General features: G+C 65.9%; 53 protein-coding genes (1 of these 53 cut by a window edge). 20 read left to right on the forward strand and 33 right to left on the reverse strand.

Features of this window, described 5'->3' with window-relative positions; genetic code table 11:
• The first annotated feature begins 378 nt into the window (after positions 1-378).
• From pimC to coaA, 10 genes are all read left to right on the forward strand, one after another.
• A complete protein-coding gene (pimC, locus tag EV666_RS05545) occupies positions 379-1,575 on the forward strand; it encodes a pimeloyl-CoA dehydrogenase large subunit (RefSeq protein WP_132004289.1) in 1,197 nt (398 codons plus the stop codon).
• 105 nt (positions 1,576-1,680) lie between these two features.
• The gene (locus EV666_RS05550; protein ID WP_132004292.1) at positions 1,681-2,832 is read left to right on the forward strand and encodes an acyl-CoA dehydrogenase family protein; all 1,152 of its coding nucleotides are present in this window, start codon (positions 1,681-1,683) and stop codon (positions 2,830-2,832) included.
• Positions 2,833-2,980: 148 nt separating this feature from the next.
• A complete protein-coding gene (locus tag EV666_RS05555) occupies positions 2,981-4,312 on the forward strand; it encodes a TAXI family TRAP transporter solute-binding subunit (RefSeq protein ID WP_132004295.1) in 1,332 nt (443 codons plus the stop codon).
• A gap of 119 nt (positions 4,313-4,431) precedes the next feature.
• A complete protein-coding gene (gene hisB, locus EV666_RS05560) occupies positions 4,432-5,019 on the forward strand; it encodes an imidazoleglycerol-phosphate dehydratase HisB (protein ID WP_132004298.1) in 588 nt (195 codons plus the stop codon).
• Between the two features lie 48 nt (positions 5,020-5,067).
• Positions 5,068-5,562 carry a DUF2628 domain-containing protein gene (locus EV666_RS05565; RefSeq protein WP_132004301.1) on the forward strand — a complete coding sequence of 165 codons (495 nt, stop codon included), beginning with the start codon at positions 5,068-5,070 and terminating at the stop codon, positions 5,560-5,562.
• The gene (hisH, locus tag EV666_RS05570; protein ID WP_132004304.1) at positions 5,559-6,212 is read left to right on the forward strand and encodes an imidazole glycerol phosphate synthase subunit HisH; all 654 of its coding nucleotides are present in this window, start codon (positions 5,559-5,561) and stop codon (positions 6,210-6,212) included. The genes EV666_RS05565 and hisH overlap by 4 nt, the downstream gene beginning before the upstream one ends.
• Entirely contained in the window at positions 6,200-6,946 is a 747-nt protein-coding gene (gene hisA / locus EV666_RS05575; RefSeq protein WP_207906335.1) for a 1-(5-phosphoribosyl)-5-[(5-phosphoribosylamino)methylideneamino]imidazole-4-carboxamide isomerase, read from the forward strand. The genes hisH and hisA overlap by 13 nt, the downstream gene beginning before the upstream one ends.
• Positions 6,947-6,950: 4 nt before the next feature.
• A complete protein-coding gene (gene hisF / locus EV666_RS05580; protein ID WP_132004310.1) occupies positions 6,951-7,724 on the forward strand; it encodes an imidazole glycerol phosphate synthase subunit HisF in 774 nt (257 codons plus the stop codon).
• A 1-nt stretch (position 7,725) separates the two neighbouring features.
• Entirely contained in the window at positions 7,726-8,058 is a 333-nt protein-coding gene (locus EV666_RS05585) for a phosphoribosyl-ATP diphosphatase (RefSeq protein ID WP_132004313.1), read from the forward strand.
• A gap of 27 nt (positions 8,059-8,085) precedes the next feature.
• Positions 8,086-9,066, forward strand: a complete 981-nt coding sequence (gene coaA / locus EV666_RS05590) for a type I pantothenate kinase (protein ID WP_132004316.1) — start codon at positions 8,086-8,088, stop codon at positions 9,064-9,066.
• A 62-nt stretch (positions 9,067-9,128) separates the two neighbouring features.
• Here the strand turns inward: coaA and EV666_RS05595 are convergent, their stop codons facing one another.
• Positions 9,129-10,130, reverse strand: a complete 1,002-nt coding sequence (locus EV666_RS05595) for an adenosine kinase (protein ID WP_132004319.1) — start codon at positions 10,128-10,130, stop codon at positions 9,129-9,131.
• A 411-nt stretch (positions 10,131-10,541) separates the two neighbouring features.
• On the opposite strand from EV666_RS05595, the gene trpS reads away from it, so the two are divergent.
• The 4 genes from trpS to EV666_RS05615 all read left to right on the forward strand — a co-directional run bounded on the left by trpS (position 10,542) and on the right by EV666_RS05615 (position 13,621).
• Complete coding sequence (gene trpS / locus EV666_RS05600) at positions 10,542-11,582, forward strand: tryptophan--tRNA ligase (protein WP_132004322.1); 1,041 nt, start codon at positions 10,542-10,544, stop codon at positions 11,580-11,582.
• 230 nt (positions 11,583-11,812) lie between these two features.
• Positions 11,813-12,373, forward strand: a complete 561-nt coding sequence (locus EV666_RS05605) for a NifU family protein (protein WP_132004325.1) — start codon at positions 11,813-11,815, stop codon at positions 12,371-12,373.
• Positions 12,374-12,410: 37 nt separating this feature from the next.
• Positions 12,411-13,094, forward strand: a complete 684-nt coding sequence (tsaB, locus tag EV666_RS05610) for a tRNA (adenosine(37)-N6)-threonylcarbamoyltransferase complex dimerization subunit type 1 TsaB (protein WP_132004328.1) — start codon at positions 12,411-12,413, stop codon at positions 13,092-13,094.
• Positions 13,095-13,129: 35 nt separating this feature from the next.
• Positions 13,130-13,621 carry a GNAT family N-acetyltransferase gene (locus EV666_RS05615; protein WP_132004331.1) on the forward strand — a complete coding sequence of 164 codons (492 nt, stop codon included), beginning with the start codon at positions 13,130-13,132 and terminating at the stop codon, positions 13,619-13,621.
• A gap of 195 nt (positions 13,622-13,816) precedes the next feature.
• Here the strand turns inward: EV666_RS05615 and EV666_RS05620 are convergent, their stop codons facing one another.
• The 26 genes from EV666_RS05620 to EV666_RS05745 form a co-directional block, all read right to left on the reverse strand.
• On the reverse strand, positions 13,817-15,418 hold the full coding sequence (locus tag EV666_RS05620; RefSeq protein ID WP_132004334.1) for a phosphoenolpyruvate carboxykinase: 1,602 nt from the start codon (positions 15,416-15,418) through the stop codon (positions 13,817-13,819).
• 269 nt (positions 15,419-15,687) lie between these two features.
• On the reverse strand, positions 15,688-16,002 hold the full coding sequence (locus tag EV666_RS05625) for an HPr family phosphocarrier protein (protein ID WP_132004337.1): 315 nt from the start codon (positions 16,000-16,002) through the stop codon (positions 15,688-15,690).
• 12 nt (positions 16,003-16,014) lie between these two features.
• A complete protein-coding gene (locus EV666_RS05630; protein WP_132004340.1) occupies positions 16,015-16,416 on the reverse strand; it encodes a PTS sugar transporter subunit IIA in 402 nt (133 codons plus the stop codon).
• A gap of 112 nt (positions 16,417-16,528) precedes the next feature.
• Positions 16,529-17,047, reverse strand: coding sequence for an HPr kinase/phosphorylase (locus EV666_RS05635; protein ID WP_132004343.1), 519 nt, complete (start codon positions 17,045-17,047; stop codon positions 16,529-16,531).
• Positions 17,047-18,828, reverse strand: a complete 1,782-nt coding sequence (locus EV666_RS05640; protein WP_132004346.1) for a sensor histidine kinase — start codon at positions 18,826-18,828, stop codon at positions 17,047-17,049. The genes EV666_RS05635 and EV666_RS05640 overlap by 1 nt, the downstream gene beginning before the upstream one ends.
• A 118-nt stretch (positions 18,829-18,946) precedes the next feature.
• Positions 18,947-19,645, reverse strand: coding sequence for a response regulator transcription factor (locus EV666_RS05645; RefSeq protein ID WP_132004349.1), 699 nt, complete (start codon positions 19,643-19,645; stop codon positions 18,947-18,949).
• A 375-nt stretch (positions 19,646-20,020) separates the two neighbouring features.
• Positions 20,021-22,168 carry a polyribonucleotide nucleotidyltransferase gene (gene pnp, locus EV666_RS05650; protein ID WP_132004352.1) on the reverse strand — a complete coding sequence of 716 codons (2,148 nt, stop codon included), beginning with the start codon at positions 22,166-22,168 and terminating at the stop codon, positions 20,021-20,023.
• 429 nt (positions 22,169-22,597) lie between these two features.
• Positions 22,598-22,867, reverse strand: a complete 270-nt coding sequence (gene rpsO / locus EV666_RS05655) for a 30S ribosomal protein S15 (RefSeq protein WP_132004355.1) — start codon at positions 22,865-22,867, stop codon at positions 22,598-22,600.
• Between the two features lie 238 nt (positions 22,868-23,105).
• On the reverse strand, positions 23,106-24,068 hold the full coding sequence (gene truB, locus EV666_RS05660; protein WP_245514230.1) for a tRNA pseudouridine(55) synthase TruB: 963 nt from the start codon (positions 24,066-24,068) through the stop codon (positions 23,106-23,108).
• 244 nt (positions 24,069-24,312) lie between these two features.
• Positions 24,313-24,732 (reverse strand): 30S ribosome-binding factor RbfA, encoded by a 420-nt coding sequence (rbfA, locus tag EV666_RS05665; protein ID WP_132004622.1) that lies wholly within the window; start codon positions 24,730-24,732, stop codon positions 24,313-24,315.
• Positions 24,733-25,084: 352 nt separating this feature from the next.
• Entirely contained in the window at positions 25,085-27,853 is a 2,769-nt protein-coding gene (gene infB / locus EV666_RS05670) for a translation initiation factor IF-2 (RefSeq protein ID WP_132004382.1), read from the reverse strand.
• Between the two features lie 229 nt (positions 27,854-28,082).
• A complete protein-coding gene (locus tag EV666_RS05675; protein WP_132004385.1) occupies positions 28,083-28,751 on the reverse strand; it encodes an RNA-binding protein in 669 nt (222 codons plus the stop codon).
• Between the two features lie 132 nt (positions 28,752-28,883).
• Positions 28,884-30,536, reverse strand: coding sequence for a transcription termination factor NusA (nusA, locus tag EV666_RS05680; RefSeq protein WP_132004388.1), 1,653 nt, complete (start codon positions 30,534-30,536; stop codon positions 28,884-28,886).
• Between the two features lie 185 nt (positions 30,537-30,721).
• Entirely contained in the window at positions 30,722-31,369 is a 648-nt protein-coding gene (gene rimP, locus EV666_RS05685) for a ribosome maturation factor RimP (RefSeq protein WP_132004391.1), read from the reverse strand.
• Positions 31,370-31,598: 229 nt separating this feature from the next.
• Complete coding sequence (trmB, locus tag EV666_RS05690) at positions 31,599-32,297, reverse strand: tRNA (guanine(46)-N(7))-methyltransferase TrmB (protein WP_132004394.1); 699 nt, start codon at positions 32,295-32,297, stop codon at positions 31,599-31,601.
• Between the two features lie 71 nt (positions 32,298-32,368).
• Positions 32,369-33,544 (reverse strand): methionine adenosyltransferase, encoded by a 1,176-nt coding sequence (gene metK / locus EV666_RS05695; protein ID WP_132004397.1) that lies wholly within the window; start codon positions 33,542-33,544, stop codon positions 32,369-32,371.
• Between the two features lie 110 nt (positions 33,545-33,654).
• Positions 33,655-34,077 carry a helix-turn-helix domain-containing protein gene (locus EV666_RS05700; RefSeq protein ID WP_280990825.1) on the reverse strand — a complete coding sequence of 141 codons (423 nt, stop codon included), beginning with the start codon at positions 34,075-34,077 and terminating at the stop codon, positions 33,655-33,657.
• Entirely contained in the window at positions 34,074-35,810 is a 1,737-nt protein-coding gene (gene lnt / locus EV666_RS05705) for an apolipoprotein N-acyltransferase (protein ID WP_245514231.1), read from the reverse strand. The genes EV666_RS05700 and lnt overlap by 4 nt, the downstream gene beginning before the upstream one ends.
• A gap of 8 nt (positions 35,811-35,818) precedes the next feature.
• Positions 35,819-36,838 carry a hemolysin family protein gene (locus tag EV666_RS05710; protein WP_132004406.1) on the reverse strand — a complete coding sequence of 340 codons (1,020 nt, stop codon included), beginning with the start codon at positions 36,836-36,838 and terminating at the stop codon, positions 35,819-35,821.
• On the reverse strand, positions 36,835-37,359 hold the full coding sequence (gene ybeY, locus EV666_RS05715) for an rRNA maturation RNase YbeY (RefSeq protein ID WP_132004409.1): 525 nt from the start codon (positions 37,357-37,359) through the stop codon (positions 36,835-36,837). Before ybeY ends, EV666_RS05710 begins: the two co-directional genes overlap by 4 nt.
• Entirely contained in the window at positions 37,356-38,507 is a 1,152-nt protein-coding gene (locus EV666_RS05720) for a PhoH family protein (RefSeq protein WP_132004412.1), read from the reverse strand. Before EV666_RS05720 ends, ybeY begins: the two co-directional genes overlap by 4 nt.
• Positions 38,497-39,921 carry a tRNA (N6-isopentenyl adenosine(37)-C2)-methylthiotransferase MiaB gene (gene miaB, locus EV666_RS05725; protein ID WP_132004415.1) on the reverse strand — a complete coding sequence of 475 codons (1,425 nt, stop codon included), beginning with the start codon at positions 39,919-39,921 and terminating at the stop codon, positions 38,497-38,499. Before miaB ends, EV666_RS05720 begins: the two co-directional genes overlap by 11 nt.
• A gap of 240 nt (positions 39,922-40,161) precedes the next feature.
• Positions 40,162-40,950: a lysophospholipid acyltransferase family protein gene (locus EV666_RS05730; protein WP_207906336.1), complete on the reverse strand. Its 789-nt coding sequence runs from the start codon at positions 40,948-40,950 to the stop codon at positions 40,162-40,164.
• Positions 40,951-40,952: 2 nt separating this feature from the next.
• The gene (locus EV666_RS05735; protein ID WP_132004628.1) at positions 40,953-41,435 is read right to left on the reverse strand and encodes a Fur family transcriptional regulator; all 483 of its coding nucleotides are present in this window, start codon (positions 41,433-41,435) and stop codon (positions 40,953-40,955) included.
• A gap of 265 nt (positions 41,436-41,700) precedes the next feature.
• Positions 41,701-43,638, reverse strand: coding sequence for an adenylate/guanylate cyclase domain-containing protein (locus tag EV666_RS05740; RefSeq protein ID WP_132004418.1), 1,938 nt, complete (start codon positions 43,636-43,638; stop codon positions 41,701-41,703).
• Positions 43,639-43,851: 213 nt separating this feature from the next.
• The gene (locus tag EV666_RS05745; RefSeq protein ID WP_245514232.1) at positions 43,852-45,813 is read right to left on the reverse strand and encodes an adenylate/guanylate cyclase domain-containing protein; all 1,962 of its coding nucleotides are present in this window, start codon (positions 45,811-45,813) and stop codon (positions 43,852-43,854) included.
• Between the two features lie 354 nt (positions 45,814-46,167).
• Between EV666_RS05745 and msrB the strand changes: the two genes are divergently transcribed.
• Together msrB and EV666_RS05755 are read left to right on the forward strand one after the other, a co-directional pair.
• Complete coding sequence (gene msrB, locus EV666_RS05750; protein WP_132004634.1) at positions 46,168-46,569, forward strand: peptide-methionine (R)-S-oxide reductase MsrB; 402 nt, start codon at positions 46,168-46,170, stop codon at positions 46,567-46,569.
• Positions 46,570-46,860: 291 nt separating this feature from the next.
• Entirely contained in the window at positions 46,861-47,250 is a 390-nt protein-coding gene (locus EV666_RS05755) for a hypothetical protein (protein WP_132004422.1), read from the forward strand.
• A 188-nt stretch (positions 47,251-47,438) separates the two neighbouring features.
• Here EV666_RS05755 and lepA read toward each other — a convergent pair whose 3' ends face one another.
• Together lepA and EV666_RS05765 are read right to left on the reverse strand one after the other, a co-directional pair.
• Entirely contained in the window at positions 47,439-49,244 is a 1,806-nt protein-coding gene (gene lepA, locus EV666_RS05760) for a translation elongation factor 4 (RefSeq protein WP_132004424.1), read from the reverse strand.
• 266 nt (positions 49,245-49,510) lie between these two features.
• Positions 49,511-50,317 (reverse strand): SDR family oxidoreductase, encoded by an 807-nt coding sequence (locus tag EV666_RS05765; protein WP_132004427.1) that lies wholly within the window; start codon positions 50,315-50,317, stop codon positions 49,511-49,513.
• Positions 50,318-50,630: 313 nt separating this feature from the next.
• On the opposite strand from EV666_RS05765, the gene EV666_RS05770 reads away from it, so the two are divergent.
• On the forward strand, positions 50,631-51,179 hold the full coding sequence (locus EV666_RS05770) for a GNAT family N-acetyltransferase (protein ID WP_280990826.1): 549 nt from the start codon (positions 50,631-50,633) through the stop codon (positions 51,177-51,179).
• Positions 51,180-51,195: 16 nt separating this feature from the next.
• Here EV666_RS05770 and hrcA read toward each other — a convergent pair whose 3' ends face one another.
• Positions 51,196-52,269: a heat-inducible transcriptional repressor HrcA gene (hrcA, locus tag EV666_RS05775; protein ID WP_245514233.1), complete on the reverse strand. Its 1,074-nt coding sequence runs from the start codon at positions 52,267-52,269 to the stop codon at positions 51,196-51,198.
• A 217-nt stretch (positions 52,270-52,486) separates the two neighbouring features.
• Between hrcA and rph the strand changes: the two genes are divergently transcribed.
• The gene (gene rph, locus EV666_RS05780) at positions 52,487-53,203 is read left to right on the forward strand and encodes a ribonuclease PH (RefSeq protein ID WP_132004433.1); all 717 of its coding nucleotides are present in this window, start codon (positions 52,487-52,489) and stop codon (positions 53,201-53,203) included.
• 20 nt (positions 53,204-53,223) lie between these two features.
• A complete protein-coding gene (locus EV666_RS05785) occupies positions 53,224-53,883 on the forward strand; it encodes a non-canonical purine NTP pyrophosphatase (protein WP_132004640.1) in 660 nt (219 codons plus the stop codon).
• Between the two features lie 73 nt (positions 53,884-53,956).
• Here the strand turns inward: EV666_RS05785 and EV666_RS05790 are convergent, their stop codons facing one another.
• A complete protein-coding gene (locus EV666_RS05790; protein WP_132004436.1) occupies positions 53,957-54,433 on the reverse strand; it encodes a DUF2852 domain-containing protein in 477 nt (158 codons plus the stop codon).
• 409 nt (positions 54,434-54,842) lie between these two features.
• On the opposite strand from EV666_RS05790, the gene ispG reads away from it, so the two are divergent.
• On the forward strand, positions 54,843-56,147 hold the full coding sequence (gene ispG, locus EV666_RS05795) for a flavodoxin-dependent (E)-4-hydroxy-3-methylbut-2-enyl-diphosphate synthase (RefSeq protein WP_132004643.1): 1,305 nt from the start codon (positions 54,843-54,845) through the stop codon (positions 56,145-56,147).
• Between the two features lie 135 nt (positions 56,148-56,282).
• Here ispG and grpE read toward each other — a convergent pair whose 3' ends face one another.
• Together grpE and EV666_RS05805 are read right to left on the reverse strand one after the other, a co-directional pair.
• Positions 56,283-56,942, reverse strand: a complete 660-nt coding sequence (gene grpE, locus EV666_RS05800) for a nucleotide exchange factor GrpE (protein ID WP_245514234.1) — start codon at positions 56,940-56,942, stop codon at positions 56,283-56,285.
• 22 nt (positions 56,943-56,964) lie between these two features.
• Positions 56,965-57,671, reverse strand: the 3' end of a protein-coding gene (locus EV666_RS05805; protein WP_245514235.1) for a [protein-PII] uridylyltransferase. It continues 2,113 nt past the right edge of the window; the window shows 707 of its 2,820 coding nt (coding positions 2,114-2,820); its start codon lies beyond the right edge, outside the window — the gene reads right to left on this strand; it ends in the stop codon at positions 56,965-56,967.

Below are 57,671 nucleotides of genomic sequence, written 5' to 3' on the forward strand. Positions count from 1 at the left end.
AAGGCAACCAGGCGGAATTGCTACTTGGCATGATGCGAACCGCCGCTTAACACTGGCCCACGCGCCCAATCCGTGGCGCGCGGCGACAATTCCGCCTGACGCCACATGTCGAGAAAACAGCCCAGGCTGGCTGGAAATGGCCCGCGGGGCGCCCGCTTTGCCGGTTCTCGGGATCATGGGGAGGGAAGGGCAGCGGTTCCCGCCGCGCGCGATGAGCATGGGCAGTGATCGTGTTTGGCGGGCTGAACCGCGGATTGCCGCAGGCGAATTCCCGCAATGGAAATACTCTTCTGGCGTGAGCCACAAGGGAAGCAGGAAACCGACCGCTTTGCCCCCTTGGGGGCGTGCGGCGACATGGCGCACGGGAAGGACAAGAGGATGGATCTGAGCTTTACCCCTGAAGAACAGGCCTTCCGTGAGGAAGTGCGGGAGTTTTTCCGGACCGCTCTGCCGGAAAAGCTTCGCGCCAAGCTTCGCGCTGGCCATCACGTCAGCAAGGACGAGCAGGTCGAGTGGCAGCGCACCCTTAACAAGAAGGGTTGGGCGGTTCCGCATTGGCCGGTCGAGTGGGGTGGCACCGGTTGGGATCCGGTGCGTCAGTACATCTTCCGTGAGGAGCTGATGGCGGCGCCCGCGCCGGAGCCGCTGGCCTTCAACGCCAGCATGTGCGGTCCGGTCATTATCCAGTTCGGCTCGGAAGAGCAGAAGAAGCGCTTCCTGCCGCGCATGGCCAATCTGGATGACTGGTGGTGCCAGGGCTTCTCGGAGCCGGGCTCCGGCTCGGACCTCGCCTCGCTGAAGACCTCGGCGCGTCGCGATGGCGATTTCTATGTGGTCAATGGCCAGAAGACCTGGACGACCCTCGCCCAACACGCCGATTGGATCTTCTGCCTCGTCCGCACCGATCCTTCCGCAAAACCCCAGCGCGGCATCAGCTTCCTGCTGATTGACATGAAGACGCCGGGCATCACCGTACGTCCGATCATCACCATCGAAGGCGGCCACGAAGTCAACGAAGTGTTCTTCGACGACGTGCGGGTTCCCGCAGAGAACCTGGTTGGTGAGGAAAACCGCGGTTGGGATTACGCCAAATTCCTGCTTGGCAATGAGCGCGTTGGCATTGCCCGCGTTGGCGCTTCGAAGGAGCGCGTCCGCCGTATCAAGCTGCTCGCGTCCGAATCGCGCCACGGCAACCCGCCGGTGCTCGAGAACGCCCGTTTCCGGGAAAAGCTCGCCGCTATCGAGGTGGAGCTGAAAGCGCTGGAAATGACGCAGATGCGCGTTGTCGCCAACATGGCGACTCTGGACGGCAAACCCGACCCGGCCTCGTCGATCCTCAAGATCAAGGGCTCGGAAATCCAGCAGACGCTGACCGAGCTGATGGTCGAGCTGGCGGGTCCCGAAGCGCTCGCCTACCAGCCCCATGGCGCAGATGGTCGCAACGAACCGGCGGCGGCGCCGGAATGGGCCCTGACCTCGGCGCCCAACTTCTTCAATTATCGCAAGGTCTCCATCTACGGCGGCTCGAACGAAATCCAGAAGAACATCATCAGCAAGCAGGTGCTGGGTCTCTGAGAGGCGAGCGCCGCTTCCCGGCCCCCGGGGCCGGGAAGCTTCCGTTATCCATTATCCAGGCTCCGGCGCTGCGGTGCTGTTGAGCCGGCAAAGGAACAGTCAGTCATGGATTTTGACCTCAGTGAAGAGCAGCGCCTGCTGAAGGACAGCGTCGAGCGCCTGGTCGCCGACAAATACGATTTTGAGTCGCGCAAGCGGTATGGCGCCGAGCCGAAGGGCTATAGCGACGCGCTGTGGACGCAATATGCCGAACTCGGCATTCTTGGCCTGCCGTTCGCGGAAGAAGACGGCGGTTTTGGCGGCGGCGCCGTCGACACCATGATCGTCATGGAAGCCCTTGGCCGCGCCCTGGTGCTGGAGCCGTATCTGGCGACGGTGGTGCTGGGCGGCGGCGCCCTGCGTCGCGCTGGCAGCGCGGCGCAAAGGCAGAAAATCATCCCCCAGATTGCCGAAGGCAGCCTCAAGCTCGCCTTGGCCCACGCTGAGCCTCAGGCCCGGTACAATCTCGCCAATGTCGCAGCGACGGCGAAGCGTGATGGCGATGGCTGGGTGCTGAATGGAGCCAAGTCCGGCGTCCTGCATGGCGACAGCGCCGACCTGCTGGTGGTCAGCGCGCGCGTTTCCGGTGACCAGACCGCCGAAAACGGCGTAGCCCTGTTCCTCGTGCCGGCCGACGCTGGCGGCCTGACCCGCCGCGGCTACGCCACCCAGGACGGCCTGCGCGCGGCCGACATCGACATGGCTGGCGTCCGCGTCGGCGCCGACGCCCTGATCGGTGGCGAGAGCGATGGTCTTGCCGTTGTCCGCCGGGTCTACGACGACGCCATTGCCGCTACTTCGGCGGAAGCTGTCGGCGCCATGCAGCGGGCGCTGGAGCTTACGGTTGAGTACATCAAGACGCGCAACCAGTTCGGCCAGCCGATTGGCAACTTCCAGGCGTTGCAGCACCAGGCCGTGGACATGTTCACCGCGCTCGAACAGGCGCGCAGCATGGCCATGTACGCCACGATGATGACCCAGGAGGAGGATGCGGACGAGCGTGCCCGCGCCATGGCCGCCACCCGCGTTCAGGTTGGCCGTTCCGGCCGCGTCGTCGGCAAGAATGGCGTGCAGCTTCACGGCGGCGTTGGCGTCACCATCGAGTTCGCCATCGGCCATTACTTCAAGCGCCTGACCATGATCGACGCCATGTTCGGCGACGCCGACCATCACCTTGGCATCCTGTCGGACCTCGGCGGTCTGCTGCCGGCTGCCTGAAACAGACGGCGCCGCTGACATCATGCAACCCGGCCTGTCGTTCTGACAGGCCGGGTTTTGTCCATTCTGGCGCCATGAATTCCCCGCCTTCTGTCGGCAGCATTCAAACGGTTCCCCATGCAATAATTGCCCGGGCTGGTGGCGCGCAATGACTGACGTCCGTATGGTTCTGGCGGCCCTGCTGTTCTGCATCGCCGCCATCAGCGGCGTGATCTATATCGCCATCCAGCCAACGCAATTGCGTGTCGGCGTGACGGCGGACGACGCCATCAGCCGGCATGTCATGCAGATCGCCGACCAGGCGTTCCGTGAGCGCAAAAAGGAAATCCGCCTGAAAACGGTGGTGTTGCGAAACGCCGCCGAGGTGGCTGCGGCGCTGAACGCCGGCTCTGTCGATCTGGGCGTGGCGCGCTCGGACAATATTGCCGCCACCGCCGCCGAGGCTGTTCTCGTGCTCCGCCGCGAAGCGCTGGTCATTGTCGCGCGCGGCGTCGATGACGCGACGGATGTCAGCGCCCTTGCCGGCAAGCGCATCGGCGTGCTGGCTTTCGGCGGCCCCGAGCCCGGCAATCGCCTGAATGCGCTGTTCGATTATTATGGCCTCGTGGGCGCCTCGCAGAAGAGCGCCGTCATCCAGCCGGCGGAACTGGCCGACGCCCTGGCTTCGCGCCGCTTTGACGCGTTCGCCCTGCTCGGTTCGGTGGCCGCCCCCGCCATGGCCGCCAGCGTGCGCCGCATCGCGGAAGGCAACCCGGGCGGCATCGCCATTATCGACATGGCGGAGGCTGAGGCGCTGGCGCAACGCGTTGGCGATCTGGAAACGGTTTCCATCCCCGCCGGCATATTTCGCGGCAGCCCGCCATTGCCGGCGAAAAAGAAGGATACGGTGGCCGCGCCGGTGCGCCTGATGGCCCGGGCAGACCTGGACGAAGGCAAGGTGTCGCGGCTATTGCAGCAGTTCCTGTCCGTCCGCTCCGCCATCCGCCGCGCCGCGCCGGGCTATGACCACTATGAAGTGCCAGATCCGGAGGACTCCCCGGTTCTGGTGCATCAGGGCGCCCGGGCTTTCCGGGACGGCGAAAGTACTGGCCTGCTCGAACGCTACAGCGATGCGCTCTATCTCGGCCTGTTCGTGATCGGCGGCGTCGCCTCCTTCGCTACCGCTGTCGCCGCCCGTTTCGCGCTGGGCCGGCGCCGACGGCTGATGCGTGTGCTGGGCGAACTGCGGGCCATTGGCGCCAGCCTGACAGGCGTTGCGTCGCTGGCGCAACTGGACGAGGCGGAGGTCAGGGTTGAACATCTGCTGTCGTCGGTGTTCGAGCGCGCGGCCAACTGTGAACTGTCCGCTGACGATCTTGCCGCCATCAATCTGGCGTTTGACTGGTGGCGCACCCAGATCACCGATGCCCGAACCCGTCTGGCTGCTCCGGTCGACAGGGCGGGGAAGCGATTCCTGCCGGCGCAGGCGCCCGGCAGTTGATCAGCGGCGCGTTATGCGTCAAACGAACCTGAACCGGTTATAATGGCCCTGCCATTCCGCCGGCCCGTCATTGGGTAGCCGCTGTTTGATGCGCAGGCTACGGGACAGGAGAACGCTCCATGCGTGCCGGCGAAGTCGCGCGATCGACCAACGAGACCAAAATCTCCGTTTCCATCAATCTGGACGGGGACGGCAGGGCTGACGTCGCCACCGGCGTCGGTTTCTTCGATCACATGCTGGACCTGTTTGCCCGTCATGGTCTGTTCGACGTCAAGGTCCATGCGGACGGCGATCTGCATGTCGATGACCATCATACGGTGGAAGATTGCGGCATTGCCCTTGGTGAAGCTTTCCGCAAGGCGCTGGGCGACAAGCGCGGCGTGGTGCGCTACGCCGACGCGCACGTCCCGATGGACGAGACCCTGTCGCGCGTCTGTGTCGACATTTCCGGCCGGCCGTTCCTGGTGTTTCGCACCGAATTTACCGCGGGCAAGATCGGGACCTTCGATACGGAGCTGGTGCGGGAGTTTTTCCAGGCTTTCGCCATGAACGCGGGGCTCACCCTGCATGTCGAGACGTTCTACGGCCTTAATAGCCACCATATCGCCGAGAGCTGCTTCAAGGGGCTCGGCCGCGCCCTGCGCAAGGCCGTGGCGATCGACGCCCGCGAAGGTAACCGGATTCCGTCCACCAAGGGCGCGCTCTGACGCGCCTTGCAAGAGGGCGTGGATTGCCGTGCGACAGGGGGAGCTGGCATGAAGTCCTTTCTGTTGTTCGCGCCGCGGGGCGCGACGCCCGGAGACCCCGGCGCTCTCGAAAACGCCGTGGTCGTCAGGGATTCGTTCACCTGGCTGGCGTTTCTGGCGCCGACGCTGTGGTTTCTGTATTTCCGCCTTTGGCTGGCGGCGCTGGGCGCCCTCATGATCACGCCCGCGGTGCTCGCTCTCGCCGCGTATTTTCCCGTTGGGTCGGGCGTCGTGCTGATGGTCCTGCTGGCGGTTCGCCTGTTCATCGGGCTTGAGGCTGGCGCGTTGCGGGCGCGATCCCTGCGTGGCCGGGGCTATCGTCTGGCGGACGCTGTCGTTGCCCGTAACGGAGCCGAGGCGGAGAACATGATGTTCAGGCGGTGGCTGTCGCAGCCAGCGGAAGATTCCCCACCAGTTATCGCTGCGCAATCCGCCGCGCAGCCGGAGCGGCGCGCCGTGGCGGGCATTGTAGGGTTGTTTCCGGAGCCGGAGGGCGGTCGTTGAATACGGTTGTTGTGGTTGATTATGGCTCGGGCAACCTGCACTCCGCCTGCAAGGCCCTGGAGCGCGCTGGCAATGACGCCGGCAGCGAGGTCACCGTCCGGCTGTCGTCTGATCCGGATGAGGTGCTGAAGGCCGACCGGGTGGTGTTGCCGGGCGTCGGCGCCTTCGCCGACTGCCGTCGCGGCCTCGACGCCGCGCCAGGTCTGACCGAGGCGCTGACGGAACTGGTGCAGGAGAAGGGCCGGCCGTTTTTTGGCATCTGCGTCGGCATGCAACTGCTGGCCTCGCGCGGTCTGGAATATGAGATCACCGCCGGTCTTGACTGGATCAGCGGCGACGTGGCGCCGATTCGTCCAGCGGATCCGTCGCTCAAGATTCCTCACATGGGGTGGAATGATCTCACCCAGGTCCGTCCCCATCCGCTGCTGGACAATCTGCTGAACTCCGGTCGTAGCCGCGACGCCTATTTTGTCCATTCCTATGCGCTGACCGCCGCACGCCCGGAAGACGTCGTCGCCACGACCGACTATGGCGGAGCGATTACCGCCTTCGTGGCCCGGGACAATGTGGCTGGCAGCCAGTTTCACCCAGAGAAAAGCCAGGGTTTCGGCCTTGCGCTGCTTTCCAATTTCATCAGGTGGCGTCCGTGATCCTGTTTCCCGCAATCGACCTCAAGGAAGGCCAGTGCGTCCGCCTGGTTCATGGCGACATGAAACAGGCCACGGTGTTCAACGATAACCCGGGCGCCCAGGCTGAAGCCTTCCGCGCCCAGGGGTTCGACTGGCTGCATATCGTCGATCTGGATGGCGCCTTCGCCGGGCGGCCGGTCAACGCGGATGCGGTTGAAGCAATCCTCGCGCGGGCGCCTGGCATGTCCGTGCAACTCGGTGGCGGCATTCGCGACATGCGCACCGTCGATGGCTGGCTGTCGCGCGGCGTGTCGCGCGTCATCATCGGCACTGCTGCGGTGCGCGACCCGGCGTTCGTGCGTGAGGCGGCGCGGCTGCATCCTGGCCGCATCGCCGTTGGCATCGACGCCCGCGACGGCCGCGTGGCTGTCGAGGGCTGGGCCAGCCTGTCGGAGATCGGCGCGGAGGAGCTTGGCAAGAAATTCGAGGACGCCGGCGTCGCCGCCATTATCTTCACCGACATCAGCCGCGACGGCGCCATGGGCGGCCTCAACATCGAGTCGACGCTGGCGCTGGCCCGCGCCGTGTCCATCCCGGTGATTGCGTCAGGTGGGCTGGCGTCCATTGCCGACGTCCAGCGCCTGACGCAACCCGACTGCGCGATTCTGGAGGGCGCGATTTCCGGCCGCGCCCTGTATGACGGCCGTCTCGACCCGGCGGAAGCGCTGGCGTTGCTGAAGAACGCGGGACGTTGAGCCGATGTTGAAGGTTCGCATCATTCCCTGCCTCGACGTCAAGGACGGGCGGGTCGTCAAGGGCGTCAAATTCGTCGACCTGGTCGACGCTGGCGATCCTGTCGAAGCGGCGCGCGCCTATGACGCGGCGGGCGCCGATGAGCTCTGCTTCCTCGACATCACCGCCAGCCACGAAGATCGCAGCACCCTGCTCGATGTGGTGCAGCGCACGGCCGAGGCCTGTTTCACGCCCCTGACTGTCGGCGGCGGCGTCCGCGCCGTTGAGGATATCCGCCGGCTGCTGCTGGCTGGCGCCGACAAGGTGTCGATCAACACGGCGGCTGTGAACAACCGCCAGTTCGTCCGTGAAGCGGCGGAAAAGTTCGGCGACCAGTGCATCGTCGTGGCCATCGACGCCAAGCGTGTTTCGCCGGATGGAGCGCCGCCGCGCTGGGAGATATTTACTCATGGCGGCCGACGCGAAACCGGCATCGACGCCATCGATTTCGCGCGCGAGGTCGTTTCTCTGGGCGCGGGCGAACTGCTGGTCACCTCAATGGACCGCGACGGCACCCGCGCCGGCTACGACCTGCCGCTGATGAAGGCGATTTCCAGCGCTGTCAGCGCTCCGGTGATCGCTTCAGGCGGCGTCGGCTCGCTGGATGATCTGGTTAATGGCGTCACGGAAGGTGGGGTCAGCGCTGTGCTGGCCGCGTCAATTTTCCATTTTGGGACTTACACGGTCAGCGAGGCCAAGGCGCATATGGCCGCGGCCGGCATACCGGTGCGGATGGTCTGACATGGCTGAACTCACGGGCAAATTCACGCTTGAGGATCTCGAAGCGATCGTGGCGGCCCGCGCCGCGGCAAGCCCGGACACGTCATATACGGCGAAACTGCTTGCTGACGGTCCGATGAAGGCTGCAAAGAAGCTTGGCGAGGAGGGCGTGGAAGCCGCGCTCGCGGCCGTGGCGCGCGACAGGGAAAACCTGACCGGCGAAGCAGCTGATGTTTTATACCATCTGCTTGTTGTGTTGCGTGGCGCTGATATTCCGCTCAGCGCCGTCATGGAGGAACTGCAACGCCGGACCGGTCAGTCCGGATTGCAGGAGAAGGCGTCCCGCCAGACCTGAATGGTACGGCGGGAGACAGGAACGACAATGACGCCAGCAGATTACGCCGCGCCGCCAGAGCAGATCGAGCGCTCCGTCTCCCCATTTCGCGAATTCACCCGGGCGGAGTGGGCCAGGTTGCGCGCCGACACGCCGTTGACGCTGACGGGCGATGAAGTCGTGAAGCTGCAATCGCTTAACGACCCGATCTCGCTGGAAGAGGTCATCGCGATCTATCTGCCGCTGTCGCGGCTGTTGTCCCTGTACGTCGCGGCGACCCAGGGACTGTTCAAGGCGACGCAGCGCTTCCTGCTGGCCGAGCAGGAAACCAAGGCACCCTATATCATTGGCATCGCAGGGTCGGTCGCCGTTGGCAAGTCAACCACCGCCCGTATCCTGCAGGCGCTGCTGGCGCGTTGGCCCAATACCCCCAAGGTCGACCTGGTCACCACCGATGGCTTCCTCTATCCTAACGCCGAGCTTGAGCGTCAGGGACTGATGGAGCGCAAGGGCTTCCCGGAAAGCTATGACACGCAGAAGCTGCTGCAGTTCCTCTCGGACATCAAATCCGGCAAGCGCAATGTAGCCGGTCCGGTCTATTCCCACCTCGTCTACGACGTGGTGCCGGGCGAGGAAGTGTATGTCGACCAGCCGGACATTCTCATTCTCGAGGGGCTGAACGTCCTGCAACCGGCGCGTCTGCCCCGGGATGGCAGCGATATTCCGTTCGTATCAGACTTTTTTGACTTCTCGGTCTATCTGGATGCGGATGAGGATCTGCTGCACGAGTGGTATGTGACGCGCTTCATGCGCCTGCGTGAAACGGCGTTCCGCGATCCGCAATCCTATTTCCGCAAGTACGCCAGCGTCAGCGAGGGCGAGGCCCTGCAGATGGCTGAGCGGTTGTGGAGCCGCATCAACCTGACCAACCTGCGCGAAAATGTGCTGCCGACCCGCCGTCGCGCCGATCTGGTATTGCGCAAGGGCCGCAGCCATCTGATCGAGGAAGTCTCGCTGCGCCGGCTGTAAGCCGCGTCGATAATCGAAAAGCAGGGCTGAAAACGGGACGGCGCAAACCGCCCCGTTTTTTTTCAGAACTTGAGGCCCGACTGGGCGATCAGCTGTTTGAGATCGGCGACCGGGCGGGCGCCCATGTGCTGGATGACTTCCGCGGCGGCGATGGCGCCGATCTGCCCGCAGATTTCGAGCGGCGCATTGCGGGCGAGCCCGAACAGGAAGCCCGCCGCGAACAGGTCGCCGGCCCCGGTGGTGTCGACCAGCGTCCCGATCGGCGCCGCTGGCACGGCGATGCGCTGGCCCCCGTTCAGGATGACACAGCCCTTTTCCGAGCGGGTGACCACGCCCAGTACGTCGCGCTGCGCCAGTTCGCCCAGCGCCGTCTCAAAATCCGCCGTCTGGTACAGGCTCGTCACCTCGTGGGTATTGGCGAAGACGATATCCACCACCTTGCTGTCGATGAGATTGTTGAATTCGTCGCGATAGCGGTCGACGCAGAACGCGTCCGACAGGGTAATGGCGACGCGCCCGCCGCTGGCGTGCGCCACTTCGGCGGCGCGCAGGAAGGCCACCTTGGCCTGCGGAGGGTCCCAGAGGTAGCCTTCAAGATAGATGATGTCCGACGCGGCGATCATGTCCTCGTCCAGGTCCGCCGGGCTGAGATCCTGCCCCGCGCCCAGATAGGTGCTCATGCTGCGTTCGCCATCCGGCGTCACCAGCACGAAGCAACGTCCCGTGCCGGGCCCCTCTCCGGCTGGCGCCGTTGGAAAGGCGACGCCCATGGCGTGCAGGTCGTGGGCGAAGGCCGCTCCCAGGTCGTCTTTCCGCACCCGGGCGATCAGGGCGCCGCGGCCGCCTAGGGCGGCGACGCCCGCGATGGTGTTGGAGGCGGAGCCGCCGGAAACCGTGGTGGTGGGCCCCATGGCTGCGTACAAGGCGTCGGCGCCGGCTTCGTCCACGAGCTGCATGGCGCCCTTGGCGATGTGATGCTGGCCAAGAAAGGCCTCATCGGCGCGCGCCAGAATGTCGACGAGCGCATTGCCGATGCCAAGCACATCGTGCCGTTTTGCAGACATGAAGATCTCCTGAGGGATGCGCCCGGACGCGGGCGTTCTGGCGGGTGGTTGGCCGGAAAGCCGTCTGGAATCGGCGCCTTCCTGGCAGTTTGCGAAACAATTGTCAGTTACCTGATAGCAGAACGGGATGGGGCCGACTCATGATTCTGGTCAAGCCTGGGTAATGGGGCCTGCCGTTGGCGCATGCCCAGGCCCGACGCCTGAATCCGTTGTGCTTGCGTGAAGGCGTGGCCGGCGTCATAACGCGCCCTTGCGACGCATGTTCACGCGGGGCGCTTCCTGACCGGGGCGGCGCCGTTCATCTGCCAGGAGCATGCCCGTTCTTCCGACATGCGATTTACGTCCGTTCCGGCGCTGTGGCTGAACGAACGCGGGTCGCACCTGACGTCAACCGGGTGATGGTGAAGCAGTATGGCGACAATCGGCCAGCGCGTGTTCTCCGGCGTGCAACCAACGGGCAATCTGCATCTCGGCAATTATCTTGGCGCCATCCAGCGCTTTGTCGGGCTCCAGGACCAGTATGAGTGCATCTATTGCGTGGTGGACATGCATGCGATCACCGTGCCCCAGAAGCCCCAGGAGCTGACGCGCCAGATTCGCGAGGTCACCGCCGCCTTTCTGGCCTGCGGCGTCGACCCCAGGCGGCATATCGTGTTCAACCAGAGCCAGGTCAGCGGTCATGCCGAACTGGCGTGGGTGTTCAACTGCGTCGCCCGCATGGGCTGGCTCAACCGCATGACCCAGTTCAAGGAGAAGGCGGGCAAGGACCGGGAGAACGCCTCGGTGGGGCTGTTCACCTATCCGGACCTGATGGCCGCCGACATCCTTGTTTACCGCGCCACCCATGTGCCTGTCGGCGAGGACCAGAAGCAGCACATGGAGCTGACCCGCGACATCGCCCAGAAATTCAACAATGATTTCGCCGAATCGATCGCGCGCAATGGCTTCGGCGAGACATATTTCCCGCTGGCCGAGCCACTGATCCAGGGCCCGGCCCGCCGGGTCATGAGCCTGCGTGACGGCGCGAAGAAAATGTCCAAATCGGATCCGTCCGATTATTCGCGCATCAACCTCAGTGATGGCCCCGACGCGATCGCCCAGAAGGTGCGCAAGGCCAAGACTGACGCCGAGCCGCTGCCTTCCGAAGAAGCCGGCCTCGCAAACCGCCCGGAAGCAGACAATCTGGTCGGTATCTATGCGGCCCTGTCCGGCCGGGCCAAGGCGGATGTTCTGTCCGAGTTTGGCGGTTCGCAGTTTTCGATCTTCAAGACCGCCCTGGTCGACCTGTCCGTGGCCCATCTTGGCCCCATCGGTTCGGAGATGCAGCGCCTGGTTGCGGATGGGCACTACATCGATTCGGTGCTCGTCGACGGGGCCAACCGCGCCCGTGTGCTGGCCGACCAGACCATGCGCGACGTAAAGGATATCCTCGGTTTCATCCGCGCCCGCTGATTTGACTGATTCCTGCAACGGCAGGGCGTCGCCCATATCCGGGCGTGACGTCGCTGTTTGTTGCCATCACTGGGCGCCACCGCCATATTTGGTTCAGAGGCCGGCATGGCTGGCCTGGAAGCGCGCGCAGAGCGCGTTCAGACAAAAGACAGGGCAAAATCCGTTCCAGCGTGAACGGATTTTGCTCCAGCCGACCCGCCGGCCTTGAACCGGCGCGCGAGGAGTTGAGAATGTTTATCCAGACCGAAGCGACGCCCAATCCGGCGACGCTCAAGTTTCTGCCCGGTCGCACCGTTCTGGCTGACGGCACGCTCGATTTCCGCAGCCGTGACGACGCCTCGGCGTCCCCCCTGGCCGAGCGGCTGTTTAACGTGGATGGCGTCGCCGCCGTGTTTTTCGGCAATGACTTCATCACCGTCACCAAGGCAGGCGGCGAGTGGGTGCATCTGAAGCCGGCCATTTTGGGCGCGATCATGGAGCACTTCATGTCCGGCGCGCCTGTGGTGGCCAATCAGGCGGCTTTGCCCGTAGATGACGGCGAGGAGTTCTTCGACGAAAAGGACGCCGGCATCGTCGACACCATCAAGGACCTGCTGGAAACCCGCGTGCGGCCGGCGGTGGCCAATGATGGCGGCGACATCACCTTCGTCGGCTATCGCGACGGCACCGTTTATCTGTCGATGAAGGGCGCCTGCTCCGGCTGTCCGTCGTCAACCGCCACCCTGCAGCACGGCATCCAGAACCTGTTCCGGCACTTCCTGCCGGACGTTCAGGCCGTGGAGGCCGTATAAACATCGCGCGGGACCCGGGCGGCGGAGGGAGATGTAATTGCGCGTTCTGGCGATTGATACGGCTCTTGGCGCCTGCTCGGCGTGCGTGGCGGAGCGTGGGGCTCCGGCGGCGATCTCGACGGAAACCATGGTTATGGAACGTGGTCACGCCGAGGCGCTGCTGCCGCTGCTGGAGCGCGTGATGGCCCATGCGCCAGGTGGTTTCGGCGCCATCGACCGGGTGGTGGTGACCGTCGGACCCGGCAGTTTCACCGGCTTGCGCATCGGCATCTCGGCTGCCCGGGCCATCGGTCTCGCCCTTAAAGTTCCTGTCGTCGGCGTCACCAGCCTTTCGGCCCTGCTGAGTCCGATCGTCGCCACCGCTGGCGATCGCGTCGCCGTCGCCGCCATCGACGCCCGCCATGGCCAGGTTTTTATCCAGGCCGTGGCTCCTGGCGGCCGTGTTGTGGTGCCGGCGCGGCTGGCCACCGCCCGTGAAGCGGCGCGTCTGCTTGGCTCCGGCAATATCATGATCGCGGGCTCCGGCGCCGGCCTCCTCGCCGCCGAGGCCTGGTCCGTGGGCGTCAACGCCACGGTCGCGCCGGACGCCCTGTTTCCCGATCCCCTGTGGGTGGCGCGGCTTGGCGCGCTGGCTGATCCGGCGACGGCGCTGCCCAAACCCTATTATTTGCGTGCGCCCGATGCGAAGCCGCAGGAAGGCGGGGCGCTGCCGCGCGCCTGACAGGTCATACGCCGTTGGTGGCTTCAGGAGGTCGTATGAGCGTTTTACGATGGCCCTGGGGGTCTAGCGAGGAGCTGGTGACGCAACGGCTTCAGCCGGCCTGCGCGGCGGTTCTGGCGCATATCCACGCCGCCAGCTTCGCCCATGGCTGGGATGAAGAAGCCATGGCGGCGATGATTCTCGACGACATGATCCAGAGCGACGGGCTGTTCGCCTCCGGCCAGCCGGTCGCGCCGGTCGCGTTCGTGCTCAGCCGCTGCGTGCTGGATGAAGCCGAAATCCTCACCATCGCCGTCTCCGACCGCTGGCGCGGCCGCCGGGCGTCGCTCCGCCTGTTGCAGCATCATCTGCAATGTCTGGCGGCCAGGGGCGTCAGAACAGTGCATCTGGAGGTGGAGGAGGGGAATGCGCCCGCCCTGCACCTGTACGACCGCTTCGGGTTTATCAGGACGGGCGAGCGCAAGGGATATTACGCCAGGGCCGATGGCTCGCGCGCGACTGCCGTGCTGATGAGCAGGGAGCTCTGAGTTTCGCGCAAGGGGCGGTTGGGTCAGGGAATGCGTTGAAACGCGCCCCGAGCTGAAGCCAATTCAGGGCCGACGTAAAGGACCGGCAGCATCGCTCCATGCTGCGCCAAACAGCGCGGCCCGCGCCACATCTGGCGCGGGCCGCATATTTTTTAACTGGCCGGCGATAATGCGTCCGCCGGACTCATGCCGGCCTTATTTCTGGCCAGGCGCCGCGGCGCGGATTTCCGCGTCCACATGCGGCTCGAAGGTTTTGAAATTGTCGTGGAACATGCCGACCAGGCGTTGCGCCGTGGCGGCGAAATCCGCCTTGTCGGCCCAGGTCTTCATCGGGTCCAGAATGTCGTTCTCGATGCCCGGAACCGCGACCGGAACTTCGAAGCCGAAGTTTGGATCAGCGCGGAACTCGACCTTGTTCAGGGAGCCATCGAGCGCGGCGCCGAGCAGGGCGCGGGTGACGCGGATCGGCATACGACTGCCAATTCCGTGCTTGCCGCCGGTCCAGCCCGTGTTCACCAGCCAGCAGGTCACGCCGTATTTCGCGATCAGTTCGCGCAGCAGGTTGCCGTACTCGGAAGGATGGCGCGGCATGAACGGCGCGCCGAAGCAGGTGGAGAACGTCGCCTGCGGCTCGGTCACGCCCTTCTCGGTGCCAGCGACCTTGGCGGTGTAGCCGGACAGGAAATGATACATCGCCTGCGCTGGCGTCATGCGGGCGATCGGCGGCATGACGCCGAAAGCGTCGGCCGTCAGCATGATGATGTTCTTCGGAATGCCGGCGCGGCCGGTGGCCGAGGCGTTCGGAATGAAATCCAGCGGATAGGCGCAGCGCGTGTTTTCCGTCTTCGACGTATCGTCGAAGTCGGGCTCACGGGTCAGCGGATCGACGACCACGTTTTCCAGGACGGTGCCGAAGCGCTCGGTGGTGGCGTAGATCTCAGGTTCGGCTTCGCGCGACAGCCGCACGGTCTTGGCGTAGCAGCCGCCCTCGAAGTTGAACACGCCTTCGGGCGACCAGCCATGCTCGTCGTCGCCGATCAGCGTGCGCTTGGGATCAGCGGAAAGCGTGGTCTTGCCGGTGCCGGAGAGGCCGAAAAATACGGCGACGTCGCCATCGGGACCGGCGTTGGCCGAGCAATGCATCGGCATCACGCCAACGGTCGGCAGCACGTAATTGAGATAGGTGAACACCGACTTCTTCATCTCGCCGGCGTAGCTGGTGCCGCCGATGAGCACGATCTTGCGCGTGAAGTCGATGGCGATGACGGTTTCGCTGCGCACGCCGTGCCGGGCTGGATCAGCCTTGAACGACGGCAGGTCGACGATCGTCATTTCGGGAACATAGCTGCTCACCTCGCTGCGGTCCGGGCGGATCAGCAGGTTGCGGATGAACAGCGAGTGCCAGGCGAATTCCGTGAAAACGCGGGCGCGCACGCGGTGGGCCGGGTCGGCGCCGCCAAAGAGGTCCTGCGCGAACAGTTCCTTGCCTTTTGCGTGGGCGATGAAATCGGCCAGGAGCGTATCGAACTGGGCCGGCGTGATGGCGCCGTTATTGTCCCACCAAACCGCGTTTTCGGTGTTGGCGTCGCGCACCACGAACTTGTCCTTGGGGGAGCGGCCGGTGTGCACGCCGGTTTCGGCGAGCAGGGCGCCGCCCCGGACCAGCTGTGCTTCATCCCTTTTCAGGGCTTCTTCATACAGGCGGGGGGCTTCGAGATTCCAGTTTACCCGTTTGAGCTCACGAAAACCGAAGCTTTCAGCGCCATGCGCTGCATTGAATACGCCCACGTTCTCCACGAAACGTCCTCCTTGGGGCCGTCCGGGGGGCTTGAGAAGCCTGCAACGGCCGCCAGCGGTCAATCAGATGTGCGGTTCCTATGACAGAAATCTGTCAGCGTTTCTACGTGGCAATGTAAGTACAATGCAACGGCGCCGAACGCGCGTGTTTCACGTCAGCGCCAGAGGCCGGGCTTTCCCCGGAAATTGGCGCATTGCAGGCTGAAGGGCGTTTTCCGCGTCTCTTGGACGCATGTGGTCGCGCACGGCGAGGCCCGACCCTGCCGGTTTTACTCTTCCTCGCCAAACCGGTCGGCGAGCAAGGCCTCGATGGCGTTCAGGGCTTCTTCGGCGTCATGGCCGCTGGCGGAAACGATAACGGAGGTGCCCTTGGCCGCGGCGAGCGTCAGGAGACCCATGATCGAGCGGCCGCCCACAGTTTCCCCGCACCGCGTCACCGTGACGTCAGCTTCGAAGCGGTCGACGGTCTGAACGAATTTGGCGGATGCGCGGGCATGAAGCCCTTTGCGGTTGATAATCGGCAACTCGCGCGACAGCGCGCCAGGCGGCAGATCGGGAGGCGGGAAGTCTGGCTCGCAGTCCAAGCGGCGGGCCTCCTATTTACCAGCCAGGACGCGGCTGGCGACGTTGATATACTTCCGTCCGGCTTCCTGCGCCTGCAGCACCGCGTCGGCCAGCGGCAGGTCTTCACGAACGCTGGCGAGCTTGATCAGCATGGGCAGGTTGATGCCGGCGATGACCTCAACCTGGAGGCCGGCCATGCAGGAGATGGCGAGGTTCGAGGGCGTGCCGCCGAACATGTCGGTAAGGACCACCACGCCGGAGCCGCTGTCCACATGGCGCACCGCCGTCAGGATATCCTGACGGCGACTGTCCATGTCGTCTTCCGGCCCGATTGTGATTGTTTCTACCTGTTGCTGTGGGCCGACGACATGCTCCAGGGCGGAGCGGAATTCCGTGGCCAGACACCCGTGCGTCACAAGCACAAGACCGATCATTTAGCTTCCCATTGGCGACGCCGGTCCCTGGAGGTCTCTGTCCGGAGCGTCCACAAGAGCAGTCATTTTGAGCATCGGGCGCACAAGCGCAAGATGGGTGCGACCTTTTCGCTCAAAATACCGCGGGTCCCTGATGCTGCTCCGGGGCTACACGCAAACCGGGGTGATCCAGAAAAGCCACGACCAGCAACTCACGCTGATGATTACGGCCAAGGCTGATCATGGGTAACGACAGGACGCCGTGCTTCCATTGCAACACCGGATCGTCGGGATAACGGGAGCCGTCACCCTTTTCACACCACGCCGCCGCGCGTACGACTGCGGTGCGCTCGTACGCGGTTCGCCGGATTCCGTAACCGTACAGTTCGTAGTCGCCGGCCAGACGTGGGTGCGGGCGCGCCAGCACCCTTTGCCCGGATGTCCACAGCAGCGTGCGATCGTCGGCGACCAGACGGGCGAAGCGGCCGGCGCGGCGCCATCTGTCAATCAGGCCGAGCGCCAGGGTTGTCTTGCCGGCGCCGCTATCGCCAAGAATGAGCAGGCCCCTGTCGTCCAGGAGCACGCAGGAGGCGTGAACCGACGCCGTTTCATGGGCCCCCTGACGCGCCGCCAGATCGCAAGGGGGCGGCATCAGGCAGCGACCAGCGCCGGGAGGCGCACGACAAAGGTGGCGCCCAGGACGATTGGATCGTCATCGTCTTCGTCTGTAGGGTCGAGCCGGTTGCGCGCCGTGATCGTTCCCTTGTGCGCCGAAATGATCTGGCGGGAAATCGACAGGCCGAGGCCGGAGTTCTGCCCAAAACCCTGCTGGGGACGGTCCGTATAGAAGCGCTCAAAAATGCGCTCCAGGGCATGTTCGGGGATGCCCGGGCCGTCATCCTCGACCCGGATCTCCACATCCTGCTTGAGGCGCCGCACATGGATGCGGACGCTGGCGCCGTCAGGCGAAAACGAACGCGCGTTATCCACGAGATTGTTGATGACCTGGCTGAGGCGTCCGTCATGCCCCATGACAACAAAAGCGTCCTTGCCGAGCGGATGCGGGTCGATGGTCACTTGGACCGGCGCCTGTCCTTCCCGGCGCACTTCATTGGCGATCGATGAAACGCCCTGCACCAGGCGGGCGACGTCAACCGGCTCGGCGTCTTCGCGCGACAGTTCCGCATCAAGGCGCGAGGCGTCGGAAATGTCGCTGATGAGCCGGTCGAGACGCCTCACGTCATGCTGGATGACCTCCATCAGCCGGCCACGCGATTCATCGGTTTTCGCGAGCGGCAGGGTTTCCACCGCGCTGCGCAGCGACGTCAGCGGATTCTTCAGCTCATGGGCGACGTCAGCGGCGAAGCTCTCGATGGCGTCGATGCGGTCGTACATGGCCGTGGTCATGTCGCGCAGGGCGCCTGACAGGTGGCCAATTTCGTCCGCCCGGTTGGTGAAATCGGGAATGCTGTGGCGTGATCTCGCGCCCTTGCGCACCCGGTCGGCCGCCTCGGCCAGCCGTCGCATCGGGCCGGCGATGGCGCCAGCCAGCAGGAACGATAGCAGCACCATGACGAGGGCGGCGATCAGGAACACCTGCAGCAGCCCCAGGCGCTCCTTGGCGATGATCTGGTCGATATCGCCGCCCTGGGTCGAGAGCAGCAGAACGCCGCGGACGGATTTCAGCCGCTGGATAGGCACCGCCACCGAGACGATGGTTTCGCCATTGCTGTTCACCCGCACAACCGAGGCGGGCTTGCCGGCAATGGCGCTGGCGACCTCTGGCAGGGAGCGGCCGCTGCTGGTGGTCAGCACCTCGGCCGGAAGGCCTTTGGTCTGCGTCCAGCGGCGGATGGTTTCCCACAGGCGCTCCAGCAATCCTGGGGGCTCGCGGGGGATGGGCGGCAGATCAAGCCGCAGCACGTCGCCGCGGGCCAGGTGCGACTGGGAATCCAGCAACAGCTGGCCTTCGCGATCGAACACCCTCGCGCGGGTGCCCGTTGGCGTCACAAGGTGACGCAGCAGGGGCGCGACGCGCTCCGGATTGATCGAGAATTCCAGCGGCGACAGGGCTTCCTCGCCGAAACCGGAGCTTTCTCCAGCCTGGAGTTGCAGCAGCTTGTCGGGGTCAATCAGGATCGCGTCGGTTTCGACTGTCGCGGAGGTCGCGATGGCGCCAGCGATGATTTCGCCCTGGGTCAGAAGGCTTTGAACCCGGGCCTCGATCAGGCCCTCGCGAAACTGGTTAAGATACAGGAAGCCGATCAGCAGAACGACGAGGCCGGCCAGGTTCAGCATGACGATGCGGCGCGTCAGGCTGGACGACATGCGCGTCAGCATCATGCGTGCGAATCGCCTGATGCGCGTTCCCAGTCCCCGGGCCGCCTCATCGGCGGCCGGCTCAACCTGGTCGTCGGATACAGTGTCAGTCATTCGCGCGCATCGCCCGCCCGGGCGTGTTGAGAGACGGTGTAGCCATCTGCACCGAACAGGACGACGCGCCCGTGAGGGCGCGGCGTCGGGTTTCATTCAATCCTGGCCCCACGCGTCATCAGGCTTCCTTGAAGCGGTAACCGACGCCATACAGGGTTTCGATCATGTCGAAATTATCATCGACAGCCTTGAACTTCTTGCGCAGGCGCTTGATGTGGCTGTCGATGGTGCGGTCGTCCACATAGACCTGATCATCATACGCCGCATCCATCAGGGCGTTGCGGCTTTTCACAACGCCCGGACGCTGGGCCAGCGCCTGCAGGATGAGAAATTCCGTCACGGTCAGGGTCACGGGCTCGTTGCGCCATGTGCAGGTATGGCGCTCCGGGTCCATCTTGAGCGCGCCCCGCTCTAGGGCGCGGGCGTCGCTTTCCCGCACCGCCGTCTGATCGCGTGGGCTGGCGCGGCGCAACACGGCCTTGACGCGCTCCACCAGCAGCCGTTGGGAGAACGGTTTGCGAATAAAATCGTCGGCGCCCATCTTCAGGCCGAAAAGCTCGTCGATTTCCTCATCCTTCGAGGTAAGGAAAATAACCGGAAGATCGCTTTTCTGCCGTAGCCGCCGCAACAGCTCCATGCCGTCCATGCGGGGCATCTTGATGTCGAGAATGGCCAGGTCCGGCGGATTCGTCTTGAACCCGTCCAACGCCGAGGCGCCGTCCGTGTAGGTGAGGATCCGATATCCCTCCGATTCCAGGGCAATGGAAACTGAGGTCAGAATGTTACCGTCGTCATCAACGAGAGCGATCGTTGGCATTGTGGCGTGGTTTTCCCGGATAGCGCGATGATGGCCATCGCTGGCCGCACGCGGGTTGAACACGGGTGAAGTCTGCGCTCCAACACGGCCGAAAAAAGGCGGTGGATCGCGTCCTTTGCTTTCACAGCATAATATTTTCAAGAGATTCGCGCCAGCCTTCGCTTTGCGACGGCGGATTCGTCATGGCGGATGCCTGTCGCGGACCGGTTATTGTCTGGGTCATGAAAGCGCTTTTCATCAAGGCCGGCGCCCCGGGGCCGCCGGAGTTGGCGCGGGAGCGGCCGGTTCTGAAACGGGAAAGCCGCCCGGCGCGGGCCGGGCGGCTTTCTGTTTCAATATCTGACGCGGGGCGGGGCGCCGTTCCGCCCAAAGGCCTCAGTCGTTGGCGTCTTCGGCCCTCTCGGCCTTCTGCTTCGCCTCGAGGTCCTCGCCAGTGGTCTGGTCGACCACGCGCATGGACAGGCGCACCTTGCCGCGGTCATCGAAGCCCAGCAGCTTCACCTTGACCTTCTGGCCTTCCTTGACCACGTCCGTCACCTTGGCGACGCGCTGGGGCGCCAGCTGCGAGATATGGACCAGACCGTCCTTGGCGCCGAAGAAGTTGACGAAGGCGCCGAAGTCGGTGGTCTTCACCACGGTGCCGTCATAGATCACGCCGACTTCCGGCTCCGACGCGATGGACTTGATCCAGTTCATGGCCGCTTCGATCGACTTCAGGTCGGCCGAGGCGATCTTGATGGTGCCGTCGTCGCTGATGTCGACCTTGGCGCCGGTCTTCTCGACGATCTCGCGGATGACCTTGCCGCCCGAACCGATGACTTCGCGGATCTTGTCCTGCGGAATCTTCATGGTCTCGATGCGCGGCGCATATTGGCCGAGCTCGCTGCGGGCTGCGGTCAGCGCCTTCGACATTTCGCCAAGGATGTGCTCGCGTCCGCCCTTCGCCTGATCAAGCGCCACGCGCATGATCTCTTCGGTGATGCCGGCGATCTTGATGTCCATCTGCAGCGAGGTGATGCCCGACGCCGAGCCGGCCACCTTGAAGTCCATGTCGCCAAGGTGGTCCTCGTCGCCCAGGATGTCCGAGAGGACGGCGAAACGGTCGCCTTCCAGGATCAGACCCATGGCGATGCCAGCAACCGGCGCGCGCAGCGGCACGCCCGCGTCCATCAGCGCCAGCGACGAACCACACACGGTGGCCATCGATGATGAACCGTTGGACTCGGTGATCTCCGACACCAGGCGGATGGTGTAGGGGAACTCGTGCTTGGCCGGCAGCATCGGGCGCACGGCGCGCCAGGCGAGCTTGCCATGGCCGATTTCGCGGCGGCCAGGCGAACCCATACGGCCGGTTTCGCCGACGGAGTAGGGCGGGAAGTTGTAGTGGAGCAGGAAGTGCTCCTTGTAGGTGCCTTCCAGCGAATCGATGAACTGCTCGTCGTCCGCGGTGCCCAGCGTCGCCACGACCATGGCCTGGGTTTCGCCGCGGGTGAACAGCGCCGAACCGTGGGTGCGCGGCAGGAAACCGACTTCCGACACGATCGGGCGCACGGTGCGCACGTCGCGACCGTCGATGCGCACGCCGGTGTCAAGAATGTTCCAGCGGACGATCTTGGCCTGCAGCTCCTTGAAGACGCCCTTCACGGTCTCGGCCGGGAAGCGCGGCTCCGCGCCCTCGGGGAACAGGGCGGCGAACACCCTGGCCTTGACGGCGTCGACAGCGGCATAGCGGGCCTGCTTGTCGGTGATCATATAGGCCTTGCGCAGATCGGCCTCGGCGATCTCCAGCACGACCTTCTCGATTTCGGAAACGTCAGCGACGGCCAGGTCGCGCGGCTCCTTGGCGGCGCGTTCGGCCAGGCGGATGATGGCGTCGATCACCGGCTGGAAGTGCTTGTGGCCGAACATCACGGCGCCGAGCATCACGTCCTCGGACAGCTCTTTGGCTTCCGATTCGACCATCAGCACGGCGTCGGTGGTGCCGGCGACCACCAGGTCGAGCTCGGAGCCTTCACGCTCGGCAAAGGTCGGGTTCAGCTTGTACTGGCCGTTGGCGTAGCCGACGCGGGCGGCGCCGATGGGGCCCATGAACGGCGCGCCGGACAGGGTGAGCGCCGCGGAGGCGGCCACCATGGAGACGATGTCCGGGTCATTCTCCAGATCGTGCGACAGCACGGTGATGATGACCTGGGTGTCACAGCGCCAGCCATCGGCGAACAGCGGGCGGATTGGGCGGTCGATCAGGCGGGAAACCAGGGTTTCCTTTTCACTCGGACGACCTTCACGTTTGAAATAACCGCCGGGAATGCGGCCGGCGGCGAAGGTCTTTTCCTGGTAGTTGACCGTCAGCGGCATGAAGTCGATGCCGGGCTTGGGCTCTTTCGCCGCAACGACTGTGGCCAGCACGGTGGTCTCGCCGTAGGTGGCGAGCACGGCGCCGTCGGCCTGGCGGGCGATGCGGCCGGTTTCGAGCGTCAGCTTCGAACCTGCCCAGATCAGCTCTTCGCGTTGAATATCGAACATGTATTTCTTTCCATGGGTATGCGGTCCGGCCACCGGGTGCGCCATGAGCAAGATGGCGGGGGGCTCGCGCTTCAGGGCGAGCCGCCGGCTATCCTGCTCCGGCCTGGCCGGAACATCATTTGTGGGACCTTGGTCCCGGCGTCGCCAGCCAATTTTGGCCAACATAGCTGAACGGGCGCGCCTTTGTGGCGACAGCACTTCAGCGTGGAAGCGGCTTCATCGCAGAAACCACCCGGCGCGGGCGCCCAGCGCCAGCGGGTAAATCCCTCACGCACGGTCCTGGCGTAGTGCTCAGGACGCGCGGACAGTGATGTGCGTATCGGTCGGAACGGCAGGCGCCAGATAGCCGGCGCACGCCTGTTTGTATGGGCTACCTGTCGGGCGTCGCCGGGCGCGCTCCGAACCTGTCGCCCGATGCCTGCGAGGCGATCAGCGGCGGATGCCGAGACGCTCGATCAGCGAACGGTAGCGGGCTTCGTCCTTGCGCTTGACGTAATCAAGCAGCTTGCGGCGCTGCGAAACCATCTTGAGCAGGCCACGACGGGAATGGTTGTCCTTGTTGTGGGCCTTGAAGTGCTCGGTCAGGTTGACAATGCGCTCGGTGAGGATCGCCACCTGGACCTCGGGGGAGCCGCTGTCGCCGTTCGACGTCGCGTATTCCTTGATCAGTTCCTGCTTGCGCTCAGGCGTAATCGACATCGGTTGTTCCTTTCAGTTGGAATATGGCCCTGCCGGGATGTCGTCCAGCAGGGTCGGGATGCACGCGCCTGTCCGCAGACGGGAGCGCACGGCGGCGCTTATGCACCAATCAGGCGGATTTGGCCATAACATTTTCATGCCGGCCATCACCGCCTTGTGGCAAGAAGCGCCCATTAATCAAAAGGATATGGCAAAATATCCGCCTGCGGGGACGTGGCGGCCAGGGGGCAAAAGGGCTTCAGCCGCGCTCTCCGAGGTTAAAAATCCGCTTCGGATGCAGCTCGCCCCGGTCGAAATCCGCCAGCGCCACAAGGCGCCCGGCCAGCATGACGGCGACGGCGCCTTCGAACACCGGGGCGTCGCGACCACGCAACAGCACGCTTTGTCCCCGCGTCAGACGACCCGCGCCGGTGCGGTCGACGGTGACCGCGGGCAGGTCGCACAAAGCGGTGACCACCGGCAGAAGCGCGGCGTCGGGCAGCCCATCCGGCGCTTCCGAAGCGAGGGTCTCAATCGCGTCGAGGGTAACGGAATTGTGGAGGTTGAACGGCCCGACCCGGGTGCGGCGCAGGGCCGCCACATGGCCGAAGCAGCCGAGATTGCGGCCGAGATCCCGGGCGATGGCGCGCACATAGGTGCCCTTGCCGCACTCTGCCTCGAACAGGGCCCGGTCGTCGGTGCGGTTGACCAGACGCAACTGCTCAATGGTCACCGCGCGCGGTTGCAGTTCGACCGCCTCTCCTTCCCGCGCCCGGTCGTAGGCCCGCTCGCCGTCGATCTTGATGGCGGAGAATTTGGGCGGGACCTGCAGAATGGTGCCGGTGAAGCGCGGCAGCAGTTCGGCGATGGCGTCGGGCTCTGGGCGCGCGTCGGAACTGGCCACCACGTGGCCTTCCGCGTCGTCGGTATTTGTCTCCTCGCCCCAGGCGACGGTAAATGCATAGGCCTTGCGGCCGTCCATGACGTATGGAACCGTCTTGGTCGCTTCACCAAGAGCGATGGGCAGGATGCCGGAAGCCAGCGGATCCAGCGTTCCGGCGTGGCCGGCTTTGCGGGCCCGGAACAGCCGCTTGATGACGGCGACGGCATGAGTCGACGTCATGCCGACCGGCTTGTCCAGCACCACCCAGCCGCTGACGTCGCGTTTCTTCGGGCGCGGCGCGGCGGAGGCCACGATCCGGGCTTCAGCTTCCTCTGTCATTGGTCTTCCATTCCGGAGCATCCGGCGGTGCGGCGGTCCGGCGTCGGTTGGAGGCTACTCCCGTGCGGGCGAACCCGGAACCGGAGCGGTCATGACGGTTCCGGCGCCGGCAAACAGCCTGACGCCCGGAAACGCCAAAATCAGGGTGGCGGAGCGTTTCACGATTCCAGGCTGAATGGAAACATTCCCGGATCACACGGCAAATGGCGCCGGCGCGGGGCGTCGGGAATATGGTTGCCGCCAGTCACGCCTGGTCGTCGGTTTCCTGTGGCTTCGCGAGGTCGGCCTGGACCTTTTCGGACTGGAGCAGCCGCTCGATGCGGCCTGCTTCGTCGAAGGTTTCGTCGCGGCGGAATCGCAGGTCTGGCGCATAGCGCAGATTGATGCGGTGGGCCAGTTCGGTGCGGATATGCCGCTTGTGCCGGTCAAGGGCGGCGATCACCGGCTTCTCGTCCTTGCCGCCGAGCGGCATGACATAGCACGTGGCCAGTTTGAGGTCCGGCGACATGCGAACTTCCGGCACCGTCACGACATTGCCGCTGAGGGCGTCATCCTGGATCTCGCCGCGGGCGAGGATCTCCGCCAGGGCGTGACGGACGAGTTCGCCCACGCGCAACTGGCGTTGCGAAGGGCCGGAGGATGGGGAGGCGGCGCGTTTTGCCATTGGGGTCACTGTCTTCGCCAGGGCGACGTGCGGTCGCACTGGACCGGGGATCGCCGCATTGTTCTGAACTTACGCAGTTTCCTGACTCAAAGCGACGTCCGCCCGGCTGGAAAATGCTCCACGATGCGCCCGCCGGAGCAAATGCCTGCTCCGGATGGCGATAGATCCGGATCTGGATGCCGAACGGTTTTTTCGCAGTTTTGCGTCGGGCGATATCCCGCACCTGGGCTTGCGGATCATCCGCCGCCCGGCTGTTCCCGACGCTGTCCCGATACACACAGCCCGCGCACGGGCGTCGTCATGCCGTGGATCACGGGAACGGCGCGCATGTGATTGATGCGCGCCGTCACTGTCACTGCAGGGTGCGGCGGATTTCCTCGACGCGGTAGCATTCGATGACGTCGCCCTTGCGCATGTCCTCGAAGCGTTCGAAGGCCATGCCGCACTCCTGGCCGGAGCCGACTTCCTTCGCGTCATCCTTGAAGCGCTTGAGCTGGCTGAGCTTGCCTTCGTGGATGACGATGCTGTCGCGGATAATGCGCACATGGGCGCCGCGCTCGACCACGCCGTCGGTGACGCGGCAGCCGGCGACCTTGCCAACCTTCGACACGTCGAAGACTTCCTGGACCACAGCCTCGCCGAGTCGGTGCTCGCGCAGGGTCGGCGCCAGCAGGCCCGACATCGCGTCACGCACGTCATCAATGAGATCATAGATGATGTTGTAGTAACGGATCTCGATGCCGGCCCGGTCGGCCGCTTCGCGCGCTTCCTTGTTGGCGCGGACGTTGAAGCCCATGACGGTCGCTTTCGAGGCGCCGGCGAGGGTCACGTCGGACTCGGTGATGCCGCCGACGCCGGCGTGCAGGATGCGCGCCGTGACTTCGTCATTGCCGAGCTTCTCGACCGCACCGCGAATGGCCTCGACGGAACCGTGCACGTCGCCCTTGACGACCAGCGCCAGCTCCTTCTTGCCGCCGCCCTCGCGCAGGTCGCGCATCATGTCGGCCAGTGAGCGACCGGCGCCGGCGCCGCGCGCCGCCAGCTTCTCGCGCCGCTGACGGGTGCGGAAGTCGGTGATCTCACGGGCGCGGGCCTCGTTCTCGACGACGGCGACGCGATCGCCAGCCTCGGGGGTGCCGTTGAAGCCCAGCACCTCGGCCGGGACCGACGGGCCTGCTTCCTTGATCTGGGAACCGTTGTCGGCCACCAGGGCGCGCACGCGGCCCCATTCGCAACCGGCGACAACAATGTCACCAACCCGCAGGGTGCCGCGATCGACCAGCACCGTGGCCACAGGGCCACGACCGCGATCGAGCTTGGCCTCGATGACGTTGCCTTCCGCCGAACGGTCGGGGTTGGCGCGCAGGTCGAGAATCTCGGACTGCAGCTGCAGGCCTTCCAGCAACTTGTCGAGATTGGTTCCCGCCTTGGCCGAAACCTCGAACTCGAGCGTCTCGCCGCCCATGGACTCAACCACAACCTCGTGGCGCAGCAGTTCGTTGCGCACGCGCTGCGGATCTGCCGAGGGCTTGTCGATCTTGTTGATGGCGACAATCAGCGGCACGCCGGCGGCGCGGGCATGGTCGATCGCCTCAATGGTCTGCGGCATGACGCCATCATCAGCGGCCACAACAAGCACGACGATGTCCGTCACCTTGGCGCCGCGGGCGCGCATGGACGTGAAGGCGGCGTGACCGGGCGTGTCGATGATGGTGATCTTGCCGCCGAGCGGCGACGTCACCTGATAGGCGCCGATGTGCTGGGTGATGCCGCCAGCTTCGCCGGACACGACGGTGGTCTTGCGCAGGGCGTCCAGCAGCGAGGTCTTGCCGTGGTCGACGTGGCCCATGATGGTCACGACCGGCGGGCGCGGCAGCTTCACCTCATCCACGTCATCGGCGCTGAACAGGCCTTCCTCAACGTCGGATTCGGCGACGCGGCGCACCGTATGGCCAAGCTCTTCCGCGATCAGCTGCGCGGTGTCCGCGTCGATCACATCGGTAATCTTGTGCATCTGGCCCTGGCGCATCAGCAGACGGATCACGTCCACGCCACGCTCGGACATACGGTTGGCCAGTTCCTGAATCGTGATCGTTTCAGGAATGGTCACCTCGCGGGACAGACGCTCCTTCTGCTCGCTTGCTGCGCCGCGATTCATGCGCTGCATGCGGCGGCGGAAGGCGGCGACCGAGTGGGTGCGCTCCTCACCAGCGTTGTGGGCGGTGCTGATGGTCAGACGGCCGCGACGGCGCTCATCGCCGGCGCCCGACTTGCCAGGCTTGGGCGCGGCGGCGGGGCGCAGGGCGCCGGGCCGCCGGGCGCGCGGCGCCTCGTCATCGGTCGCGGCGGCGGGACGGCCAGCGGGGGCCGCCGTCGCGGGACGCGGGCTTGCGGGCTGCGTCGTTGTCGTCGCTGCAGGCTTGGCCGGCTCGGCCGGCTTTGGCGGCGCAGGTGGGCGCGGCGACAGCAGCACAGGGGGGCGTGAGCCAGCTGGACGCGGGCGCGCCACGATGGCCGTTGGCGTCGCCGGCCCGGTTTCATAACGGGGCGTGGGCTCCGGCGTCGGCGCGGCCTTTGCCTCGGATTTGGCCTTCTGGGGCGCGGGAGCGGGCTGTGGCGCAGACGGGGCGGCGGCCCTGGCGGCCTCCTCCTCGGCGCGCAGACGGGTCTGCTCTTCGCGCTGGCGCGCTTCAGCCGCCTCACGCTCCGCCTTTTCAGCGGCTTCGCGTTCGGCGCGGCGGCGCTCCTCCTGCTCGGCCTGCTTGCGCTCCTCGACCTCGCGTCCCTTGGCGAGCGCCAGCGCCCGGATACGGGCCTCGCGTTCGTCGTCGGTCAGCGTGCGCAGAACAACGCCGGTCGGACGCTGGCCCGCGGCCGGACGCCTGGGGGCGGCGGCTGAAGGCGCGGCGGGGCGCGGCGCGGCGGGGGCAGCGGGAGCAGCCTCCTTCGCCTCACCTGGCCCGACGGCGCGACGCTTCACCTTCTCAACCACAACCGCCTTGCTGCGGCCATGGGAGAAACTCTGCCTCACCGTCCCATGCTCGACCGGGCGCTTGAGCGTCAGCGTCTTGTTCTGCCCTCCGCTGATCGTCTTGTCGCCCGGGTTCTTGCTATCGCTCATTCCGTTCCTGCCGCTCGCATGCCGGATCAGCTGATCCGCATATACCTCGTGCAGGTCCATGGCGTTGAACCATGGGCCTGTCAATCTGCCGGACGCTGTGGTCCGCGTGGGGACCGCCGGCAGGCTTCTCAAATCCGGCGACCGACGGCGCTCATGCTGCGCCGCTGTGGCCTGCACGGGTGCTCCAGGGCATGGGGCCCGGGGGCGCATCAGGGGGAAAACGCTGCAATCAATCGGGCGCGCTATCGCCCGGCTGGTCTGTCGGGAGTTCCGCCACGTTGGCTGTCGTCGCCCGATACGCGTTCAACCTGCCCCAGCACGCCAGGAATCCTGTGCTGGCGGGACCGGCTTCCAGGGCAGCATGTATCACATGTACCCCACCTAATGCCAAACTCAAATCGTCTGAGTCAAATGCATCGATCACATGGACTGGTCGCTGGTCCGTCAACTGACGCCGGCGCAACATCTGTCCAATCTTGCGGACGCCGTCCGGGGCGGCGTCCCTCGCATGCAGCAAAGCCACAATATTGGCCCTGTTGATGGCGCTTTCAACCTTGGTGAAGCCGGTGACGGCTTCTCCGGCCTTGCTGGTGAAAGACAGCGCCTGAATGGCGTCCTTGACCAGCAGGGCGTCGATCTCCCCGACAAGATCCGGCGAAACCTCCACCGGTTGCTTCAGGCTTCTGGCAAAAGCCTTGCGCTTCATCGCCTGGGCCACGAGCTCGGCGGACAGGGTCACCCAGACGCCGCGTCCCGGCAGCTTCCGCTTCAGATCCGGCGTCAGGCGGCCGTCCGGCGCGGCGACGAAGCGCAGCATCTCCGCTGGCGGCCGCGAGTTGCGGGTCACGATGCAGAGCCGCTCCGGTCCCCGGTCATCTTCTTCGCGCCGCTGCGCCACGTCGTCCTCATCCCTCGAAAGCCCTGGATTGATGGCGGTCCGCCCAGACGGGCGGAATACGCCATAACCCTGATATCGGGCGCGCCCGAAATGTTTGAAGGCGCCAGCGCCGGTTGGCTGGCGTCCATCACGTCAGGCGCTGGCTTCGTCGCCCTGTTCGCCTGCGGCTTCAGTCTGGTCGTCCGCCTGGGCTTCGGCGTCGCCGTCTTCAACGCCTTCAGCTTCCACTTCCGGTTCGGGCGCCTCGATCCAGCCGGCCAGCACGCGGGCGTCCATGATCATGGCTTCCGCTTCGACGCGGGACACGTCGAAACCATCCAGCGCGCCCTTGTGACGGATGACCTCGCCGTCCTTGCGCTCGGCCCAGCCGCACAGGTCGTCCGGCACGGCGCCGGCCAGATCCTCCAGCGAGCGGATGTCGTTCTCGCCAAACGCCACCAGCATGGCGGTGGTGACGCCGTCGACCTGACGCAGGTCGTCGGAAACGCCCAGTTCGGCGCGTCTGGCGTCCTGCTCCGCTTCCAGCTGGTCGAGGTGCTCCTGCGCGCGGGTCTGGATTTCCTGTGCGGTGTCCTCGTCGAAGCCTTCGATCGACGCCAGTTCCGGCAGGTCGACGACAGCAAGCTCCTCAACCGAGCTGAAGCCCTCTGACGCCAGCAACTGGCCGACGACCTCGTCCACGTCCAGGGCTTCCATGAACAGGGTGGTGCGCTCGGCGAATTCCTTCTGGCGACGCTCCGATTCCTCGGCCTCGGTCATGATGTCGATGTCCCAGCCAGTCAGCTGGGAGGCCAGACGCACGTTCTGGCCGCGACGGCCGATGGCCAGCGACAGCTGGTCGTCCGGCACCACCACTTCGATGCGCTCGCTCTCTTCGTCGAGAACCACCTTCACCACTTCGGCCGGCTGCAGGGCGTTGACGATGAAGGTGGCGTTGTCCGGCGACCAGGGAATGATGTCGATCTTCTCGCCCTGCAATTCACCGACCACCGCCTGCACGCGCGAGCCGCGCATGCCGACGCAGGCGCCCACCGGGTCGATCGAGCTGTCGCGCGAGACGACGGCGATCTTGGCGCGGGAGCCCGGGTCGCGGGCCACGGCCTTGATCTCGACGACGCCGTCATAGATCTCGGGGACTTCCTGCGCGAACAGCTTCGCCATGAACTGCGGATGGGTGCGCGACAGGAAGATCTGCGGGCCGCGGGTTTCGCGACGCACGTCATAAACATAGGCCCGAACGCGATCGCCGGGGCGGAAGGCCTCGCGCGGGATCAGCTCGTCGCGGCGGATGATGCCTTCGGTGCGGCCAAGGTCGACAACGACGTTGCCATATTCGGCGCGCTTGACGAGGCCATTGATGATCTCGCCAATGCGATCCTTGAATTCCTCATACTGCCGGTCGCGTTCAGCTTCGCGCACTTTCTGCACGATCACCTGCTTGGCCGACTGGGCGGCGATGCGCCCGAAATCGAACGGCGGCAGCGTCTCGGCGATATAGTCGCCCGGCTGCGCCGCCGGATTGCGCTTGCGCGCGTCGGCGACCGAAATGTGAATGGCGTCGTTCTCGACCTCGTCGGTCACCAGCAACAGGCGCGACAGGCGGATCTCACCGCTCTTGGGATTGATCTCGGCCCGCACCTCCGTCTCGCTGCCGTAGCGCGAGCGGGCGGCCTTCTGGATCGCGTCTTCCATGGCGGCGAGCACGATCTGACGATCGATAACCTTCTCGCGCGCCACAGCATCGGCGATCTGCAGCAATTCGAGCCTGTTGGCGCTGATGGCCATGGGTCTCTCCCTCTTTCAACCACCTGGTGCATTTCCGGGGGCGCTGTTCGCCCGATTTCCCGAAATGCCTCATTCCCAAAATGAACATCTTCATGGGAAGCCGCGGCTTCGCGCCAGGAAAATGCATCACCAGAACCGGTAAGGAAAATCCAGGTCCATGCCGGCCGGGTTTCCCATTCAGAATATTAGTGCGGGCGGCCCTGACCGGCGTCGTCTGGCGTATCGTCGCCGTCGAACTCCCCGTCCAGATCCGCGTCGTCTTCTTCGTCGACTTCGCCCCGCGCGTGGCGGGCCGCCTTGTCGCGGCGCAAGGCCTCGGCGATCACGGCGTCGGTGAGCAGCAGACGCGCTTCGAGAATGTCAGACAGGGCCAGGCGCGCCACCCGATCCTCGTCAGCAGCCGCGTCCAGCCGCTCGACCAGCACATGGCCGTCGTCCACGCCGCGCAGCACGCCGCGATACTTGCGCCGCCCCGAAACGAGCGCGTTGAGCTCGACCTTGGCTTCATAGTCGGCCCAGCGCGTGAAATCGGAGGCGCGCACCAGGGGACGGTCGATGCCCGGCGAGGAGATTTCCAGGTGGTAGGCCCGGTCGATGGGGTCATCCACGTCCAGCGCCAGCGACACCGCCCGGCTGATTGCCTCGCAATCGTCGACGGTCATTGTGCCGTCCGGACGCTCGGCCATGATTTGCACCGTGCAGCCGTTCTGGCCTGTGACCTTGACGCGCACCAGCACGTAACCCAGGTCCTCGATGACCGGCTCGACGATCGTGGCGACCCGCGCCGCGACGCCCGATTCGGTGACAACCCGCCTGTCGGCTGTATCCGCCATGGAAACTGCGACCTCATGAAGCCCGCCGCCAGGAATTCCGCCGGCCGGGCTGTGATCATGTGCGGACCATACCGCACAGGTAAGACAAAAAGAGCGGACCCCGGCTGGAGCCCACTCTCCGGTTCGGTTTGTAACAAACCGTTCTGGAATGTCGGAATAACGGCAAGATAGCTCCCGGCGTCGTCATTGACAAGCCGCCGGCGCATTTTCTTCGGGCAAGTCTGTTTCTTCAGGCAGGTCTGTCCGGGGCGCGCCGGACAAACGTCAGATAGCTCGGCGTCCGCCCTTCACGGAACGCCTTCTGCTCGTAGCGGGTGCCGGGCCAGTCAGCCCAGGGCTGGCGCCAGTCGTCGGCCCGCTCGGCTGTCCAGTCGAACTGGCCCGAGGCCATCACCCGCGCCAGGGTCCAGGCCGCGTAATCGTCAATGTCCGTGGCGAAACGGAAAACCGCGCCTGGCTTCAGCGCCCGCGCGAGGTTGCTGACGGTTTCGGGAGAGACGATGCGGCGTTTGCGCTGGCGGCGCTTCGGCCACGGATCGGGGTAAAGGATGAAGGCGCGGTCGAGGGAGGCGGCCGGAAGACGGGGCAGGAGTTCGGTGGCGTCGGCGTCATGCAGGGCGAGGCGCTGCAGGTCCGGCTCGCCGGCCAGCAGCTTGGCCATGCCGTTGATGAACGGTTCGCAACCAATGAAACCGACGTCGGGGTTCAGCTGCATCTGGTGCAGGAGATGCTCGCCGCCGCCAAAGCCAATTTCCAGCCAGACCTGTGCAACCGGTCGGGCGAACAGCGCCCCCGCGTCGTTTATGACGTCAGCGCCGATGCGCAGGCGCGGCAGCGTCTCTTCCATCAGACGGGACTGCTGCTCGCGCAGGCGGTGTCCTTTCCTGCGGCCATAGAAGGAGCCGGCGCGGGGCTGTTCGGTCGTCATCGCCTTTGTCGTCTTTCCAAAAACAAACGCCGCCCCGGACAGGGCGGCGTCAAATCACCAGTTCGCCCTGTTCAGCCGGCGACGGCCTTGCGAATCGCGTCGGCCAGATCGGTGCGCTCCCAGGAGAAGCCGCCGTCTTGTTCCGGCGTCCGGCCGAAGTGACCGTAAGCTGCGGTGCGGGCATAGATTGGCCGGTTCAGGCCAAGGTGCTGGCGAATGCCGCGTGGCGACAGGTCCATCACATCCATCAGCACGGTTTCCAGCCGGGCTTCATCCGCCTGGCCCGTGCCGTGCAGGTCGACATAAAGCGACAGCGGGCGCGACACGCCAATGGCGTAGGAAAGCTGGATGGTGCAGCGGTCGGCAAGGCCGGCGGCCACCACATTCTTGGCCAGGTAGCGGGCGGCATAGGCGGCCGAGCGGTCGACCTTGGTCGGATCCTTGCCGGAGAAGGCGCCGCCGCCGTGCGGCGCAGCGCCGCCATAGGTGTCGACGATGATCTTGCGGCCTGTCAGACCGCAATCGCCGTCCGGGCCGCCGATGACGAATTTGCCGGTTGGATTGACGTGCCAGATGGTCGCATCCGAAATCCAGCCTTCCGGCAGGGTTTCGCGCACATACGGCTCCACGATGGCCTGCACGTCATGGGAGGTCAGCGTGTCGTCCAGATGCTGGGTCGACACGACGATCTGCGTGGCGGCGACCGGCTTGCCGTTCTCGTAGCGGACGGTGACCTGGCTCTTGGCGTCCGGTCCAAGAACGCCGGATTCGCCGGATTTGCGCGCCTCGGTCAAGCGCTTCAGGATATTGTGGGCGTAATAGATCGGCGCCGGCATCAACTCCGGCGTTTCGCGGCAGGCGTAGCCGAACATGATCCCCTGGTCGCCGGCGCCTTCGTCCTTGTTGCCCGCCGCGTCGACGCCAACGGCGATGTCGGCGGACTGGGCGTGCAGCAGCACGTCGATCTGGCTTTTCTCCCAGTGGAAACCGTCCTGCTCGTAGCCGATGTCGCGGATGGCGAGGCGGGCGAGGTGGGCCAGATATTCCGGCGTCAGCGTCGCGGGACCACGGGTTTCACCCGCGATCACCACCTGGTTTGTGGTGGCCAGGGTTTCACAGGCGACGCGCGCCTCGGGATCGGCGGCCAGGAAGGCGTCGACAATGGTGTCGGAAATGCGGTCACACACCTTGTCCGGATGACCTTCTGACACAGATTCACTGGTGAACAGGTAATTCTGACGCGACACCCGAGCCTCCGGACGAATAGATGAATGACAGCCTGCGCTTGCGTAGGTTACCGGCCTGGCGACGTCAAGCGCCGGGACGGACGCGGAAAGGGCAGGGCAAGGGAGGAAAATCAGTCTTCGCCGTCTTTCCCGGCCGGCTGGGCGTTGGCCACGGCCTCAACGAGCGCCACCAGTTTCCGGCGCACCCCGGCGTCCTGGATGCGGACAAACGCCTTGTTGAGGTGAAGCCCCTCGGACGTGGCCAGAAAATCGGCGACATGATCCAGCGCCGGCGCTTCAGCGAAGCCCGGGGCGGCGTCGCCCGCCGGCGCCGCGCCATCATAAAAGAATGATACCGGCACCCCGAGCACCTGGGCGATCTGGTGCAGGCGGCTGGCGCCAATGCGGTTGGCGCCCTTTTCGTATTTCTGGATCTGCTGGAACGTGACGCCCAGCGCGTCGCCGAGTTTTTCCTGGCTAAGGCCAACAAGCATGCGTCGCATGCGAACCCTGCCGCCTACGTACAGGTCTATGGGGTTGCGGGCCTTGTTCACTGTAAATCTCCGTTGGCGTGATTAACCAACTGCCTGCTGTCTGTGGCGGCATCGGGGCGCCTGCCGGCAAGCGCGCTGCACCCAAAGCAGAAAATCAGAAGCAGGACGAAAAACAGATCGCCGCTTTGGGCGTAAGCCGTTGGCGGAAGAGCCGACGGCAGGGTTGAGTCGGCGTAGCCAATTTTTCCCAGTGGAAGAAAAGTATTCGTCCGGCCCCATGAGTCAACTACAACGGATATGCCGGTGTTGGCTACACGCACAAGTGGCAGCCCCTGTTCGATGGCGCGCAGGCGCGCCTGGGAGAGGTGCTGCCAGGGGCCGGGCGTCTGGCCGAACCAGCCGTCGTTCGTGACGTTCACGATGGCGCCGCGCGCGCCTCTGGCAGGGCCAAATCCAGGGAAAATCGCCTCATAGCAGATCAGCGGCGTTACTGGCGGGAAGCCCGGGACTTCCAGGCTGCCCCCCGGGGCGCCGGCAGTAAAGCCGCCTGGAATATGGACGAACTGCCGGAGGCCGAGGGAGTCCAGAAGGCCGGAAAGCGGCAGGTATTCGCCAAATGGCACCAGGTGGGATTTGTCATAGACGGCCGTGATCCTCCCATCATGGTTCACAACCTGCATGGAATTGTAAAAGCGGTTGGGACGCCCGCCTGGCGTCAGCGCCTCGCCACGGGCGGCGCCGGTAATCAGCACCGCGCCGGGCGGCAACATGTCGCCGATGGCGGCGCGGGCTTCCGGATGGTCCGCCAGCAGAAATGGAAATGCCGATTCGGGCCAGATGAGGTGGGTGACGCCGCGTGGCCCAAGCCCGGCGTCGGGGGCCTGACCTTCACTGAGGCGGATGTACTGGTTGAGTATTTTTTCCCGATTGTCCCAGTTGAATACGGCCGTGTCCTGGGAAATGCCAGGCTGGACAAGACGAATTCTTACGCCGGGCTCCTGCGGCCCAGGGCCGGCCGGAATTCTGTCATAGCCGAAAACCGCAAGCGCCAGGAGCGCGGCAAGCGCCGCGCCTGCCGGCGCAAAGCGGGACAGCCAGCCGCGCGCCAGGTCATCAACCGGCCTGGCGGGTGAGGCCAGGGTGGCCGGCGCGGCGCATATGGCCACCGTGAGCACGCTTAACCCATACATGCCAACGACCGAGGCGATCTGCGCCGTCAGCAGATGTCCGCCGAAGGCCATGCCGAAGGTGTTCCAGGGAAAACCGGACAGCAGCACGCCGCGCAAATATTCGGAGGCTCCCAAAGCGCCGGCCAGGGTCAGAACCCTCACGGGGCCGGGGGACCACAGGGCGCCGGCCAGGCCGAAGCCGGCTGCGGTGAAAATCGCCAGCCCGGCGGGCAGGCCCAGCACGCCGAGCGGCAGGGCCCAGGCGAATTCCTCCGCCTCGACCAGAAACGCCGCGCCGAGCCACCACAAGCCGGCGACGAAATATCCAAATCCGAACCACCAGCCCAGCGCCGCCGCGGCGCGGGCGCGCCGGCCAGCCTCACGCAGGGGGGTGGGCGCCGGGGGAGATTGTCCGGTCGCGCCATTCAGGGCGGCGGCGTCAACAAGCCAAACCGCCATGGTCATGGCGATGACCATGGCCGGAAGGAAATCGAACGGCGCCAGCGACAAGGCGCCAACGGCGCCAGCGACCAGCGCGACCATCCGTCGCCGCCAGCGCCCGCCCACGAAACCGCCGCGGGCGACGGCGAAAAGCCAGCGGCCAGCCGCCGGGAAGCTGCTCACCCGCTGGCTCATCTGGCGCCGGATTCGCGAGGCGGCGATGTTTCCCCGTCGGCGTCAGTCCCCGCGCCGGCGTCGCCCGATGGCGAAGGCCGGCAGATGCGAACACGTTTCAGCCGGCGCGGATCGGCCTCCAATACCTCGAAGACCAGACCGTGCGGACCCTCGATCCGCTCCCCCGTGGCGGGCACGCGCCCGGCCAGGTGCGCCACCAGGCCGCCGATGGTGTCGATCTCGTCAGCCAGCGTGTCGTCGACCAGCGGGGCGCCCAGCGCTTGCGCCACATCATCCAGATCGGCGCGGGCGTTGGCGTCAAAAGCGTTGTCGCCGGCCGGCGCGATCATCGGACCGGCGTCGTGATCGTGCTCATCCTCGATATCGCCGACGATCAGCTCCACGACGTCTTCCATGGAGACGATGCCGTCGGTGCCGCCATATTCATCAATGACCAGAGCCATGTGGGTGCGGCTGGCCTGCATGCGGGCCAGAAGGTCGATGGCCGGCATGGACGGCGGCACGAACAGCACGGGGCGCAGGATGTCCGCCTCATTCAGCGACAGCGACAGGTCGACGCCGGAAAAACTCGGCATGGAACTGTTTTCGTCGATAACGACGCGGGGCGTGCAGCCCGCGAGATAGTCGAGGAAATCGCGGATGTGGACCATGCCGCGCGGATCATCGAGTGATTCGCCATATACCGGCAGGCGGGAGTGTCCCGCCGACCGGAACACGTCGAGTACATCAGCGAGTCTGGCGTCCTCGCGAATGGCGACGATGTCGGCGCGCGGCACCATCGCGTCCTCGACGCGGCGTTCGTGCAAGGCCAGGACATTGCGGACCAGCGACCGCTCCGTGGCGGAAAATTCTTCCGTTGGGGCGCTGTGCTCCAGAACGTCTTCCAGGTCGTGGCGCACGGAGGTTCCGTTGCGCGGCCGGGCCAGCGCCAGCAGGCGGTCAAACCATCCTGGAGCATCCTGCCTGCCGGTCGACTGGGGCTGGCGCCCCGGGCGCGCACTTCGGTCCTCGCTCATCGCTCCAGCGCTTCCCCCGCCACATCATCAAGGCCAGCCGTTCCCGTCGCATAAGGATCGGCGACGCCGAGGCCGGCCAAAATCTCCGTTTCCAGCGTCTCCATCTCTTCCGCCTCATCGTCGGTTTCATGGTCGTAGCCAAGCAGATGCAACACCCCATGAACCACCAGATGCGTAAAATGGTCGGCGACTGTTTTTCCTTCCTCGACGGCCTCGCGCGCAAGGGTTTCGTAAGCGACGGCGATGTCGCCGCAGTGCGGCGAGCGGACGAGATCATCCGGATCCGCCGCGGGCCAGGACAGCACATTGGTCGGCCTGTCCTTGCCGCGCCACGTCCGGTTGAGTTCCCGCACCGCTGCGTCGTCGGCCAGCATCAGCGACAGCTCGGCGCCGGCCATCACGGCGACGTCGCCGGCGGCGATGGCCGCCAGCGCCGCCCGCTCCGCCAGCGCCTCCGCTTCCGGCAGCGCCGCCCACAACGGGCTTTCGATCACCACGTCGATATGGGGGAGGGCGGTCATTCCCGGGCTCCCGTGGTCGTGGCGGGCCTGCCGGCAGGTCTGGAGGTTGCTCCGCTGGCGGCGTCGCGTTCTGTCAGGGCCCGTGTTTCGGCGTCATAGGCGGCGACGATCCGGCGCACCAGGTCGTGACGCACCACGTCGCCCTCGGCGAAGCGCACATGGCCGACGCTCTCGACGCCGCGCAGGATGCGCGAGGCCTGCACCAGGCCGGACTGCTGGCCTGGCGGCAGGTCGATCTGCGAAGGGTCGCCGGTGACGATCATCCGCGAACCCTCGCCGAGGCGGGTCAGGAACATCTTCATCTGCATGGTGGTGGTGTTCTGCGCTTCGTCCAGCAACACGGCGGCGCGCGTCAGGGTGCGGCCGCGCATGAAGGCGAGGGGGGCGATTTCGATCATGCCTGTGGCGAGGCCGCGCTCGACCGTACGCGCCTCCATGAAATCATAAAGCGCGTCATAGACCGGGCGCAGATAGGGGTCGATTTTCTCGCGCATGTCCCCTGGCAGGAAGCCGAGACGTTCGCCCGCCTCCACCGCCGGCCGCGACAGCACCAGTCGCTCCACCACGCCCTGTTCAAGCAGCGAGACGGCGTGGCCGACGGCCAGCCACGTTTTGCCGGTGCCCGCCGGACCTTCGGCGATCACCAGCTCATTGGTTTGCAAGATGCGCAGGTAATCGTCCTGCGCCTTGTTGCGGGCGCGCACGCTGCCGCGCTTGCGGGTGACGATCTGACGGAAATTTCCGGGCGCGACGGAGCTGTCGTCCCCCGGAAAAAGGTTTCCCTGCAAGGCGATTTCCTGAATGACGCCGTCGATGTCGCCGGGGGTGATGGCTTCGCCAGCCCGGGCGCGTTCATACAGGGCCAGGATCACCTGGCGGGCCTTGGCGGCCGCCGGCTGTTCGCCGTGAATCACCACCCGGTTGCCGCGCGCCGTCGCCAGCACGTCGAGCCGCCGCTCGATGTGGGCCAGGTGCTGGTCGAACTGGCCGAACACCAGGCTGGCGAGACGGTTGTCGTCCAGGGTCAGCGCCAGTTCGGTTTGCGGCGGCGCGTGGCGGGCCGGCTGTGCGCCGCGGCCGCCGGGTTTTGCCGGTGAACCGGCGCCGCGCAACTGTTCGGGGGAGAACTCGCCTTCGTCACGCGGCATTCGCGTTCCTTTGCTGCGGGGAGGGGGGCTGTTCCGCCGGCGCCGGGGCGATCCCCGTGGCATGGTCGGGGACGGACCCGGCCGGACCCAGATAACGCCCAAGCAGGCTGCCGGCGCTGGCCTCGATCACTTCCACGGTCGCCATCTGACCCAGGATGTCGTCCGGCGCGTCAAAATGCACGCCCTGCAGATAGGGCGATTTGCCGGCCATCTGCCCAGGCTGGCGTCCCCGGCGCTCGACCAGCACGTCGATGACGCGGCCGGCCATGGACCTGTTGAACGCGGCGCGATCGCGCTCCAGCGCCGCCTGAAGCTCAGCAAGCCGGTCGGCCTTCACCTGCTCGGGAATCTGGTCGGCCTGTTCGGCGGCCGGCGTGCCGGGCCGCTGGCTGTATTTGAAGGAAAACGCGCTGGCGAAGCCGATGTCGTCGACAAGCCGCATGGTCGCGGCGAAATCGGCGTCGGTTTCGCCCGGGAAGCCAACGATGAAGTCCGACGACAGGGCGATATCCGGGCGGGCGCCGCGAATCCGGTCGATGATCCGCCGGTACTCGTCGGCGGTGTGGCGACGGTTCATGGCGGCGAGAATGCGGTCAGAGCCGGCCTGCACCGGCAGGTGCAGGTAGGGCATCACCTGGGGCAGGTCGCGATGGGCGTCGATCAGTTCGTCATCCATGTCGCGCGGGTGGCTGGTGGTGTAGCGCAGGCGCTCCACCCCCTCCATGTCCGCCAGTTGCCGCAGCAGCCGGCCCAGCGTCCAGGTTTTGCCGTCGGGCCCCTCGCCATGCCAGGCGTTGACGTTCTGGCCGAGCAGCGTGAACTCGCGCACGCCAAGGCCGGTGAGCCGGCGCGCCTCCGTCATCAGCGCTTCGACCGACCGCGAGCTTTCCGCGCCACGCGTATAGGGCACGACGCAGAAGGTGCAGAACTTGTCGCAGCCCTCCTGGATGGTCAGGAAGGCCGAGACATTGCGCTGCGGCGCGATGCGTCGCGCTGGCAACTGGCGGAATTTGTCCTCGACGGGAAATTCCGTGTCGACGGCCTGGTCGCGGCTTTTCGCGGCGAGCAGTTCCGGCAGGCGATGATAGCTCTGCGGTCCCACCACCACGTCGACCACCGGGGCGCGGCGCATGATCTCCGCGCCCTCCGCCTGGGCGACGCAGCCGGCCACCACCACCCGCGTCTCCTTGCCGTCGCGGGCGCGCTCCGCCTTGTTCTCACGCACGCGGCCGAGTTCGGAATAGACCTTCTCGACGGCCTTCTCGCGGATGTGACAGGTATTGAGAATCACCAGATCGGCGTCATCGATGCTGGGGGTCTCCACATACCCCTGGGCCGCCAGCACGTCCGCCATGCGCTCGGCGTCGTAGACGTTCATCTGGCAGCCGTATGATTTGACGTGAACCTTTTTCACGTTGGTCTGACACTTTCACTTGGGCCGGCGCGCCATGGGGCCTGACAGAACGGGCAGGAGCTCATGGACGCGCCATCGTCGATACGAAAGACGGCGTTTTCGGGCGGACGAAGAACGCGTGAACACCTACATTATCGCATTTCGGCGCGGTTGGCACAGGGCTTCGCGCCGCATCTGCAACGAACATACCGCTTCGCGTGAAAGAAATACGACGACGCTGCCACGCCGCCGGCGCCATGTTCATGGTGGCCGCCGCAACCGGCGGATGCGGGCGCGGGCAAAATCCTCGGCCATGCGGGTGGCGACCTTGCGGTTGACACCCCCGGCCACCGGTTCGCCGAACGAAATCACCGCTTCGTAGCGGTCGCCGCTGCGCAGCAGATCCATGAGATGCGGGGCCAGATCCATGTCGCCATACCAGGCGATGCGCGGCAGGCCATCGCGCCCCAGCGGCAGGCCGTTGCGCGCCACGTAGCAGATGCACATGGGTTGCAGGCGCACGGCCTGTTCGCCCGCCGCATCCTTCACGGCGCCCACCAGCGCCGAGCGGAACGGCAACACCCGCATGCCCTCGCCGGTGGTGCCTTCGGCGAACAGCACCATGGCTTCGTTGTCGGCGAGGCGCCGCGCGATGGCGCCGTTGACCTGCGCCGTTGCGGAGCGCCGGGCGCGGTCGACGAACACCGAGCGTTGCAGGCGGGCGAACGTGCCGAAAACCGGCCAGCCCGCCACTTCGGATTTGGCGATGAACGACAGGGGCGTCACGCTGGCGATCGCGGTGATGTCCGCCCAGGAAACGTGGTTGGAGACCAGCAGCGTTGACCGGCCGCGCGGCGGTTGACCCTCGACCCGGACCCGCACGCCGATGATCCGGCAGACCAGCCGGTGGAACAGCACAGGCAGGCGCTGGTAGACAGGGCGGGCGCCAACGCGCAACGCCACCCATTGCAGGGGCGCGCCCACCAGGGTGATGGCGGTCAGGGCGCCGATGCGGCTCCATGCGCGCAGATTGCCCCGCAGATTCCCCATGATCAGCTGGTCGCGTCGTCGTCCGGCGCCACGCCGTCCACCGGAGCGGCGTCGCCGAGCGGCACGCCGTACAGTTCCAGCCGGTGGCGCACCAGCCGGTAACCCAGCTTGCGCGCGATCTCGGCCTGCAGGCGCTCGATTTCCTCGGACTGGAATTCAATCACCGTCCCGGTGCGCAGGTCGATCAGATGGTCATGATGCTGGCGCTCGGCCCGTTCGTATCGGGCCCGACCGTCGCCGAACTCATGCCGGGCCAGAATGCCCTCATCCTCGAGCAGGCGCACGGTGCGGTAGACGGTGGAGAGTGAAATGCGCGGATCGATCAATGCGGCGCGCCGGTGCAGCTCCTCCACATCCGGGTGATCATCCAGATCGCCCAGGACCTGTGCGATGGTGCGCCGCTGCCCGGTCATGCGCAGGCCGCGCTCCTTGCAGGCGCGCTCGATATCGGAGGTTCGCGCCCGCTTGCCCTGGCCTTGCTGCATCTGCGCCACGTCAACTCCTCCCTGGGCTTCGGGCCAGGCATTGCATCGCCGTCTGAAGAATACGCATGGCCACAAACACCAGAACAAAAATCCTGCCCGTCTGGGGCGAAAGGCCGATCGTTCCGCGACGCTCGCCTGGGGAAGGCCAGGATATACGGGCAAATGGCCTTCCCGGCCCCTCATGCAGGCGCATTCGCCGGCCGGCTGACGCCTGGCTGGATTGTGTCTGGCCGGATTGCGTCTGGCCGGGTCGTCATTGCAGGGTTTACATGCCCTGAGGCGCCGAGGGCAAGCGCTCCGGAGACGGCGTATCCACCTCTTCCACGCGCCTGACCAGTTCGCAGACGGCGATGCGTTCGCTGGCGCCGCGCACGTCCGCCAGGCCCACGTCCCGGAACACGAACCCGTCGCCGGCGCTGTCCCGCACCGCGCCCGAGGCCAGGATGGTCGTGCCGAACTCCTTGTTCAGCGCTTCAAGGCGGGAGGCGATATTCACCGTGTGGCCAAGAACCGTGTAGCTCAGGCGATCAAACGATCCCACATGGCCGATCACCGCCTCGCCGGTGTGGACGCCGAAGCGGGTGTGCAGTTCCGGGAGGCCTTCGCTGCGGAAGGTTGCGTTCAGCGCTTCGAGCCGGCGCGCGGCGTCAAGCACGCCGGCGCAGGCCCGGGCCACGTGATCGGGCTGCGGATCCGGCGCGTTCCAGAACGCCATGACGCTGTCGCCGATGAATTTGTCAATGGTGCCGCCCGAATCCACCAGGGCGCTGCCGATCACGGCGAAATAGCGCGACACCAGGCCGGTCAGCGCTTCTGGCGGCAACCGCTCCGCGATGCCGGTGAAATTGGCGATGTCCGAGAAAACCACCGTGGTTTGCTGGCGCGCTCCGCCCAGGCTGGGCTGAACGCCATCCCTGACGATGCCGCGCACAATCTGCCTGGGCACGTAACGCATGAAATTGTTCATCGCCAGTTGCAGGCCGCCAACCGCGCTGGAGAGCGCATCGATCTCGGTGATGTGCGATGGCGGCAGTCGGGCGCCGTCGCCCTGGAAGGCGACAATGCGGCCGACCGCTCCGGTCAGGGTCTGGAGCGGCCTGCTGATCCTGCGCGCCGCCAGCGCCACGATTGGCAAGGCGATGAGCAGGGCGAGAAAGCCCATGGTCATCAACCGTCGGGCCAGGTCGTTCGCCGCGCCCATGATTGCGGACTGGGGAATGGCGATCGCCGTCACCATGCCCGTGTCCGAGAGTCCGGGCTCATATCTGACCAGGTAATCCTCGTCGCCGTTGCGAACGATGCGGCTGCCGGCTTTTCCGTCCTCCCGGTAGGCCTGGGCGATGGCGCGCAGCAGCGGCGAAGGCAGCGCCGACATCAGGGGCAGTCCGTGTGGGCCGGCCGGCGTGTCCCCCTGCCGGTATCTGCGCCCCTCGGGATGGGCGGCAAGCTCGCCATCGACAGTGAACAGCGCCAGTTCCTGACGCGGATGGGTGCGCATCCGGCTCAGCACGTCGTCGAGGTCGGAGAGCAGGACGTCGATGCCAAACACAACGCCGGGGTTGACGGCGGAGCGCTGCGCCACCGTGACGCCGATTTCGGGAAAGGTGGCGAAACGGTAGGGCGCCGGCGTAACCGGCCGCCGGCTCTCGACGGCCATCTGGTACCAGGAGCGCTTGCGCGCGTCATAGTCCGACAGCACGGGCGCATTGCGCCGGATGACCTCGCCACTGGCGTTGAGAAACATCGAGCGGCGAAGAAAACGGCCGGACGCCTCGTCGGGGGTGCTGACCACAACCTCATAGGCGGCGCCGGGCGCAACGGAACTGTCCACGAGGCGCTGGCTGAGAACCAGGGAGCCATCGGGCCAGCCGGCCAGAACGCCAAGCACCGAGGGCGTGGTTTCCTGGAGCGTGCGCAGCAGGGTGACCAGCAGCCGCCCCATGTCCTCATCCGGTTTGGCGGGGGTCGCCGTTTCGCCAATGGTTTTCAGGAAAATATGGGCGCTCGCCAGCTGGTCGCGCGCCTCGTCCCGGATCTGGCGCGCCAGATCAATGAAGCGCTCCTGCGCCTCGCGATGGGCAAGGTGCGCCATGCTCCGGTGGTTGAACCATGTGAGGCCACCCAGAATCAGCGCGATGATCGCCACGAACGTCACCGCCACAATGATTTGCAGGCTGTATCTGTGGGGGATCGGCTGGGCCATTCCATCCGGCGTCGTTCGCGGCGGGGCGCGACGCCGCCGGGGTCAGGACTCTGTTGTTCGCGACATCACTTGTATGGCCAGCCGTACGCTTTGAAAACCTGTGAGGCCAGACCGGCGTCTGGTTCTGGATGACAGTCGGGCAGCCTGTCGCCGCCCCGCCCCGCCTGGTCTGGTTCTTGATGGCGCTTGCATGGAAGGCGCGCGCCCGCAGCTTCAGGGATCGCGGGAAATCGTCACCGGCGGCGGCGTCTCTCCGTTCTGAAGCACAAGCTTTATCGAAACGCTGCGCGCGTCATGGGGCGCCGGCAGGCTGTTCTGGGCTCCGGGCGGGGGCGGGGCGTTGTCGGCGCACCCTTCCGTTGGCAGCGGCAGGGCAATGTCCGGAGCGGCGCCATCGAATCCCACGTGGGCGCTGCGGATGGCGCAGCGATAGGTCAGAAGATAGGGAAAATAAATCTCATCCCGGTCCGTCGCCCACGTCAGCCATGAGCCCGAGGTAGTCATCAGGATGCTGCGTTGCCGCTCGCTGCTGATCTCCGAAGCGTCGAAGTGATAGACGAACGGGCCGGCGGTCAGGCCTGCCGTATCCACATAACTGACATAGATCTTGGTCTTTCCCGCCCGCGCCGGCATGGTGAACGCGGCGGCGCGCGCGGTCTTTCCATCGCCCGACAGCCGAAGGTCGGCGCGCGAGAACCCGCCGCGATCACCCAGGCGATATTGCACGGCGATCGCGTCCTCGGGCAGCGCGATATTGACCGTCCAGTGGCTTGGGCTGGCCTGATAGGCCAGGACCGGCCGCGTCTCACGGTTGCCGAATGCGGCGTCGATTTCGGCGACGCGGCGCCGGGCCTGCTCCACCCATTCCTGGAGCACGGCCGAATCGATGAAGAATCGTGTCAGCGCTCCCGTCCGGCTCGCCGTGAGAAACTGGTCGAGGGCGGCGTGTTCGGTCCGCAGGCGGGTCAGCGTTTCATGGCCGGCGCGGGAATCATTGAGGGCGAGGGCCAGCGCGTACCATGCGGGCGCAAAGGCGGGCGTTGCGTCGAGCAGACGCCGGAGGCGCGTGGCCTGTTCCGTCAGTCCCAGTTGTTGCGCGTAAACCATCTGGACGGCCGGATCCGGCGACACTGCGGCCAGATCCGCGAACAGGCGACGGGCGGCGGCGGGGCCGTCCTGCAATCGCGCCAGCGCCGCCAGGCGCAGCAGTGGATCGATGAAGCCCGCGCCCGCCCGCGCGGTTTCCACATAAGCGGTGCGCGCGCCAGCCACGTCTCCGCCGGCCTCCAGGGCGCGGCCCTTCTGGTACAGCTCCCGGGCCCCGGCCGCCACATCTGGCGATCCTGCGCCTGGCTGAACGCTGGCGGCGCGCTGTGGCGGCGGCGCCTTCTCCGCCTGTTCTTTTGGCGGGGCGGGCAATTTCAGGCCAAGCTGGGTTTCCAGCAGACGCTTGGCGTGCCGCACGGTCGGAACCACCACCGTGAAGGCCAGCACGATGAGGATGATCCGCGCCCAGCGCCTGCGGCGGCGGGCGGCGCGCTCCGGGTCGCCGCGCTCGCTCCGGCTGACGCGGCGCGCCATTTCCGTTGGCTTCGCCGGGGCGTCAGCGACGGCGGAGAACGCCACGGTGAATGCTTCAACGGGCGCGGGAATGTTCTTCAGCGTCTGGGGGCCAATGCTCCGGAATGACGCTGACACCTTGCCGGCCACGGCGTCGTGGACGCTCCGCGATACACAGACGCCGCCAGGTTGCGCGACGGATTCCAGGCGGGCGGCGATATTCACGCCATCGCCAAGCAGGTCCCCATCCCGTTCGATGACATCGCCGATGGTGACGCCGATGCGAAAACGCACGCGCCGGTCCGCCGGCCAGGGCTGGTTTACAACCTCCAGTGCATGCTGGATGGCGATGGCCGCCCGCACCGCTTCCACCGCCGAGGCGAACTCGGACATGACCGAATCGCCGGCCGTGTTGAAAATCCGCCCGCCGTAACGCGCCACCTCTGCGTCGAAGACGTTGCGACACTGATGGAACAGTTGCAGTGCGTCTTCCTCGCCGGTCGCAAGCAGGCGTGAATAGCCGGCGACATCGGCCGCCATGATCGCGGCCATGCGCCGGCGGAACATGCTTGGGCCGTCAGGCTCGTCACGGCTGGCGCTGTTTGCTTCAGTCATGCCCGTTTTCCGTCGCGACCACACGGGTCGGCGTCGCCAGCCCCAGCCAGGAAGTCAAACCCCGGATCATTTTCAAGCCCTGTTCACGTGAAACCTTGCGCGCCTGGCGCCTGCCGTCAGGCTGGCGTCACCCCTGCATATCTGGGCATCGGGACATCGATGCGCCAAATTGGGCGATACAAAGTTATGTCAACGGGCGGCCCGTCCCCGCAGGTCCTGCGGTCAGGGTGGGGCCGGGTTCCGGAGCGTGCAAAATGCCGGCGCTGCGATCCAGGCAATATCCGGGCCTCCTTGGTGCAGTTGCCCCGGGAGGGGCTGATCAGGCAAACAGGCAAGGGAGTTCAATCCATGTCCATGCAGGACAAAGTTTATCCCGTCCAGCACACCGACGCGGAATGGCGTCGCCGGCTGACCCCCGAACAGTACGCCGTGCTGCGCGGCCACGGCACGGAGCGACCAGGCAGTTGCGCCTTGCTCCATGAGACGCGAGACGGCGCATTTGTCTGCGCCGGATGCGGCCAAAAATTGTTCTCATCGGCAAAAAAGTTTGACAGCGGCACAGGATGGCCAAGTTTCGACAGTCCCGAGCCGGATTCTATTGAACTGAGCCAGGACGAAAGCCATGGTATGGTGCGTACAGAAGTCCATTGCAGCAGTTGTGGCGGCCACCTTGGCCACGTTTTTCCTGATGGTCCGCCGCCAACCGGCCTGAGGTACTGTATAAATGGCGTCGCCACCGTCTTCGTGCCGGACTGACGCACGATTGTAGCGGACCCATCTGCCCAGGGGATGACGGCGCCGCCGCTGTTTTCCCGCGTGGGCCTTCCGCCCGGATGCCCCGGGGAACATGCATGGCCGGCAACACCCATTGGATCGCGCCGGGGGAGGCGTGTTGCGCACGCCTTTCAGGCGGCTCCACCGGCCAGCGATGTTCCGTGCGGCAAAAACCTCGTGAACTTTTCCGGCTCTTGCGCGTTTGAGGGGGAGGCGGGACGCGGGACCTTTATTTGCCGATTGCGTCCGCACGCCATTCCGGGGGGCGAATCATTGAGCAATTTTGACATGCGCATTCCTGTGCGCGAGCTGAAAGTGTTGCGGTGGCAGGAAGGGCGCGTCGTGCTGGAGTTGCGTCCGGCGTTTGCATCCGTTGATCCGATCATCGTCGAGATTCCCGAAGCTGCGATGTCCGGCTTCCGTCAGGAACTGGCCGCTTTCCAGCCAGCGCCAGACAGCGCCTCTCCAGCGCCTCTCCCGCGGGCGCTTCCTGACCGGGTGATCAGGAATGACGACAATCTGGCCGACGGGGCCCCGGCGCATCAACTCCCGTTGGGCGACAGCCGGTTTACCGGGACGTTCGCCACAATCCCGGAGGGCTCGCGGGAGGAGGATGATCTCACCGAGGAAGAATTGAGCTGGCTGGCGCGTTCTGCGGGTTGAGCCCGGTGGCGCGCCATGGCGCCCTGTTTGCGCCCGCGCCAGAAAGCCTGCCGGCCTCTCTCACCGGGAAACGATGGCGCGCGCCACCCTGCATGTCCGCCGCGTCCCGGTCTTCTGGTATCAGGGGGGCGGCCGGGAACGGCGCATGAAGCTGTAACGTCAGCGTCATGCGCCTGATGGCGCAGGGATTACTCGTCCATCTTGAGCGCGGCGATGAAGGCTTCCTGCGGAATCTCCACCTTGCCGAACTGGCGCATGCGCTTTTTGCCTTCTTTTTGCTTGTCGAGCAACTTGCGCTTGCGCGAGGCGTCGCCGCCATAGCACTTCGCCGTCACGTCCTTGCGCAGGGCGCGGATGGTTTCGCGGGCGATGATCTTGCCGCCAATCGCCGCCTGGATCGGGATCTGGAACAGGTGCTGCGGGATCAGTTCGCGCAGCTTCTCGCACATGGCGCGGCCGCGCATTTCTGCCCGGGTGCGGTGCACCAGCATGGCCAGGGCGTCCACCGGCTCGGCGTTGACCAGCAGCGACATCTTCACCAGGTCGCCCTGGCGGTAGCCGGAAATGGCGTAGTCGAACGAGGCGTAACCCTTCGACACCGATTTGAGCCGGTCGTAGAAGTCGAACACCACCTCGTTCAGCGGCAGGTCGTAAACCACCATGGCGCGCTTGCCGACATAGTTCAGATCCACCTGCTCGCCGCGCCGGTCCTGGCACAGCTTGATGATGGCGCCGAGATAATCATCCGGCGTCATGATGGTGGCGCGGATCCACGGCTCCTCGATCGACGAGATTTTCATGACGTCGGGCATGTCGGCCGGATTGTGCAGCTCGATCTGCGTCCCGTCCGCCATGTTGAGCTTGTAAACCACCGACGGCGCCGTCGAGATCAGGTCGAGATTGAACTCGCGCTCCAGCCGTTCCTGGATGATTTCCAGGTGCAGCAGTCCGAGGAACCCGCAGCGGAAGCCGAAGCCCAGAGCCGCCGACGTTTCCATTTCATAGGAGAAGCTGGCGTCGTTGAGGCGCAGCTTGCCCATGGCGGCGCGCAGGTTCTCGAAATCGGCCGCGTCCACCGGGAACAGGCCGCAGAACACCACAGGCTGCGCCGGTTTGAAGCCGGGCAGGGCTTCCGCCGTCAGGCGGCGCTCCTCGGTGATGGTGTCGCCGACGCGGGTGTCGGCCACTTCCTTGATCGAGCCGGTGAAGAAACCGACCTCGCCGGGACCGAGCTGGGCCACGTCGGTCATCTTCGGGCGGAACACGCCGACCTTGTCGACGCCGTAGTTGGCGCCTGAGCCCATCATGCGGATGGTCATGCCCTTCTTCAGCACGCCATCGATGATCCGCACCAGCACGACCACGCCGAGATAGGAATCATACCAGCTGTCGACCAGCATGGCCTTCAGCGGCGCGGTTTCGTCGCCCTTCGGCGGCGGCAGCCTTTTTACGATGGCTTCCAGCACGTCGGGAATGCCAAGGCCGGTCTTGGCCGACACCGGGATCGCCTCCGAGGCGTCGATGCCGATAACGTCCTCGATCTGCTCCTTGACGCGTTCGGGCTCGGCGGCGGGCAGGTCGATCTTGTTCAGGACCGGAACGATCTCGTGGTTGGCGTCGAGCGCCTGATAAACGTTGGCCAGCGTCTGCGCCTCGACGCCCTGGGAGGCGTCGACCACCAGGATGGAGCCCTCGCAGGCGGCCAGGGAGCGCGACACTTCGTAGGCGAAGTCCACGTGGCCGGGGGTGTCCATCAGGTTGAGGATGTAGTCGCGGCCATCCTGCGCCCGGTACTCCAGCCGCACCGTCTGGGCCTTGATGGTGATGCCGCGCTCTTTCTCGATATCCATCGAGTCGAGCATCTGCTCGCCCATGTCGCGCGCCGCCACCGTGCCGGTTTCCTGGATCAACCGGTCCGCCAGCGTGGATTTGCCATGGTCGATATGCGCAACGATCGAGAAGTTGCGAATGTTGTCAAAGGGATGCGTCGCCATGCTCTCTCTGGGGGCGGCTGTCCCGGCGGCAAACGCGCCGGCCGGCAATGCGGGGCTCGATGGCCTTTGCATGGGCAATACCAGCCTTGGGCTGCTTCGCCAAGGGCTGCTTCATCGCCTGCGCGCCGCGCCCGCGAAAGGTGGAACGGCAAATGGTTACGGCAATTCCGTCCGGGCGGGCCGGGGTTATCCGCCAGCGCGCGATCCGGCCAAACCGGAGCCGTCGCGCACTGCCTTCCGATCCGCGCGCCGTGGCCGCAAACGCCTCAGCCGTCCTCGGACCAGCTCTCGCCCTCAAAACCGGGTCGGGCGAAGGCGACGCCGCCGTCGACGGTCAGCGTCGAGCCCACCACATAGTCCCCGGCGCGTGACGCCAGGAAAATGGCGGCGCCGGCCATGTCGTCATCATTGCCAATGCGGCCGGCGGGCACGCGCCTGGCCACGCCCTCGGCGCTGTCGCGGGCCGCGGTGTTCATGTTGGAGCTGAACGGGCCGGGCGCGATGGCCGTGACGACAATATGGTCGGCGATGAGTTGCGCCGCCATGCGTCGGGTCAGATGGATCAGGCCGGCCTTCGAGGCGGCGTAAGGGTAGGTCTCCAGCGGATTGACAAAAATGCCGTCGATGGAGGCGATGTTGATGACCTTCGCCGGTTGTTCGGCGCTGGCTGCCTTGCGCAGCAACGGGGCCAGCGCCTGGGTCAGGAAGAAGGGCGTTTTCAGGTTGAGGTCGATGACCTTGTCCCAGCCGCTCTCCGGAAACGTGTCGAACGCCGCCGCCCATGCGGCGCCGGCGTTGTTCACCAGAATGTCGAGCCTGTCCTCTCGTTCGGCGATCTGTTGCGCCAGCGCCCGGGCGCCTTCCACGGTGGAGATGTCGCCAGGCAGTGAAATGCACTGGCCGCCGTTCTGCGACAGCTCGGCGGCCGTGGCGTCGCAGGCGGCGGCCTTGCGGGCGGTGATGTAGACCTTCGCGCCGCTGTCGATATAGCCGCGCGCGATCATCTTGCCGATGCCGCGCGAGCCGCCGGTGACCAGCGCGACGCGACCTTCGAGTGAAAACAGTCCGCTCATGTATCCTCCCGCCCGGGCGCCCCGCGAATTTTGCGTCGGGCGATGGGCCGTCTCTTATCGGCTTTGTTGGCGGCGGCAATGTTCGCTGCTCGGCGGGCAGGGTTCAAGCCCGTTTACGTCCCCTTGCCCGTCGGCATGGGTTTTTTGGCGGGCCAGCCCCGGTCGTTTTTCCTCCGGCCCATGATCGCATGCCGTTCTTACAGAAAGGCGCTTGCGGAATGACTGCTTGCGGAATGACTCTTGCACAAATGACTCTTGCACGATGGCGCGGACCGGAGGCAGATGGCCGGCGCGATGGCGGAGGGAGCAGGCGATGACGGGCGATCCGGCGATAAAAGGCATGGCGGCAATGCCGGAAGCGCCGCAAGTGCGGGCGGCCACAACGGCGGACGCGCCCGCCATTCTCGACATCTACAATTACGCGGTGCGTGAAACCACCGCCGTCTGGACTGAGACGCCGGCTTCCCTCGACAACCGGCTGGCGCTGATGGCGGAGCGCGCGGCGCGTGGCTATCCGTTTCTGGTGGCCGAGCTGGCCGGCGGCGTGGTCGCCGGTTACGCCACTTTCGGCGATTTCCGCCACTTCGACGGCTACGCCGCCACGGTGGAACACTCGGTCTATGTGGGGCCGCAGTTTCACCGGCGTGGCGTCGCCCGGGCGTTGATGCCGCCGCTCATCGACGCGGCCCGCGCCTGCGGCAAGCACGTCATGGTTGGCGCCATCGCCGCCGATAACGAAGCCTCGATCCGCCTGCACGCGGCGTTCGGTTTTGAGAAAACCGGCCTGATGCCCCAGGTCGGCCGCAAGTTCGGCCGCTGGCTCGATCTGCTGTGGATGCAGAAAATCCTGTCGGGGGACTGAACCGCGCGGCCCCGCCTTACCGCCGCCGGTAAAGCTGTGACACCACCCGCGCCGTATAGTCGACCATGGGGATAATGCGCGAGTAGTTCAGTCGCGTCGGGCCGATCACGCCGATGACGCCGACGATGCGCTCCTCCGCGTCGCGAAACGGCGCGGCGATGGTGGAGGAGCCGGAAAGCGAGAACAGCTGGTTCTCGGAGCCGATATAGATGCGGACGCCTTCGCCGTCTTCGGCGCGGGACAGCAGATCGATCACGTCCTTTTGCGTCTCCAGGTCCGCGAACAGCAGCCGCATGCGCTCCAGGTCCGCGCCGACGCTCACGTCTTCCAGTAAATTGGCCTGGCCGCGCACGATGAGCTGGCGCGTGTCCGATGAGCCGCCGATGGCGGTGGCCAGCCCGGCTTCCACCAGCCGCGCCGTCAGCGTGTCCAGTTCGCGTTCCATGGCCGTGCGCTGGGCGGCGACGTCCTGGCGCAACTCGTCCAGGGTGCGGCCGCTGATGCGGGCGTTGAGGAAATTTGCTGCTTCCACCAGTGCTGACGAAGGCAGACCGGCCGGCAGGTCGAGCAACCGGTTCTCCACGTTGCCGTCGTCGCTCACCAGCACCACAAGGCCGCGTTGGGGGCCAAGCCGCACGAATTCGATCTGCCGCAGCCGGGCATTGGTCTTGGTGGTCAGCACCACGCCGGCGCCGCGCGACAGGCCCGACAGCAGTTGCGTCGCCTGGGCGAGGGCGGCGTCGAGCGGATTGTCCGCGGCGGCGGCGCGCATTTCCGCCGCGATGCGCCGGCGCTCATCATCGGCCAGGCTTCCGGTTTCCAGCATGGCGTCGACGAAAAACCGCAAGCCGGTTTCGGTTGGCAGGCGGCCGGCCGAGGTGTGCGGCGCGTAGATCAGTCCGGCGTGCTCCAGATCGGACATGACGTTGCGCACGGAAGCCGGCGACAGGTGCATGGGAATAATGCGCGACAGGTTGCGCGAGCCAACGGGCTCGCCCGTGGCCAGATAGCTTTCAACGATCTGGCGGAAAATCTCGCGAGACCGTTCGTTCAGGGCCGTTTGCGCGCCCCTTTCCTGAAATGGCCCCAATGCTGTCGCGCTCCTGTCCATGCGGACCCCTGTCCCCATTCATATAATGTAGCTGGCAGCCGTTCGCCTTGCCAGAGGCAGCCCCGCGCCGCCGCCGGGCGCGAAACCACCCGCCGTTGAAGCCGGTTCAGGGGCTTACCGCCTCGCGTCCGGACCGCTATAGCTCTGTGCGACGTCTCAGACCGACATTTGAATCCACACAACCCAGGACAGACAGATGCGCCCCTCAAAACGCGCCCCTGATGAAATGCGCAAGGTCACGCTGGAGCGCGGCGTGGCGCGCTACGCTGAAGGCTCCTGCCTCGTGCGTTTTGGCGAAACCCATGTGTTCTGCACCGCCTCGCTCGAGGATCGCGCCCCAGGCTGGCTGCGCGGCCAGGGCCGGGGCTGGGTCACGGCGGAATATTCCATGCTGCCGCGCGCCACGGCCGAACGCACCCGGCGTGAGGTCAATGCTGGCAAACCGTCCGGCCGCACCCAGGAAATCCAGCGTCTGATCGGCCGTTCGCTGCGCGCCGTGATTGATCTGCCGGCGCTTGGCGAACGGCAGATTTCCATCGATTGCGACGTGCTCCAGGCCGATGGCGGCACCCGCACCGCCGCCATCACCGGCGCCTGGGTCGCGCTGCACGACTGCATCGCCTGGATGCGCGCCCGCTCGATCATCAACACCCATCCGCTGAAGGACCACGTCGCCGCCGTGTCGTGCGGCGTCGTGCAGGGCGCGCCGGTGCTCGATCTCGATTATGCAGAGGATTCCACCGCCGAGACTGACGCCAATTTCGTGCTCACCGGTTCTGGCGGCATCGTCGAGGTGCAGGGCACGGCCGAGGGCAAGCCGTTCAGTGACGAGGAGCTGCTGGAACTGCTGCGTCTCGCCCGCGTCGGCGCCAATGGCCTCGTCGCGCTGCAAAAGCAGGCGGTCGGCCAGTGAGCGCCCAGATGAGCACCCCGATGAATGCGGCGCGGCGCCTTTCGGGCAAGGTGGTAATCGCCACCCACAACCCCGGCAAGCTGGTGGAAATGCGCGAACTGCTGGCGCCGTTCGGCGTCGCGGCGGTGTCGGCGGGCGAGCTTGGCCTGGCGGAGCCGGAGGAGACCGGAACCACCTTCGCCGAGAACGCGGCGATCAAGGCTCATGCGGCGGCGAAGGCCTCCGGCCTGCCGGCGCTGGCCGATGATTCGGGTATCTGCGTCGCGGCGCTGGATGGCGCGCCGGGCATTTTTTCGGCGCGCTGGGGTGGTCCTTCCAAGGATTTCCCCGGCGCCATGGCGCGCATCAACGATGAGCTGAACCTGCGCGGCGTTGGTCCAGATGATGGCCGGCGCGGCCATTTCGTCTCCGCTTTGGTGGTGGCCTGGCCGGATGGCGCCGAGGCGTTGTTTGAGGGGCGCGTGTTCGGCGACCTGGTCTGGCCGCCGCGCGGCGATCGCGGTTTTGGTTATGACCCGATCTTCCGACCTGACGGTCATGAACTGACGTTCGGCGAAATGGACTCCGACGCCAAGCACAGCGTCGACTGGGATGCAGCGGCGCAAGGCGGCGCCGGCGGCCTGTCGCACCGCGCCCGCGCCTTTGTCACCTTGGCGAAAGCGCTGCTGCAGAAAGCCTGACGGCTCTGGACCAACGAAAAAGCCCGGGCGCGCGCCCGGGCTTTTCTTTTGCGGTGTCTGGCGGTGTTGCGCGTCAGGCCTCGGTCGTCGGGCTCATGGCGCGGCGTTTGCGCATGTAGGCGTCAAACTCCTCGCGGTCCTTGGCGCGCTTCAGCTCTTCGACGAATTCGCCGAATTCCCGCACTTCGTCATCCAGGCGACGACGCTCCGCCTCCAGGCGCTCGATCTCGGCGCGGCGATAGTCATCGAAGTGACTGTTGCCGGTGGGACCGCTGGACGGACGCGGCTGCGCGCCGCGATTGCTGTTGCCGAACGGGAAATCGCCGAGATGTGTGAAATTGCGCTCCATGAACGCGCGGACTTCGTTTGGCACGGGATACCCCATCAGTTTCCAGGCGATATAGGCGAGGGCGAGCGGCCAGAACCAGATAAAGGCAAAGACAATGCCGACGATTTCCAGCGCGCGCCTGGGGCCGCGGCCGCATTTGCCGCCGGCCCGCGCGCCATCCCACGGGGGCGAGGTGGTGGAGGTCGAGGCGGTGTTGGACATCTTCATCTCCAGGGCAGAATCCAGGGACAAAACCAGCGCCGCGGCGCGCCGTTCATCCTGCCGGACAGCGCGCCATCAGCATCGGATCGCTCCGGAAAGCGGCTGCTCCCCGGTCCGTTCCATCTAACATCGAAACGGCGTAAGGCCGTTTCAAGGCGTTGATTTCAAAAAACATTGCCGGACGATTGACGCAGGGGCAAGGAAAGCGCGGGCATGTGTCCTGGCGCACGGGGGCGCTGGCTGCTCCGTAAAACCGTATCTGGCCCCTGCGCTTCCGCCGCCAGGGCGCCTCTCCGGCGTCCCGCCCTGTGCGGACGGCCGTTTTGGCGCTATAAGGCTGGCCACCAGCAGCAGCCCGGCGCCCGCTTCCGGGGCGGCCATTCAGGACAACGCAGTGACCATCGCCCCGTTGCCGACCTCTCCGTCAGATTGCCCTGCCGCCGTCCACGCGCCGCAGGACACCGATATCGCCGGCCCCGCGCCGCGCAGGCCCACCGTTGGCGTCATGGTCGGCGACGTCCAGGTCGGCGGCGGCGCGCCCATCGTCGTCCAGTCGATGACCAATACGGACACGGCGGATATCGACGCCACCGTGCGCCAGGTGGCGGCGCTCGCCCACGCCGGTTCGGAACTGGTGCGCATCACCGTTGACCGTGACGAGGCCGCCGCCGCCGTGCCGCGCATCCGCGACCGGCTGGCGCGCATCGGCGTCACCGTGCCGCTGGTCGGCGATTTCCATTACATCGGTCACAAGCTGCTGGCTGATCATCCCGCCTGCGCCGAGGCGCTGGCCAAATACCGCATCAACCCGGGCAATGTCGGCTTCAGGGACAAGCGCGACCGGCAGTTCGGCGCCATTATCGAAATGGCCATGCGTTTCGACAAGCCGGTGCGCATTGGCGCCAACTGGGGCTCGCTGGACCAGGAGTTGCTGACGGCGCTGATGGACGAGAACGCCGTGTCGGCCACGCCGCGCGACGCCCGGGCCATCACCCGCGAGGCGATGATCCAGTCGGCCCTGCGCTCCGCCGAACGGGCGGAGGAGATGGGGCTGGGCCGCGACCGCATCATCCTGTCGGCCAAGGTTTCGGCGGTGCAGGATCTGATCGCCGTTTACCGCGAGCTGTCGCGGCGGGCCGATTACGCCATTCACCTCGGCCTCACCGAGGCGGGCATGGGCAGCAAGGGCATTGTCGCCTCGTCCGCCGCCATCGGCATCCTGTTGCAGGAAGGCATTGGCGACACCATCCGCTTCTCGCTGACGCCGGAGCCGGGCGGCGACCGCACGGTTGAGGTGCGCACCGCCCAGGAACTGCTCCAGACCATGGGCTTCCGCACCTTCGTGCCGCTGGTGGCCGCCTGTCCTGGCTGCGGCCGCACCACCTCCACCGTGTTCCAGGAGCTGGCCCGCGACATCCAGGACTGGATCGTCACCTCCATGCCGCTGTGGAAGCAGCGCTATCCGGGGGTCGAGAATCTCAATGTGGCGGTGATGGGCTGTATCGTGAACGGTCCAGGCGAATCCAAGCACGCTGACATTGGCATTTCCCTGCCGGGGACTGGCGAGAGCCCGGCGGCGCCCGTATTCATTGACGGCGCCAAGGCTACCACCCTGCGCGGCCCGGGCATTGCCGCGGATTTCCGCGTCATGGTCGAGGATTATATCGAGCAGCGTTTCGGCGCCGGCGCGGTTTCCCGGAGACATTCGGGCTGACCGGCCGGCGATCACCCGTCGTTTGATATGGCGCAGGCGCCAGCCGGCGTTTCGTCAGGGCAACGAAAAGGCCCGGAGCAAACGCCCCGGGCCAGGATGCCTGTTCGTGACGCGGGCGCGCCCGCTCCTTGTTCCTCAGGCGTTGCCGGTCTGCGGCGCCTCGGCGCCGGCTTTCGGCCCGCCCCTGGACACGCCCACCAGCGCCGGGCGCAGCACCCGGTCGGCGATGGTGAAGCCCACTTGCAGCACCTGCACCACGGTGCCGTTTGGCACCGATGCATCAGGCGCCTCGAACATCGCCTGGTGCAGGTTGGGATCGAAGCGCTCGCCCAGCGGCGAGATCATTTTCACGCCGTGCCGCTCCAGGGTCTTCAGCATGTCGCGCTGGGTCAGCTCAATGCCTTCCACCAGGCCGCGCGTCCGCTCGTCCAGGCCGGCGCGGTCCGCCTCCGGCACCGCTTCCAGCGCCCGGCTGATATTGTCGACGACGGTCAGCATGTCGCGGGCGAAGTTGGTCGCGCCATAGGCGCGGGCGTCGGCCACTTCCTTCTGGGTGCGGCGACGCATGTTCTCGACGTCCGCCAGGGCGCGCAGCGACCTGTCCTTCAGCTCGGCGTTCTCGGCGGCGAGCGCGGCGATCACCTCGCCCGGGTCACGTTGCGCCCCGGCGGCGCCGGTTTCCTGGGAAGCAGGAGTTGCCTGATCTGGCGTGGCGACCGGGTCGTCCCGGTCTTCATTCGGCTTCTGGTTCATGTCACCCGGCTGGTTGAAAAGGGAAAAGGAATTGACAGCCATATCAGATGACCTGTCCGCAAAATCAAGGCGCGGCTGTGCGGACGCCCGTTTTGCGCTGGCCCTGGGGCCCCGCCGCGGACGGCGTTTTCAGAACCTCCAGAAGCCGGCGGCGGATGGCCGCCTGACGTGACGGCGCAACGATTTTGGCGTTGGTCAGGTCGGTGACGTAGAAGGTGTCGACCGCGTGCTCGCCGAAGGTGACGATGTGCGCCGACGAGATGTTCAGGTTGAGGCCGCCGATCGCCGTGGTCAGGTCGTAGAGCAGGCCGGTGCGGTCCAGGCAGGAGATCTCCAGCACCGTCTCACGGTTCGACAGGCTGTTGTCGATGATGACCTCCGGATCAATCCGGAACGGCCGCGTCCGGGTTTTCGAGCCGCGCGCCGCCACCAGATCGGCGATCTTCACCTCGCCCTTCAGCGCCCGCACCATGGCCTCGCCGATGCGCTCGCCGCGCCGCAGTTCGTCGGCGTCCTCATCGAAGGCGCGCGAGATGAAAATCGTGTCGAGGGCGATGCCGTCGGCGGTGGTGAAAATCTGCGCGTCGACGATATTGCCGCCCGCCGCCGCGCAGGCGCCGGTAATGATCGCCAGCAGGCGCGGGTGGTCCGGGGCCATCACGGTGAGTTCGGTGACGCCGCGGAACTGGTCGGTGACCACGGCGGTGGCGGTGGTGTGCCCGTCCGCCGCGGTCCTGCGGAACAGCTCCGCCTGCCGCGCCTTGCGCTCCG

This window comes from Camelimonas lactis (assembly GCF_004342915.1).
GTDB classification, from domain to species: Bacteria; Pseudomonadota; Alphaproteobacteria; order Rhizobiales; family Beijerinckiaceae; genus Camelimonas; species Camelimonas lactis.

Bases quoted from the DNA above. Each gene is read 5' to 3' on its own strand.
- EV666_RS05555 (WP_132004295.1), top strand. From the start codon at position 2,981: ATGACTGACGTCCGTATGGTTCTGGCGGCCCTGCTGTTCTGCATCGCC.
- EV666_RS05630 (WP_132004340.1), bottom strand. From the start codon at position 16,416: ATGATCGGTCTTGTGCTTGTGACGCACGGGTGTCTGGCCACGGAATTC.
- ybeY (WP_132004409.1), bottom strand. From the start codon at position 37,359: ATGACCGCCCTCCCCCATATCGACGTGGTGATCGAAAGCCCGTTGTGG.
- infB (WP_132004382.1), bottom strand. From the start codon at position 27,853: ATGAGCGATAGCAAGAACCCGGGCGACAAGACGATCAGCGGAGGGCAG.
- hisB (WP_132004298.1), top strand. From the start codon at position 4,432: ATGCGTGCCGGCGAAGTCGCGCGATCGACCAACGAGACCAAAATCTCC.
- hisF (WP_132004310.1), top strand. From the start codon at position 6,951: ATGTTGAAGGTTCGCATCATTCCCTGCCTCGACGTCAAGGACGGGCGG.
- EV666_RS05635 (WP_132004343.1), bottom strand. From the start codon at position 17,047: ATGCCGCCCCCTTGCGATCTGGCGGCGCGTCAGGGGGCCCATGAAACG.
- EV666_RS05785 (WP_132004640.1), top strand. From the start codon at position 53,224: ATGAATGCGGCGCGGCGCCTTTCGGGCAAGGTGGTAATCGCCACCCAC.
- EV666_RS05770 (WP_280990826.1), top strand. From the start codon at position 50,631: ATGACGGGCGATCCGGCGATAAAAGGCATGGCGGCAATGCCGGAAGCG.
- msrB (WP_132004634.1), top strand. From the start codon at position 46,168: ATGCAGGACAAAGTTTATCCCGTCCAGCACACCGACGCGGAATGGCGT.
- EV666_RS05745 (WP_245514232.1), bottom strand. From the start codon at position 45,813: ATGACTGAAGCAAACAGCGCCAGCCGTGACGAGCCTGACGGCCCAAGC.
- nusA (WP_132004388.1), bottom strand. From the start codon at position 30,536: ATGGCCATCAGCGCCAACAGGCTCGAATTGCTGCAGATCGCCGATGCT.
- EV666_RS05615 (WP_132004331.1), top strand. From the start codon at position 13,130: ATGAGCGTTTTACGATGGCCCTGGGGGTCTAGCGAGGAGCTGGTGACG.
- EV666_RS05790 (WP_132004436.1), bottom strand. From the start codon at position 54,433: ATGTCCAACACCGCCTCGACCTCCACCACCTCGCCCCCGTGGGATGGC.
- EV666_RS05730 (WP_207906336.1), bottom strand. From the start codon at position 40,950: ATGGGGAATCTGCGGGGCAATCTGCGCGCATGGAGCCGCATCGGCGCC.
- EV666_RS05765 (WP_132004427.1), bottom strand. From the start codon at position 50,317: ATGAGCGGACTGTTTTCACTCGAAGGTCGCGTCGCGCTGGTCACCGGC.
- EV666_RS05645 (WP_132004349.1), bottom strand. From the start codon at position 19,645: ATGCCAACGATCGCTCTCGTTGATGACGACGGTAACATTCTGACCTCA.
- trmB (WP_132004394.1), bottom strand. From the start codon at position 32,297: ATGACGACCGAACAGCCCCGCGCCGGCTCCTTCTATGGCCGCAGGAAA.
- truB (WP_245514230.1), bottom strand. From the start codon at position 24,068: ATGACAGAGGAAGCTGAAGCCCGGATCGTGGCCTCCGCCGCGCCGCGC.
- EV666_RS05640 (WP_132004346.1), bottom strand. From the start codon at position 18,828: ATGACTGACACTGTATCCGACGACCAGGTTGAGCCGGCCGCCGATGAG.
- EV666_RS05550 (WP_132004292.1), top strand. From the start codon at position 1,681: ATGGATTTTGACCTCAGTGAAGAGCAGCGCCTGCTGAAGGACAGCGTC.
- rph (WP_132004433.1), top strand. From the start codon at position 52,487: ATGCGCCCCTCAAAACGCGCCCCTGATGAAATGCGCAAGGTCACGCTG.
- EV666_RS05735 (WP_132004628.1), bottom strand. From the start codon at position 41,435: ATGCAGCAAGGCCAGGGCAAGCGGGCGCGAACCTCCGATATCGAGCGC.
- pimC (WP_132004289.1), top strand. From the start codon at position 379: ATGGATCTGAGCTTTACCCCTGAAGAACAGGCCTTCCGTGAGGAAGTG.
- EV666_RS05605 (WP_132004325.1), top strand. From the start codon at position 11,813: ATGTTTATCCAGACCGAAGCGACGCCCAATCCGGCGACGCTCAAGTTT.
- EV666_RS05595 (WP_132004319.1), bottom strand. From the start codon at position 10,130: ATGTCTGCAAAACGGCACGATGTGCTTGGCATCGGCAATGCGCTCGTC.
- pnp (WP_132004352.1), bottom strand. From the start codon at position 22,168: ATGTTCGATATTCAACGCGAAGAGCTGATCTGGGCAGGTTCGAAGCTG.
- rimP (WP_132004391.1), bottom strand. From the start codon at position 31,369: ATGGCGGATACAGCCGACAGGCGGGTTGTCACCGAATCGGGCGTCGCG.
- lepA (WP_132004424.1), bottom strand. From the start codon at position 49,244: ATGGCGACGCATCCCTTTGACAACATTCGCAACTTCTCGATCGTTGCG.
- EV666_RS05740 (WP_132004418.1), bottom strand. From the start codon at position 43,638: ATGGCCCAGCCGATCCCCCACAGATACAGCCTGCAAATCATTGTGGCG.
- EV666_RS05720 (WP_132004412.1), bottom strand. From the start codon at position 38,507: ATGCCGCGTGACGAAGGCGAGTTCTCCCCCGAACAGTTGCGCGGCGCC.
- rpsO (WP_132004355.1), bottom strand. From the start codon at position 22,867: ATGTCGATTACGCCTGAGCGCAAGCAGGAACTGATCAAGGAATACGCG.
- grpE (WP_245514234.1), bottom strand. From the start codon at position 56,942: ATGGCTGTCAATTCCTTTTCCCTTTTCAACCAGCCGGGTGACATGAAC.
- EV666_RS05565 (WP_132004301.1), top strand. From the start codon at position 5,068: ATGAAGTCCTTTCTGTTGTTCGCGCCGCGGGGCGCGACGCCCGGAGAC.
- coaA (WP_132004316.1), top strand. From the start codon at position 8,086: ATGACGCCAGCAGATTACGCCGCGCCGCCAGAGCAGATCGAGCGCTCC.
- EV666_RS05585 (WP_132004313.1), top strand. From the start codon at position 7,726: ATGGCTGAACTCACGGGCAAATTCACGCTTGAGGATCTCGAAGCGATC.
- trpS (WP_132004322.1), top strand. From the start codon at position 10,542: ATGGCGACAATCGGCCAGCGCGTGTTCTCCGGCGTGCAACCAACGGGC.
- rbfA (WP_132004622.1), bottom strand. From the start codon at position 24,732: ATGGCAAAACGCGCCGCCTCCCCATCCTCCGGCCCTTCGCAACGCCAG.
- EV666_RS05710 (WP_132004406.1), bottom strand. From the start codon at position 36,838: ATGAGCGAGGACCGAAGTGCGCGCCCGGGGCGCCAGCCCCAGTCGACC.